Origin of the sequence: Campylobacter sp. BCW_6463, assembly GCF_001762785.1 — a bacterium.
In the GTDB taxonomy this organism is placed as follows: Bacteria; Campylobacterota; Campylobacteria; order Campylobacterales; family Campylobacteraceae; genus Campylobacter_D; species Campylobacter_D jejuni.
Genome location: NZ_MJXL01000078.1, coordinates 57,040 through 102,117, shown reverse-complemented (window position 1 = coordinate 102,117; position 45,078 = coordinate 57,040). Strand labels below are relative to the sequence as shown.

The 45,078-nt window shown below is 30.9% G+C and carries 50 protein-coding genes and 4 pseudogenes (1 of these 54 only partly in view); 30 read left to right on the top strand and 24 right to left on the bottom strand.

Annotation, left to right across the window (positions count from 1 at the left end):
- The coding region (locus AJ884_RS09540) for a methyl-accepting chemotaxis protein (protein WP_002934477.1) at positions 1–915 on the top strand (915 nt) is incomplete at its 5' end.
- 42 nt (positions 916–957) lie between these two features.
- Here the strand turns inward: AJ884_RS09540 and AJ884_RS09535 are convergent.
- From AJ884_RS09535 to AJ884_RS09440, 20 genes are all read right to left on the bottom strand, one after another.
- The gene (locus AJ884_RS09535) at positions 958–3,324 is read right to left on the bottom strand and encodes a tetratricopeptide repeat protein (protein WP_070277928.1); all 2,367 of its coding nucleotides are present in this window, start codon (positions 3,322–3,324) and stop codon (positions 958–960) included.
- A 21-nt stretch (positions 3,325–3,345) separates the two neighbouring features.
- Positions 3,346–4,734: an NADH-quinone oxidoreductase subunit N gene (locus tag AJ884_RS09530; protein WP_044794378.1), complete on the bottom strand. Its 1,389-nt coding sequence runs from the start codon at positions 4,732–4,734 to the stop codon at positions 3,346–3,348.
- Positions 4,724–6,211 carry an NADH-quinone oxidoreductase subunit M gene (locus AJ884_RS09525; protein WP_070277929.1) on the bottom strand — a complete coding sequence of 496 codons (1,488 nt, stop codon included), beginning with the start codon at positions 6,209–6,211 and terminating at the stop codon, positions 4,724–4,726. The genes AJ884_RS09530 and AJ884_RS09525 overlap by 11 nt, the downstream gene beginning before the upstream one ends.
- 1 nt (position 6,212) lies before the next feature.
- Entirely contained in the window at positions 6,213–8,003 is a 1,791-nt protein-coding gene (nuoL, locus tag AJ884_RS09520; protein WP_070277930.1) for an NADH-quinone oxidoreductase subunit L, read from the bottom strand.
- Position 8,004: 1 nt separating this feature from the next.
- Positions 8,005–8,301, bottom strand: a complete 297-nt coding sequence (nuoK, locus tag AJ884_RS09515; protein ID WP_002858466.1) for an NADH-quinone oxidoreductase subunit NuoK — start codon at positions 8,299–8,301, stop codon at positions 8,005–8,007.
- A complete protein-coding gene (locus tag AJ884_RS09510; RefSeq protein WP_070277931.1) occupies positions 8,298–8,816 on the bottom strand; it encodes an NADH-quinone oxidoreductase subunit J in 519 nt (172 codons plus the stop codon). The genes nuoK and AJ884_RS09510 overlap by 4 nt, the downstream gene beginning before the upstream one ends.
- Complete coding sequence (gene nuoI / locus AJ884_RS09505; protein ID WP_070277932.1) at positions 8,813–9,454, bottom strand: NADH-quinone oxidoreductase subunit NuoI; 642 nt, start codon at positions 9,452–9,454, stop codon at positions 8,813–8,815. The genes AJ884_RS09510 and nuoI overlap by 4 nt, the downstream gene beginning before the upstream one ends.
- Positions 9,455–9,463: 9 nt before the next feature.
- Positions 9,464–10,462 carry an NADH-quinone oxidoreductase subunit NuoH gene (gene nuoH, locus AJ884_RS09500; RefSeq protein ID WP_002856570.1) on the bottom strand — a complete coding sequence of 333 codons (999 nt, stop codon included), beginning with the start codon at positions 10,460–10,462 and terminating at the stop codon, positions 9,464–9,466.
- Entirely contained in the window at positions 10,455–12,917 is a 2,463-nt protein-coding gene (locus AJ884_RS09495) for an NADH-quinone oxidoreductase subunit G (protein ID WP_070277933.1), read from the bottom strand. Before AJ884_RS09495 ends, nuoH begins: the two co-directional genes overlap by 8 nt.
- The gene (locus tag AJ884_RS09490; RefSeq protein ID WP_070277936.1) at positions 12,914–13,606 is read right to left on the bottom strand and encodes an NADH dehydrogenase; all 693 of its coding nucleotides are present in this window, start codon (positions 13,604–13,606) and stop codon (positions 12,914–12,916) included. Before AJ884_RS09490 ends, AJ884_RS09495 begins: the two co-directional genes overlap by 4 nt.
- Positions 13,603–13,830 (bottom strand): NADH-ubiquinone oxidoreductase subunit E family protein, encoded by a 228-nt coding sequence (locus tag AJ884_RS09485; protein WP_002824979.1) that lies wholly within the window; start codon positions 13,828–13,830, stop codon positions 13,603–13,605. Before AJ884_RS09485 ends, AJ884_RS09490 begins: the two co-directional genes overlap by 4 nt.
- The gene (nuoD, locus tag AJ884_RS09480; protein ID WP_070277938.1) at positions 13,827–15,053 is read right to left on the bottom strand and encodes an NADH dehydrogenase (quinone) subunit D; all 1,227 of its coding nucleotides are present in this window, start codon (positions 15,051–15,053) and stop codon (positions 13,827–13,829) included. The genes AJ884_RS09485 and nuoD overlap by 4 nt, the downstream gene beginning before the upstream one ends.
- Before the next feature lies 1 nt (position 15,054).
- Positions 15,055–15,849: an NADH-quinone oxidoreductase subunit C gene (locus AJ884_RS09475; protein ID WP_074470063.1), complete on the bottom strand. Its 795-nt coding sequence runs from the start codon at positions 15,847–15,849 to the stop codon at positions 15,055–15,057.
- Positions 15,846–16,349 (bottom strand): NuoB/complex I 20 kDa subunit family protein, encoded by a 504-nt coding sequence (locus AJ884_RS09470; protein ID WP_002777888.1) that lies wholly within the window; start codon positions 16,347–16,349, stop codon positions 15,846–15,848. Before AJ884_RS09470 ends, AJ884_RS09475 begins: the two co-directional genes overlap by 4 nt.
- Positions 16,331–16,720 (bottom strand): NAD(P)H-quinone oxidoreductase subunit 3, encoded by a 390-nt coding sequence (locus tag AJ884_RS09465; RefSeq protein WP_002824972.1) that lies wholly within the window; start codon positions 16,718–16,720, stop codon positions 16,331–16,333. Before AJ884_RS09465 ends, AJ884_RS09470 begins: the two co-directional genes overlap by 19 nt.
- A 112-nt stretch (positions 16,721–16,832) precedes the next feature.
- Positions 16,833–17,498 carry an ATP-binding cassette domain-containing protein gene (locus AJ884_RS09460; RefSeq protein ID WP_070277944.1) on the bottom strand — a complete coding sequence of 222 codons (666 nt, stop codon included), beginning with the start codon at positions 17,496–17,498 and terminating at the stop codon, positions 16,833–16,835.
- A complete protein-coding gene (locus AJ884_RS09455) occupies positions 17,491–18,201 on the bottom strand; it encodes an ATP-binding cassette domain-containing protein (protein WP_070277946.1) in 711 nt (236 codons plus the stop codon). The genes AJ884_RS09460 and AJ884_RS09455 overlap by 8 nt, the downstream gene beginning before the upstream one ends.
- Complete coding sequence (locus AJ884_RS09450; RefSeq protein WP_074470062.1) at positions 18,198–18,992, bottom strand: ABC transporter permease; 795 nt, start codon at positions 18,990–18,992, stop codon at positions 18,198–18,200. The genes AJ884_RS09455 and AJ884_RS09450 overlap by 4 nt, the downstream gene beginning before the upstream one ends.
- Entirely contained in the window at positions 18,979–19,923 is a 945-nt protein-coding gene (locus AJ884_RS09445) for an ABC transporter permease (RefSeq protein ID WP_070277950.1), read from the bottom strand. The genes AJ884_RS09450 and AJ884_RS09445 overlap by 14 nt, the downstream gene beginning before the upstream one ends.
- Positions 19,923–21,458 (bottom strand): ABC transporter substrate-binding protein, encoded by a 1,536-nt coding sequence (locus tag AJ884_RS09440; protein ID WP_070277952.1) that lies wholly within the window; start codon positions 21,456–21,458, stop codon positions 19,923–19,925. Before AJ884_RS09440 ends, AJ884_RS09445 begins: the two co-directional genes overlap by 1 nt.
- A 295-nt stretch (positions 21,459–21,753) precedes the next feature.
- Between AJ884_RS09440 and AJ884_RS10245 the strand changes: the two genes are divergently transcribed.
- The 10 genes and pseudogenes from AJ884_RS10245 (at position 21,754) to cgb (ending at position 25,972) form a co-directional block, all read left to right on the top strand.
- Positions 21,754–21,882, top strand: coding sequence for a hypothetical protein (locus AJ884_RS10245; protein WP_257841576.1), 129 nt, complete (start codon positions 21,754–21,756; stop codon positions 21,880–21,882).
- Between the two features lie 212 nt (positions 21,883–22,094).
- A complete protein-coding gene (locus AJ884_RS10240) occupies positions 22,095–22,544 on the top strand; it encodes a molybdopterin-dependent oxidoreductase (RefSeq protein WP_070286654.1) in 450 nt (149 codons plus the stop codon).
- A gap of 346 nt (positions 22,545–22,890) precedes the next feature.
- Positions 22,891–23,070, top strand: a complete 180-nt coding sequence (locus AJ884_RS10235) for a hypothetical protein (RefSeq protein ID WP_251817329.1) — start codon at positions 22,891–22,893, stop codon at positions 23,068–23,070.
- Positions 23,071–23,179: 109 nt separating this feature from the next.
- A complete protein-coding gene (locus AJ884_RS10230; protein WP_070277956.1) occupies positions 23,180–23,575 on the top strand; it encodes a hypothetical protein in 396 nt (131 codons plus the stop codon).
- Positions 23,576–23,599: 24 nt separating this feature from the next.
- Positions 23,600–23,737: a hypothetical protein gene (locus tag AJ884_RS10225; RefSeq protein ID WP_251817328.1), complete on the top strand. Its 138-nt coding sequence runs from the start codon at positions 23,600–23,602 to the stop codon at positions 23,735–23,737.
- A gap of 56 nt (positions 23,738–23,793) precedes the next feature.
- A pseudogene (locus AJ884_RS10280) lies at positions 23,794–24,234 on the top strand (4Fe-4S dicluster domain-containing protein); the annotation flags it as partial.
- Positions 24,235–24,591 (top strand): DmsC/YnfH family molybdoenzyme membrane anchor subunit, encoded by a 357-nt coding sequence (locus AJ884_RS10275; protein WP_308203065.1) that lies wholly within the window; start codon positions 24,235–24,237, stop codon positions 24,589–24,591.
- Complete coding sequence (locus AJ884_RS10005; protein WP_180371440.1) at positions 24,569–25,009, top strand: hypothetical protein; 441 nt, start codon at positions 24,569–24,571, stop codon at positions 25,007–25,009. The genes AJ884_RS10275 and AJ884_RS10005 overlap by 23 nt, the downstream gene beginning before the upstream one ends.
- Positions 25,010–25,084: 75 nt before the next feature.
- Positions 25,085–25,483: pseudogene (locus tag AJ884_RS09415) on the top strand (molecular chaperone); the annotation flags it as partial.
- A gap of 66 nt (positions 25,484–25,549) precedes the next feature.
- Entirely contained in the window at positions 25,550–25,972 is a 423-nt protein-coding gene (gene cgb / locus AJ884_RS09410; protein ID WP_002871269.1) for a single-domain globin Cgb, read from the top strand.
- Positions 25,973–25,991: 19 nt separating this feature from the next.
- On the opposite strand, the gene AJ884_RS09405 is transcribed toward cgb, so the two are convergent.
- Both AJ884_RS09405 and AJ884_RS09400 read right to left on the bottom strand, forming a co-directional pair.
- A complete protein-coding gene (locus AJ884_RS09405; protein ID WP_053872690.1) occupies positions 25,992–27,623 on the bottom strand; it encodes a multidrug ABC transporter permease/ATP-binding protein in 1,632 nt (543 codons plus the stop codon).
- Positions 27,624–27,672: 49 nt separating this feature from the next.
- A pseudogene (locus tag AJ884_RS09400) lies at positions 27,673–28,965 on the bottom strand (MFS transporter).
- A gap of 87 nt (positions 28,966–29,052) precedes the next feature.
- Here AJ884_RS09400 and AJ884_RS10215 point away from each other — a divergent pair.
- From AJ884_RS10215 to hisIE, 15 genes and pseudogenes are all read left to right on the top strand, one after another.
- Positions 29,053–29,850, top strand: a pseudogene (locus AJ884_RS10215) (MBL fold metallo-hydrolase).
- An 87-nt stretch (positions 29,851–29,937) separates the two neighbouring features.
- Positions 29,938–30,156, top strand: coding sequence for a translation initiation factor IF-1 (gene infA, locus AJ884_RS09385; RefSeq protein ID WP_002781436.1), 219 nt, complete (start codon positions 29,938–29,940; stop codon positions 30,154–30,156).
- Positions 30,157–30,327: 171 nt separating this feature from the next.
- Positions 30,328–30,441, top strand: coding sequence for a 50S ribosomal protein L36 (gene rpmJ, locus AJ884_RS09380; protein ID WP_002781429.1), 114 nt, complete (start codon positions 30,328–30,330; stop codon positions 30,439–30,441).
- A 2-nt stretch (positions 30,442–30,443) separates the two neighbouring features.
- Positions 30,444–30,809, top strand: a complete 366-nt coding sequence (gene rpsM, locus AJ884_RS09375) for a 30S ribosomal protein S13 (RefSeq protein ID WP_002800121.1) — start codon at positions 30,444–30,446, stop codon at positions 30,807–30,809.
- A gap of 9 nt (positions 30,810–30,818) precedes the next feature.
- Positions 30,819–31,211: a 30S ribosomal protein S11 gene (gene rpsK, locus AJ884_RS09370; RefSeq protein ID WP_002779544.1), complete on the top strand. Its 393-nt coding sequence runs from the start codon at positions 30,819–30,821 to the stop codon at positions 31,209–31,211.
- Between the two features lie 28 nt (positions 31,212–31,239).
- Positions 31,240–31,866, top strand: coding sequence for a 30S ribosomal protein S4 (rpsD, locus tag AJ884_RS09365; RefSeq protein WP_002856574.1), 627 nt, complete (start codon positions 31,240–31,242; stop codon positions 31,864–31,866).
- A gap of 12 nt (positions 31,867–31,878) precedes the next feature.
- Positions 31,879–32,892 carry a DNA-directed RNA polymerase subunit alpha gene (locus tag AJ884_RS09360; RefSeq protein WP_002932419.1) on the top strand — a complete coding sequence of 338 codons (1,014 nt, stop codon included), beginning with the start codon at positions 31,879–31,881 and terminating at the stop codon, positions 32,890–32,892.
- Between the two features lie 3 nt (positions 32,893–32,895).
- Positions 32,896–33,249 (top strand): 50S ribosomal protein L17, encoded by a 354-nt coding sequence (gene rplQ, locus AJ884_RS09355; RefSeq protein ID WP_070239828.1) that lies wholly within the window; start codon positions 32,896–32,898, stop codon positions 33,247–33,249.
- Positions 33,250–33,421: 172 nt separating this feature from the next.
- The gene (gene hisG / locus AJ884_RS09350) at positions 33,422–34,321 is read left to right on the top strand and encodes an ATP phosphoribosyltransferase (RefSeq protein ID WP_002873484.1); all 900 of its coding nucleotides are present in this window, start codon (positions 33,422–33,424) and stop codon (positions 34,319–34,321) included.
- A 7-nt stretch (positions 34,322–34,328) separates the two neighbouring features.
- Positions 34,329–35,615, top strand: coding sequence for a histidinol dehydrogenase (gene hisD, locus AJ884_RS09345; RefSeq protein WP_070283781.1), 1,287 nt, complete (start codon positions 34,329–34,331; stop codon positions 35,613–35,615).
- The gene (hisB, locus tag AJ884_RS09340; RefSeq protein ID WP_070283780.1) at positions 35,612–36,670 is read left to right on the top strand and encodes a bifunctional histidinol-phosphatase/imidazoleglycerol-phosphate dehydratase HisB; all 1,059 of its coding nucleotides are present in this window, start codon (positions 35,612–35,614) and stop codon (positions 36,668–36,670) included. Before hisD ends, hisB begins: the two co-directional genes overlap by 4 nt.
- A complete protein-coding gene (gene hisH / locus AJ884_RS09335) occupies positions 36,667–37,254 on the top strand; it encodes an imidazole glycerol phosphate synthase subunit HisH (RefSeq protein ID WP_002862245.1) in 588 nt (195 codons plus the stop codon). Before hisB ends, hisH begins: the two co-directional genes overlap by 4 nt.
- A complete protein-coding gene (gene hisA, locus AJ884_RS09330; protein WP_070283779.1) occupies positions 37,251–37,985 on the top strand; it encodes a 1-(5-phosphoribosyl)-5-[(5-phosphoribosylamino)methylideneamino]imidazole-4-carboxamide isomerase in 735 nt (244 codons plus the stop codon). Before hisH ends, hisA begins: the two co-directional genes overlap by 4 nt.
- Positions 37,967–38,734, top strand: a complete 768-nt coding sequence (hisF, locus tag AJ884_RS09325; protein ID WP_002862247.1) for an imidazole glycerol phosphate synthase subunit HisF — start codon at positions 37,967–37,969, stop codon at positions 38,732–38,734. The genes hisA and hisF overlap by 19 nt, the downstream gene beginning before the upstream one ends.
- 1 nt (position 38,735) lies before the next feature.
- Positions 38,736–39,359: a bifunctional phosphoribosyl-AMP cyclohydrolase/phosphoribosyl-ATP diphosphatase HisIE gene (hisIE, locus tag AJ884_RS09320; protein ID WP_002928365.1), complete on the top strand. Its 624-nt coding sequence runs from the start codon at positions 38,736–38,738 to the stop codon at positions 39,357–39,359.
- Between the two features lie 23 nt (positions 39,360–39,382).
- Here the strand turns inward: hisIE and AJ884_RS09315 are convergent, their stop codons facing one another.
- Together AJ884_RS09315 and AJ884_RS09310 are read right to left on the bottom strand one after the other, a co-directional pair.
- Positions 39,383–40,543 carry a tetrahydrodipicolinate N-succinyltransferase N-terminal domain-containing protein gene (locus tag AJ884_RS09315; protein ID WP_070248926.1) on the bottom strand — a complete coding sequence of 387 codons (1,161 nt, stop codon included), beginning with the start codon at positions 40,541–40,543 and terminating at the stop codon, positions 39,383–39,385.
- A 25-nt stretch (positions 40,544–40,568) separates the two neighbouring features.
- Complete coding sequence (locus AJ884_RS09310) at positions 40,569–41,675, bottom strand: Mrp/NBP35 family ATP-binding protein (RefSeq protein ID WP_070286653.1); 1,107 nt, start codon at positions 41,673–41,675, stop codon at positions 40,569–40,571.
- Between the two features lie 122 nt (positions 41,676–41,797).
- On the opposite strand from AJ884_RS09310, the gene AJ884_RS09305 reads away from it, so the two are divergent.
- The 4 genes in view from AJ884_RS09305 to AJ884_RS09290 are tightly spaced (at most 4 nt apart) and all read left to right on the top strand, a layout consistent with a single transcriptional unit that may run on beyond the window.
- Positions 41,798–42,913, top strand: a complete 1,116-nt coding sequence (locus AJ884_RS09305; protein ID WP_070283777.1) for a bifunctional 2-C-methyl-D-erythritol 4-phosphate cytidylyltransferase/2-C-methyl-D-erythritol 2,4-cyclodiphosphate synthase — start codon at positions 41,798–41,800, stop codon at positions 42,911–42,913.
- Positions 42,910–43,797, top strand: coding sequence for a response regulator (locus tag AJ884_RS09300; protein ID WP_070286652.1), 888 nt, complete (start codon positions 42,910–42,912; stop codon positions 43,795–43,797). The genes AJ884_RS09305 and AJ884_RS09300 overlap by 4 nt, the downstream gene beginning before the upstream one ends.
- Positions 43,775–44,935 carry a sulfate adenylyltransferase gene (locus AJ884_RS09295; RefSeq protein ID WP_002862252.1) on the top strand — a complete coding sequence of 387 codons (1,161 nt, stop codon included), beginning with the start codon at positions 43,775–43,777 and terminating at the stop codon, positions 44,933–44,935. Before AJ884_RS09300 ends, AJ884_RS09295 begins: the two co-directional genes overlap by 23 nt.
- 4 nt (positions 44,936–44,939) lie before the next feature.
- Positions 44,940–45,078 carry the start of a phosphatidylglycerophosphatase A gene (locus AJ884_RS09290; protein ID WP_002862253.1) on the top strand. 362 nt of this gene lie beyond the right edge of the window, so 139 of the gene's 501 nt are visible here — the first part of the coding sequence; the start codon lies at positions 44,940–44,942; the stop codon falls past the right edge of the window.

The window sequence follows — 45,078 nt, the reverse complement described above, 5'->3', positions numbered from 1 at the left end:
ATCAACGAAAACATCCTTGCTACTAAAAAAGGTTTAGAACAAGACAATCAAGCTGTTAAAGAATCAGTTCAAACCGTATCAGTTGTAGAAGGTGGTAATTTAACAGCAAGAATTACTGCTAATCCAAGAAACCCACAACTTATTGAACTTAAAAATGTTCTAAATAAACTTCTTGATGTTTTACAAGCTAGAGTAGGTTCTGATATGAATGTTATTCATAAAATATTTGAAGAATACAAAAGCTTAGATTTTAGAAATAAAATCTCTAATGCTTCAGGAAGTGTTGAATTAACTACTAATGCTTTAGGCGATGAAATAGTTAAAATGCTAAAACAAAGTTCAGACTTTGCTAATGCTTTAGCTAATGAAAGTGGAAAATTACAAACTGCTGTTCAAAGCTTAACCACTTCTTCAAATTCTCAAGCTCAATCTTTAGAAGAAACTGCAGCAGCTTTAGAAGAGATCACTTCTTCTATGCAAAATGTTTCAGTTAAAACTAGTGATGTTATCACTCAATCTGAAGAGATTAAAAATGTTACAGGTATTATAGGAGATATTGCAGATCAAATTAATCTTCTAGCTTTAAATGCAGCTATTGAAGCTGCACGTGCTGGAGAACATGGTAGAGGCTTTGCTGTTGTGGCTGATGAAGTTAGAAAACTAGCTGAGAGAACTCAAAAGTCTTTATCTGAAATAGAAGCTAATACTAATTTACTTGTTCAATCTATCAATGATATGGCAGAAAGTATTAAAGAACAAACTGCAGGTATTACTCAAATCAATGATAGCGTAGCACAAATTGATCAAACTACTAAAGATAATGTTGAAATTGCTAATGAATCAGCTATTATTTCTAGTACAGTAAGTGATATAGCTAATAATATCTTAGAAGATGTTAAGAAGAAGAGGTTTTAACCTTAGATAACTAGCTAAAAAGCTAGTTATCTCTAAATTTACTTATTGATTTAAAATTTGATTTTTACTCTTACATAAATTCTGCCAATTTGAAACACTTTTGATTTCAAGACATTGTTTTAAACTTTCTTTTTCAGCTTGTATATTTTGCATTCTTTCATAAGTTAAAGCTTGGATATATAAAGCTCTTGCTCTATCTTCATCTGAAAGTTTTAATTTAAGCAAATCTGTTAAAACAGCTAAACTTTCTTCATTTTTATTGATTTTAGCCAAAGCATCAAGATACATAAATTCTAAATTAGGACTAAAAAGATTTATACCTTTAAAATTTTGATAGTCAATGGCCTTAGGTGCGTAAGTTAAAATAGTTGTTTGCATATTATGATCATTAGCATAAGAAAGTAAAGCATCATAGACTTCTACCATACTAAAATTCATTGGAAAACTTTCTAAAATTTGCAAAATTTTAATGGCTTGATTGTAGTCATTTAAACGCAACAAAGACAAAAATTGCAAATAATAAGCCTTAAAATTCTCATCATCGCTTTTTAAAATTCTAGAATTAGCTATATCTTTAGAAATTTTAATCACCTGAGGATATTGTTTATTATCAAAAAGAATAGATGCTTTTTGAAGACCATAAAATATAGAATCTTCGCTATAATTTTTATTTATATAATCAAGTGCTTGTTCAACATTAGAAGTTCTGATAAGACAAGCTAACATTTGTTTTTTATTATCAATTTTCTGACCTATATCATAAGCGCTAAAACGCATAAAAATATTTGCAGCATTGATACAATTATCAGCTTTTATCGCATTTTTTAAATCATTAACAGCTGCTTTCTCTAAAAATTGAGTAGCATTTGGAATTTTTTTACTTTCTATAAGATTTTTATAAGCTAAAATCGCACTAAAATTTCCCTCTTTATAATAAAGTGCAACATCTTCATCTAAAGCTTTATTTGCAATATTCTCATCTTTATTTGCATATTGCTTCATTAAATCTGTATAACGCTGATGCAAAAAGCTTGCATTATTATCACCTAAAGCAAAGAATACCTCATCACTTGCTTTTTTGATTTCATCTAAATACCTACCATCTAAATAATCATCCATATACAAATCAAGGTATTTTTTAGCATCACTAGATCTGTTAGTATGTGATAAAACTAAGGCTAAATCTTTTAAAGTTTCTTCATAACTTGGATCAAGTTTGGACATTTTAGCAAAGGCATCTTCATAAATACTTGCACTTATATCAAATTGTCCTTTTTGATTAAATAATTTAGCAAGTTCTAAAGATCTTGGAATATCTTTTCCAAAATATTCAGGATTGGCTTTTAAAATAGTGTTAATATACTCTATAGCTTTATTTACTTGCCCATTTGAAAGCAAATTCTTTGCCAAACTCATAGCTGCTCTTGCAGCTAAATCTAAATTTTTTGTATTAAAATAAGTATTTTCATAAATATTTACAGCTTTTTCTTTTTCATTTAAATTATAAATATAGTCTGCATAATCAAGTTTTGATAACTGAGTAAAATAATTATTAGGTTGTTCATTATCCAAAATCGACATTGTATATTCCACATCAGCACGCTGGGCTAAAGCGATATAAGTTCTTAACATTATATGTAAAACTTCTGAAAAATTTTTATCACTTGTAAAAGTACGCGTCCAATTTTTAGCATCATCAATCATCTTTTCTAAAATTTGTTGATCACGCATGCTTGGATCTTGGGTGTAAAGTTTATTTTGAGCTCTTAATTTATATAGTATAAATTCACTAATAAAAATACTACCACGATATCTATTGATAGCATTTTGCGCATCAATAGCAACCTGACTATAATTAGCCTTATCGTATTCTTTTTTGATGCGTAAATAAGTATTAATATCTGCACTTTGAGGGATAATAACAGGATCAGAATTTAAATCCAAAGCTCCAACATAAGGCAAGCTCTCGTGTGGAAAATTGATATTAAAATCAAGTCCATCATAGTCTTTAATAGGTGCTAGCTCTGGTGCAAAAATAAAAGTAAAAGCCTTACTTTTATGCGAACTTGATGAACTAAGTTCTTTATCTATATAAATATTTTGAGAAGTGTCAAACATTCTTGCTTGTATTTTTGGCAAAATGATCATTTTAATTTTTTGAGCTTCTTGTATAAATTTTAAATCAAAAGCAGAAAAACTCTGATCTTTTAATTTATTATCAACCATACCTGCAATATCACATTCAAAATGAACTTTTGATTCGGTAATAAATTTTTGACATGTAAATTCTAAATCATTACTCGCATGTAAAACTGCAAAAGCTTGATTATTTTCGCGACCCGTGTTTAAAACAAGCTCAAAAGCAAAAGCATTTAAAAAACTTAATAAAATTAAAAATAATATTCTCATAAAATAATTATAGCAAAACTCTTATAACATTAACAATATAGCAAAAGTGCTTATACAAACACAAAAAGCTAAAATAAAATTTTGTATAAAACTAAACTTAATATTATGAACCCTATCATTTTTCATAAATAAAGCATGAATTAAAATCTTTAAATACGCATAAAGCATAATAACAGAAGATAAAGCCACAAAAAGTGCCAAATACCAATATCCATTTAAAATTGCTGTATTTAAAATCATAAATTTACCCCAAAATACTCCAAAAGGCGGGACACCTGCTAAAGAAAGCACACTAATGCTCAAACAAAAAGCAATTAAAGGTTTTTTAACCAAAAGTCCATTTAAACTCTCATAAGAATTATTCTCATAATTGCTTAAAATCATAAATACAGCATAATTTGCAAAAGCAAATAAAGTCCAATATCCAAAAATAGCAAGCAAAATTCCATCAAAATTTTGTTCTTTTAGTAAAGGAATACAAGCCACCAAAACCAAAGAAGAATGCACTACAGAACTATAAGCAAACATTTTTTTGATATTGTTTTGACTTAGAGCCGCAAAAGCACCTATAAGCATAGAAAAAATCGCTAGAACTATTATGATATATTCAAAACCTGTATTATTTAAAAAATCAAACAAACGAATAACCACACCCAACATGGCAACTTTTGGCACAACTGAAATAAAAGCAACCAAATTTGTATGTGCTGCATAATACACATCTTTAAGCCAAAAATGAAAAGGTGCCAAAGAAAGCTTGATTGCACAAAGAACAAAAATCATCACTCCAGCACCCAAAAGCATGGGATCTTTTTGAAACTCATTTTTTAACGCTAAATTAGCAGATAAATCTAAAGTTCCTGTTTTTAAATAAATAAAAGCTACAGCCATAACAAAAAACCCAGCTCCTACAGCCGCTACACTAAAGTATTTTATCGCACTTGAAATAGCATTATCACTTCCACGCATTGCTATTAAAGTATAAAGTGCTAAAGAAGAACTTTCAAGTCCTATAAAAATAAGTACTAAATTTGAGCTTGAAACCATCAAAAGCAAAGATGCAATCACAAATAAAAATAAAGCATAAAATTCACCCTGATTTTCTTCTTTTTGCATTAAAAGATATAAAAATGAAAAACACAAAATCACCAAAGAAGCATAAAATGAAACAATATCATTATTTAAAGTAGCCAAAAAAGCTTTTGCTTCTAAACCTTGAGCATTTGCATTATTTAAAATCAAAAAAGCACTTACAATTAAAGATAAAGAACTTATGCCAATATAAAACGATCGATGAAATTTCCAAAAACCAGAGCAAAGCAAAAGAACTATTGCAGTTGTAATTAAAAATAAAAATGGATAAGATAAGCTTATATTTAAAAGTTCTAAATTTAAAAAATTATTTAACATTTGCCTCTCCTATTTTAGATAAAAAATCTAAAGTATTTTGCTCCACAGCTCTAATATTCATTGTTTTTATAAGATTATCCACATCTTTTTGTATCGGCTTTAAAAGTATATTTGGCATAAGCCCTAGTCCAAAAATCATTACTACAATACACACAAGCGCTACTATTTCTCTAAAGCGTAAAGAAAAACTCTCTATAAAGCTTTGTTTTTGCATGAAAAATATTTTTCTAAATACTGCAAACATATAAATCGCTCCTAAAATAATCACCAAACCTGCCAATAAAGCGTAAAATAAATTAATCTTTGCTATACCTAAAAGAATTAAAAACTCTCCCACAAAAGAAACAGTTAAAGGCAAAGAAACACTCGCAAGTAAAATTAGCATAAAGAAAATTGAAAATAAAGGTGCTTTTTTAGCCAAAGAATGGTAAAAAGAAATATCATAAGTATGATATCTTTGGTGTAAAAGTTCAACCATTAAAAATAAAGCTCCCGTTACAATACCGTGTGCAAACATATAAAAAACCGCACCACTAATACCCAAAGCATTTAAAGAAAAAATTCCCAAAATCATCACACCAAGATGTGAAATAGAACTATAAGCGATCAATTCTTTAATATTTTCTGCTCTATAAGCAATTAAAGCATTATAAACGATACTCACTATGCATAAAGCTACAATTAAAGGCATAAAATACACACTCGCATCTGGAAAAAGTGGTAAACAAAAAAGTAAAAATCCAAAAGGAGCCATTTTAAAAACTACAAGCATTACAGAAACAAGCACAGGCGAATTTGCATAAACCTTAGGTGCCCAAGTATGAAGTGGAAATAAAGGAGCTTTGATAGCAAAAGCGATAAAAAATGCTCCAAAAAGTAAAAGTTGCTCTGTGAAATTTACTGCCGAGGCATTATTTTTCCAAATTTCTAAGTCAAAAGTGAAGATGTTTAAAAGTTGATAATTTAAATAAGCTTGATAAATCAATGCCACAAGCATTAAAATTGAACCCACAAAAGCATAGATAAAAAATTTCACCCCTGCTCTAAAATCTTTACTATAAACTCCCATAATATAAAGCAAAGGCAAAAGAGAAAATTCCCAAAAAACATAAAATAACAAACCATCTTTTGCGCTAAAAAGTCCCATAATGGAAAATTCTAAAAAGAATATACAAGATACAAGTGCTTTTTGTTCCAGCTTTAAAAATAAAAAGCTTAAAAATATCATCAAAGAACTTAAAAGCATCAACACAAGTGCAATACTGTCTACTCCTACATGAAAGCTAAAAAATTTCAAAATTTTAAAAGAGAGATTATAATCAAAGCTTGCCCCTTGTAAAAAATCCGCAAAAATATCCAAATTTAAAGCCAAAATTATAAAACTTACAACAACGCTAAAAACCTTAACGCCTCCGCGATTTAAAAGCAAAACCACAAAAGCAGAAATTAAAGGAAAAAATATCAAATAATTTAGCATTTTACACCATCCATACCAAAATCAACAAAATCACAAAAGCTGCCACCAAAAATCTAAGCATTAAGTTTAAGCTGTTTGGCATAATCATTTTTTGTGAAATAATTTGAGAATACAAAGCAATTTTTTCAACTATTCTATCAAAAATATAAAGATCACAATGCTTTAAAATCGCACATAAACTTTCATATTTTGAAACAATAAATTGATGATAGAATTTAGGAATAAAATAATCATTACTTAAAAGTTTGTGAATTTTATTTTCTTCAATACTTTCTTTAAACCAAGAATTTTTATAAGCAAAAATAGCCAAAATTACACCCAAAATAGCTGCTACACTCGCACAAATCATTACAATTTGATTTTGTGCATCAATAAAAACTAATTTTGTGCTTAAATATTCAAAAAAACTATGTTCAAAAAATCCTGCAATAATAGCTAAAACCATCAAAGGACTCATAGCTAAAAGTGCGATTTTACTTGCTTCATGTGGATGTTCATCATGTCTTGCAGGGGTAAAAAATACCAACATTAAAAGTCTAAAGCTATAAAATGCTGTTAAAAAAGCTGCGATTAAAAGCACCAAAAAAATACCATGGTGAAAAGAAATGAAAGAATATCCTAAAATCAAATCTTTAGAGAAAAATCCTGCAAAAGGATAAATTCCTGCTAAAGCTAAAGATCCTATACACATCAAAATAGCTGTAAATTTTAAAGGTTTAAAAAGTCCACCCATTTTTTTAATGTCTAATTTATCATTCATAGCATGCATTACATTTCCAGCACCTAAAAAAAGTAAAGATTTAAAAAAAGCATGTGTAGCTAAGTGAAATAAAGCTATACCATAAGCCCCAAGTCCTGCAGCTACAAACATATATCCAAGTTGCGATAAGGTAGAATAAGCAATAATGCGTTTTAAATCCCTAGCCACCAAAGCCATAGAGGCTGCAAAAATCGCTACAAAAGCTCCAAGTAAGGCAATAATATAAGAAACCTCAGGAACTAAATCATAAAGCGTGCTCGCACGAATTACCAAATAAACCCCCGCTGTTACCATGGTTGCTGCATGGATTAATGCAGAAACAGGAGTTGGCCCTGCCATAGCATCAGCAAGCCAAGTGTGAAAAGGAAATTGTGCAGATTTTCCCATAGCCCCTATAAATAAACAAGTTGCGATTAGGATCAAAGCGTTGCGATCTAGGCTTTGTGCCATGGAAAAAACTTCATCATATTTTAAAGTTCCTGCTTGTAAATAAAGCCAAAAAATTCCTAAAAGCATACCCAAATCCGCAATACGATTCATAATAAAGGCTTCATTAGCCGCAAAAGAATAAGTATCATTTTTATACCAAAAACCTATAAGCAACCAAGAGCAAAGCCCAACGCCTTCCCAACCTACAAAAAGTCCTAAGAAATTATCGCTCATAACTAAAAAAAGCATAGAAAAGACAAAAAGTCCTAAATAAGCAAAAAATTTATTAAAACCTTCATCATGAGCCATATAAAAAATACTATAAAAATGCACACAAGTAGCTACAATACCTACAACACTCATCATAGTAAGCGAAATGGCATCTATATCAAAGCCAAAATTTACTCCAGCAAACCATTCAAACAAACTCACATTAAAAGCTTCATTGCAAAAAAGCAAATACAAAGAACAAAAAGCACTCAAAGCTATTAGAAGTGAGCAAATTATCCCTACAAATTGTTTTTTCTCACTCAAAGCAAAACAACTTGCAAACAAAAAAGCTATAAAAGGACTAAAAAGAGAAATCAAAGCCAAATTTTGCATACTAAGCCTCCACTTCTTTTAAGCTTTTTAATTCCAAAGTGCCTTTTCTTCTATACCAAAGCACACACAAAGCTACACCAACAGCTACTTCACAAGCCGCTACACCCATGATAAAAAGTGCAAAAACCTGTCCATTTAAATCATTGTGCATTTTAGAAGCTGCTACCAAAGCTAAATTAGCACTATTTAATAAAATTTCACTCGAAATAAAAAGCATAATGAGATTTTGTCTTTTTAAAATCCCTACAAGCCCTATGACAAACATTAAAATAGCTATAAAAAAATACTTTTCTATCATTGTTTTTCCTTTGCCAGCTCTTTATGAGTAAGTACTATAGCACAAACTAAAGCAATCAAAAGTAAAATGGCTATGAATTCAAAAGCCAAAAGATATTTTGAAAAAATCGCTAAAGCCAGTTGTTTATTAAAATCAAACAAAGCAGGATCATTTAAAGACAAATCCGTGCTGATATTTTGGTATTTAAAACCTATAAGCATGGCCAAAAGTAAAATCGCACTTAAAACTACCAAAGTAAAAAAACTTTTTTTAGCTTTAAGTTGTTCTTTAAATTCTTTAGAAGCATCAAAAAACATCATCGCGAAACTATAAAGTCCAAGCACAGCTCCACTATAAACAATAATTTGTATCACGCCTAAAAACTCTGCATCAAGTAAAAAATAAAATCCCGATAAAAACACCATTCCACCCGCTAAAGCCGAAAGAGAATAAAGCATATTTTTACTTAAAACCGCAATGCCAAAAAAGCCTAAAACCACTACACTAAAAAATACAAAGGCTAAATTTTCTATCATTTATTTTCTCCTTGCTCTTGTGTATTTTGATTTTCTAAGGCTCTTTCAATCATCACATCGTAATAACTTGGTGTTTTTACCACCAATAAATCAGCATCTTTTCTAAGGCTTCCTGCTCCTTCAAATTCAACTTGATTTTTAAGCTTATCAATAGGAGTTAAAAAATCTTGCTTATAGCCAAAATAAGACCTTTGCTCGGCTGCATTTTCATACTCTGTCCCATGTACTATAGCAAGTTCTGGGCAAACCTCAGCGCAAAAACCACAATAAATACAACGCCCTAAATTAATACTATAATTTCCTATTTTTTTACGCCCATTTTCATCTAAAGAAGTTTCCATTCTAATACAATTGCTAATGCAAATTTTTTCGCAAAGCCCACAACCTATACATCTTTCATTTTCGCTTTCTATAAAACGCATCAAACGATGAACAGCACGGTAACGATTGTCAAGCTTTACCTTTTCAAAAGGATATTTAATCGTAGCGCTATTATTTCTCTTAAGTAATTCTCTCATCATCACAACAAGCCCTACAAAAAGCTCTAGTTTAACGCTTCTACGCAAAGCTTGTGAAATTTTCTCCCAAGTGCTAACAGGAGTTTTTCTTTTCTCATCCACTAAATAATAATTTTTCATATCAAACTCCTATAAAAGAACTGCCAAAGCAGTGATTAAAAGGTTTAAAACCGCTAAAGGGATTAAGATCAAATAGCACATTTTCATCACTTGATCTGGACGCAATTGCGGAAAAGCAGCTCTTGCCCAAAAATACCAAAAGAAAATAAAACTTGATTTTACTATCATCATAATCCAACCAGGAATAATCCAAAAGCTATTAAAACCCCCTAAAAACAAAAGAGTTACCAAAATAGCTCCAGCTATCATAGAAGCATATTCACCTATAAAAAACATACCCCATCTTAAACCCGAATACTCCGTTCCATAACCCGCTACAATTTCAGCATCATTTTCCGTCAAACAAAGCGGAGTTCTATTGGTCTCTATAAATAAAGCAATTATAAAAAGCACAAAAGCCAAGGGCTGTTTAAAAATAAGCCAAGAAAAAAATCCATCACTTTGATAATTGTTAATATCCACCAAAGAAAAAGAACCTACAAGCATTACAATAGCAATCAAAGCCAAAGCTCCTACGCTTTCATAGGAAATAATCGCTACAAGCCCTCTTGCAGCCCCTAAAATCGACCATTTATTATTACTTGCAAGTCCACCCAAAAACACCGCATAAAAGCAAAGTCCTGAAGTGCCGATGACAAAAAGCAAAGCTACATTGATATCTGCCACTATAGGCTGAATCACCCTTCCAAATAAAGTAAATTCAGGTAGCATAGGAATAGCCGCTAAAGAAACAAAAGCACAAATAGCAGAAATCAAAGGTGCTATAGCAAAAATAAATTTTTGCGAATTTGAAGGGATTATATCTTCTTTAGTAAAAAGTTTTATCATATCAGCTACAAGTTGAATAAGCCCAAAAGGCCCTACCATATCAGGCCCTATGCGTCTTTGAAAATAAGCTAAAACTTTTCTTTCAGCATAAGTTGCAAGACCTGCTAAACTCGCAAATATTGCAATGACAATAATACATTTAATCAAAGCCTCTAAAGCAAAAAAAGCAAAATCACTCATGGTTTGTTCCTAATTTTTCTAAATTCGCCACAACAAATCTTTCATCAAAAAAGCTTAGCGTGTCAAGTTTTTCATCAAAATACGGTAAGAAAGCTCCATTTTTTATATCCTTATCCACACGCACACTAAGGCTTAATTCTTTATCTTTTATTTTAAGTTTTACAAGATCTTTATCTTTTAAATTTTTCTCTTTAGCTAAATTTTCACTTACACCTAAAAAAATCACCTCATTAATCGCACTAGCACGATTTGAAAATCTACCAAATTGATAGCTAGGATTAGCACTATAAAGCAAAATTTCATCTTCTTTTGGGTTTAAATTTTCAAAATTTGGAGAGATGAATTCTTTTTTAGCAACTTGTTTAAAACATTCTAAATTAAGCTCATATCCCCTTTTACAATCGCCTGCATTGGTATAAAAATTGTCTAAATGATCAAAATCAATCGGAGAAAAACCTTTATTTATAGGGAGTCTCTTAGTATAATTTATGGTATATTCCTCATCAAAACCTAAAGCATTAGCTAAATCATTTAAAAAATATCCCTTAAATTCTAAAGCAGCGTTAGTTGGCACCACTCTTTTATCGTAATTTAAAAAAGTTCCTTCTTGCTGATTTAAACTCGCACTAGCTAAATTTGCATGCTCTTCATAAGAAAAACTAAAATCACCTTTTTCATTATAACCTAAAGTCTTGCCTTCTTGTGTGTTTTTATCCAAATCGCAAATCATGGCCACACCTAAGGTATTGGTATGCGTAGGATTTAAAAAGACTTTAAAAGGAGTGGTATTTTGGATCAAAGCAAGTAATTTAGCAAGTTTTTTCGCATTTTTATGAAAATAAAAATCACTCCCTATAACAAGAGTAAAATTTGCTTTTTTAAGCAATAAATCTTCTAATTTATCTTCATCTATGCCTAAATTTTTAGCAAAAATAGAGCGTTGCACTTCTATGATTTTTTTCACTTTCTTAGGCACGACTTTTTTTACTTCTTTTTGAATTTCATTGCCTTCTTCATCTTTTTCTATGACTTGTTCTACAACTTCTTCGTTGATACTTTCTTCTATTTCTTTATTTTCACTAACAAAAAACTCTGCTAAATGAGTTTTGATACCTTCATCTTGGCTAAATTTTTGAAGTAAAAAATATAAAATTTGCTCTTCATCGCCACTTTTATGAATGTGTGAGATAAAATTTTTAGAATATTTTGCTATACCCATATCTTCCATAGGATGAAAATAAAGCCCTGAGCCTTTATTCATCACTAAAGCATTATTGATTTTATAGCTAAGCGTTGGAGCATCATATCTTAAAAGCATTCCAGCCACAACCAAAAAATCACTTTTTGTTATATCTTGAGTATTAGCACTATAAAACTCACCAGAATTAGCGATAAATTCTTGTAAAAATTCTTTAAATTTCAAAGCTTCTTCATTGATCAAAGAAAGATTAAATTTCTTTTTTAAATTTTGTAAAATCAAAGCTTCTTCATTGGTAATAAAACTATTAAATTTAATGTTTTTAATTTCATTTTTCTCAAAAAGCTCCACAAGTTCTTTAAAGGCTTTTTCATCTTTATCCGCCTCATTTTGCGTATCAAAAGCAAATCTTGCAGCCTTATTTAAACTCGCGAAGGCAAAATCATTACTCACACGATAAATTTTTTCTTTTTGATTGCTAATGCCACTTTGCTTAATATCATAATACATCAACTCACAATCGCTTGAATGCGGATTTGAAGCAGGGATTCTTTTAAGTTCCCAAATATTTGAAGTGTATTGAAATTTCGAACCTATCAAAGCTCCTGTTGGACACACGCTTGTACATTCTCCACAAAATGAACAATCAAGCGTATCGCCATTTGCAGGGCCTATCAAACTTTTTTGAAATTTAGTCCAAATCGCATAAGCATCTTTTCCCATGCTCTCTTTAAAGCTATTATCCACACTATCTCCGCCACGAGGAACAGTCTTTAAAGCACTTTCGCCGATTTTATCCTTACAAACTGTAATGCAGCGCTCACATACTATGCAAAGTGCGGGATCGTAATTAATCATTCCCCAATGTTTATGCGGTTTATGCGTGTCTTTAATCCAATGTTTTTGAACATTTACACGGCTTTTATGAGTGAAATTTTGCAATTCACACTCGCCTGATTTATCGCAAACCCCACATTCTAAAGGATGATTGATACAATAAGCTTGCATGATCTCATTTCTTTCATCCCAAAGATTTTGCAAATCACTTTCTACAACCATACCCTCTTTTGCTTTAGTATTGCAAGAATATACCTTTTTACCATCAGCTTCAACCATACACATACGACAAGCCAAAGTAGGACTACAGCCTGAAAGATAGCAAATCGCTGGGATAAAAATATCATTTCTTCTTGCTATATTTAAAATATATTCGCCTTCTTCAAAGGCGCAATCTATACCATTAATCTTAACTGTCATTTTGCTTCCTTTATGCGAATTGGAGTAAAATCAAAACCATTGTTTTCATAATTTAAAAAAGCTATAGTGCCTTGTAAATTTTCATCTAAACAAAGCTTGGTTTTAAGACTAAAATCTTTAGCCAAAATTTCAACTTCACTTTGATCTTTGCATTTTGCAATTTGTAAAAATTGCTTTGAACAATGTAAATTTTTATCTTGTAAATTGGCTCTAAAAAGCACTAAACCATCATAATTATCAAGTTCTTTTAGGGTGTTTAATTTTGCCTTTTTAAAATCACATTCTTCTTCATCGCTATCTAAAATCTTTAATTCATATTTTGCACTTAAGAAATTCAAAAAATATTTGATATTTTCGCTATCTTTATAAGAATGGATATTTTTATCTATAATTAAATACTTAGCCTCTTTTAAAAAAGCAAGCACTTCACCTGCTTCTTCCTCTCCAAAGCAAGATTCAGCACTTAAATATCCCTCATCTAAATCGCAAAAATGCCCTTCATCGCTTAATTTACAAAGCAAGGCTAAAACAAAACTCAAACTTGCAATTTCGCATTTGTAAAATTTAGCTTTTAAGTTTTTATCTTCCAAACAAGAAATATTAATGCTATTTACACCTATTTTTTCACATAAATTTTTGTTTTTAAGGCTTGACATATCTAAAAAACAAAGAGCATTATCATAAATCATACCCTCTCCTTTTTTATAACAATAGTCCAATCCACTTGATTAAATTTCAAAGAATTTAAAAGCTCACAGCCTTGTTCTTTTACAAAAGAAAAACTTTTTTCAACAGGAGAAAAATCGCCGATTTCAAAAAGCACCACTAAAACCTCGCCTTGTTTTGCTTCTTTTATGATTTGTGCTAAATCTTCAAAAAGCTCTTTGCTTTTTCTTAAATCTACTCTTCTCATCGATCTATCTCACCTAAAACTATATTTACATTACCCATAATGGCTACAACATCAGCTAAATAAGTACCTACAAGCATTTCTTCAAAAAACGCACAATGCCAATAACTAGGCGTTCTAGCCTTTAAACGATAAGGTCTTCCTGTACCATCGCTATGGATAAAAAAGCCAAGCTCACCTTTTGGACTTTCAGTAGGCACATAAACTTCGCCTTTAGGAGGTTTTAAACCTTGAGTAATTAAAACAAAATGCTGCATTAAGGAATAATTCTGCGTTAAAATTTGTTCCTTTGAAGCACTTACATACTCAGGATGCGTAGCTAAAATTTCAGGCGGAGTATCTTTATAAAGCATGGCGCATTGTCTAAGGATTTTCAAACTTTCACGAAATTCTTGCATATAAACTTTATATCTTGCATAAGAATCCCCTTGCGTAGCATAAGGCACACCAAATTCGACTTCATTATAAAGCAAATAAGGCTCTTCTTTGCGTATATCGTATTTTATACCGCTTCCTCTTAACATCACACCCGTACAACCCCAATTTAAGGCTTGTTCTTTGGTAACCACACCTACATTTTCAGTTCTTAAACGCCAAATTCTATTATCATCTAAAAGATCTTCATAATCTTTTAAATCATTTGGAAATTTATCGCAAAATGCAAGCATTTCTTCTAAATAACCCTCAGGTAAATCAAGCATAACCCCGCCTATTCTCATAGAAGAATGCGTAAGCCTTGCACCGCAATACTTTTCTATCAAATCCAAAACATATTCACGTTCTCTAAAGCAGTATAAAAACACACTCATCGCACCAATATCAAGCGCATGAGTGGCAAGCCAAAGTAAATGTGATGCAATGCGGTTTAATTCTAAAAGTATCATGCGTATCACTGCTGCACGGCGTGGAATCTCTAAACCACAAAGCTTTTCAACCGCTGCACAATAAGCATAATTATTCGCTGAAGCGGCGATATAATCCATTCTATCAGTAGTAGGAATAAATTCTTGATAAATCATATTTTCAGCCATTTTTTCCATACCACGATGCATATAACCTATACAAGGACGCGCTTTTACAACTTGCTCTCCATCAAGTTCTAAAATAAGACGTAAATTTCCATGTGCTGAAGGGTGTTGAGGGCCTAAATTGATAATCATTTTTGAGTCTTCTTGCTCAAAAGCTATATTTTCATAATAAGGTTTTAACTTGCTAGGAATTTGCATTTTAACGCCTTTTCTCTAAAATTTTTGCTTCATCACGTTTTACTTTTTTTACAAAAGCTACGCCTTCATCTTCTTGATATTCTTGTTTAAAGGAAACTTCCTTCTTTTGACCACCTTTTGGCACTTCATGATAAAGTCTTGCAAAATTTAGCGTATCTTTATCATCAACAAAACCAGGATCTCTTTGTTCTTCGCCCACTACTTCACGATATTCTTTGCCAAAAATTTTATCAATCTCATACCATCTTGCAAACTCATCGCCCTTTAAAGGATAAGTTTTTAAAAGCGGATGCCCAAACCAATCATCAGGCATTAAAATGCGTTTTAAATTGGGATGATTTATGATGAAAATTCCAAACATGTCATAAATTTCTCTCTCACTCCAATTTGCTCCTTTAAAAATATGAGCCACGCTTTGTAAACGCTCTTTTACACCTACAAAAGTTTTTATTCTCACTCTTAATTTTTTTTCTAAATTTAAAAGCTGATAAAACACTTCAAAACCATTTTTATCTGCTATAAAATCAATAGCACTTGCCTCTGTAAAACTTAAATACCCTAAAGTTTTAAGCATTTGCAAGGTTTTAATATTGTCTTCTTTTTTAATTTCTATTACCCAAAAATCAAGCTCTACAAAGGAATTTAAAATTTCTACTTGAGTTTTTAAAACTTCAAAATCATCTTTAAAAACACTTTCATTAACATCAGATTTTACAGTGTGTGGCGCGTGATAAAATCTATCTTTGTAATAATTTTGAGTTTGAGCATTTTTTTTATCGCTATACTTTCTCATTATACCAACCTTTTAGGTGCGATTTTACGACTTGCTTTTTCTTTGCGAATCTTTTTTTGCAAAATCATCAAAGCAAACTGAAAACTTTCTGGACGTGGAGCACAGCCTGGCACATAAATATCTACAGGTATAATTCTATCCACTCCTTGAACCGTAGAATAAGTATTAAACATACCGCCTGTATTGGCACAACTTCCCATAGAAATCACCCATTTAGGATCAGGCATTTGATCGTAAAGTCTTCTTGTAAATTCAGCATGCTTTTTACATAAAGTTCCTGCGATAATCATCACTTCACTATGGCGTGGTGAAGCTCTAAAAATCGTTCCAAATCTATCAAAATCATATCTTGAACCCCCAGCCGCCATCATCTCAATCGCACAACAGGCAAGTCCATAAGATAAAGCCCATAAAGAATTACTCCTGCCCCATTGAACTAGTTTATCAACACTAGTTAAAACTACGGGCAAACCACTTGCATAATTTACTTGATGCTCTGCCATGCAAACGCTCCTTTTTTATAAGCATATAAAAATCCAACTCCTAAAAGTACGATAAAAACAAAAACTTCTAAAAGCCCAAACCAACCTAAATCTTTAAAAATCAAAGCCCAAGGAAATAAAAACACAACTTCTATATCCAAAAGTATGAAGATTAAGGCGATGATGAAAAATTGAGAGTTAATCTTGTTAGCTTGTTTAACAGGAATAGGACCACATTCATAAATTCCAAGTCCTAATTTTTTGCGATTTTTTGCGGCAAAATTATTACCAATTTTTGAAGCTAAAAAAACCAGTCCAAAAAAAATAACACTAGCAAGTACTAGCATTAAAAAAATACCAAAATAAGGATGCGAAGCATCTATATGAGACATTTATTCTCCTTTTTTAAAGCACTTTAATCACTCCACAACAAAAATTAAATTTACACTTTTCTTTATTTTACTCTAAACTTTCTATATTGAAACTTATATTAAAAAATATTTTTTAAAGTTTTAATTTTTTATGATTAAATTTATAAAAAAGATCACTTTGATGGGTTATAAATATATAAGAAATATTATTTTTTTGCTGATAGTAATATAAAAAAGTTAAAATTTCTTTAGAAGTTTTAATATCAAGCGCTGAAGTAATTTCATCTAAAATCAACAATTTAGGATTTAAAACCAAAGCACGGATAAGACCTACGCGTGTGGCTTCTCCTCCGCTTAACTCATAGGGTTTTTGTTCTAAAATTTGTTTTTTTAGACTAAAAAAATCAAAAAATTCTAAAATCAAATCATCATTCTTTTGTAAATTAAAATTTTCCAAACCATCTTGTATAAGATTTTTGATTTTTTTATAAGGGTTTAAAGCCATTTTTTGATCTTGAAAGCAATACTGAATTTGCTTTCTTAAAAGTCTCTGTTTGTTTTTATCAAGCTTGTGTAAGTTAAGATTTTCATACCATACCTCACCCTCGCTTGGATCTTCTAAAAAACAAAGAATTCTAGCTAATGTACTTTTACCTGCACCACTTTTACCTAAAATTATTAAATTGTCATTTTTATTTAAAGAAAAATTGATATTATCAAAAATAATATGTCTTTCTTTTTTTAAATACCAATGCTTTTTAAGCTCATAAAACTTACTTAAATTACAAACTTTAAGCATTATAATACCTTAAAAACTCATCTAAGCTATATAAATTTGAACTATTTTTTTCTAGCATAAGAATTTCATCTGCTAAAGAATTTACCAAATTTAAATCATGAGTGATACAAACTAAGGCTGTGTTATTTTTTAATTCTTCTAAAATCGATATAATCTTAGAAGCGTTTTCTTTATCCAAAGAAGCTGTGGTTTCATCACAAATTAAAATTTGGGGTTGATTTAATAATGCCAAAGCTAGACTCACCCTTCTTGCCATACCCAAACTTAATTCATTAGCATAAGAATGCCACAAACGATCAAGATTTTCAAATCCTAATTTTTGAAAATAAGAAAAAGCGTAATCTTTTCTTTCTTTTTGTTTTAATTTTGTATGAGTTTTTAAAACAAGATGACATAAATTTCCAATATCCAAATAAGGATAAAGACTAAGCTCTGCATCTTGCAAAACAAGTGCCACCTTAGAACGAAAATCTCTAAGCTCTTCTTTGTTAAAATTAAAAATACAAGAATTATGAAAACTTAATTCATCAAAACTTATTGTGAAATTAGAATCTAAAAGTCTTACCAAAGCTTTTCCTAGCAAACTTTTACCCATTCCACTTTGTCCTAGTATCATTAAAGTTTTGCCTGTTTTTATATCTAAATTAATATCCTTAAGCAATAAATTATTCTTCAAACTGATATTTAAATTTCTTACCTTCAAGATCTTATACCCCAAATTTTTTGTAAAAAATTACCCAACCATAAAAGAGGTAAAAACAACAAAAGCAAGCTTAAAAGTGGAAAAAGTATCATCCACCAAGCACCTATAAAAACTGCTTTTGAAGACTCACTCAAAAGAGTACCTAAAGTTGGAATTTCAAATCCTAAGCCCAGTCCAAAAAAACTCAAAGTAGCTTCTGTGGCTATAGCATGAACAATATTAAATATAAAAAGTGTAAAAATCAGTGTTTTTAAAGCAGGTATTAAATCTTTAAAAAAAGCTCTAAATTTAGTTCTTCCAAGCACTATATTTGCTTTGTAAAAATCTAAATTTTCAAGTCTTTTTAATTCACTTTCTATAATTCTTGCTATGAAACACCAATGAATTAATGCGATTAAAAAAATCATCAAAAACACATCAGAAGTTATCATACTTTGAAAAAACATCATAAGTAAAAAAGCAGGCAAGGCTAAAAAAAACTCTAAAATACGCATCCAAAAAATATAAAAAAAACATCGTGCTAAAAACAAATAACACAAAGCAAAGATAATAGACAATAAAGATCCACCAACACCTATGATCAAAGAATTTCTCAAAGCAAAAAGCAAACGAGAAAACAAATCCCTGCCTAAAAAATCAGTCCCTAAAATATAAGTAAAATTAGGAGCTTGATGCAAATTTTCTAAATGAGTGCTTAAAATATCAAAAGGAGCCAAAAAAGGTGCAAACAAGGCACATAAAAATAAAAAAATTAAAGGCACAAGTATGATAAGAAATTTAAACAAAATCAAGCCTTCTTAATCTAGGATTTAAAATCCTAGCTACAATATCACTTAAAAATGTAAAAAATGCTGCAAGTAAAACACTAAAAAATATAAGTGCAAGTACAACAGGATAATCTTTAAAAATAATACTTTTAAAAAGTAAAGACCCAAGCCCCTCGTAAGCAAAGACACTTTCTACCACATAAGTTCCCATCATAAAACTTAAAGCACTTCCCCCAAAATAAGCTACAATAGGACTTAAAGAATATTTCAAAACTAAAAAATAAATATCTTTCTCCCTTAAAGCTCTAGCGTATAAATTTTGAATAAAAATTTGAGAAAAACTTTCATTGATAAAATTTCTAGCAATCCTTAAAAATAACGCCAAATGTGATAAAACGAGCACCAAAACAGGTAAAATCAAATGCTCTAAACGATTTAAAAAATCATCTTCAAAGCCTATATCACTACTTCCCATAACAGGCAAAATTTTCCAAAAAATTCCAAAAATTAAAACAAACAATAAAGCCAAAACAAAAGGAGGTAAAGCAAAAAAATTAAAAGCTAAAAAAGTGATGATTTTATCTATAAAACTTTCTTTATAGTAATATCCTAAAAGTGCCAAAAAAACACTGAGTAAAAATAAAAGCATTAAGGCACTAAAACCCAAAATAAAAGTATTAAAAATTCTTTCTTTTATAAGCTTTAAAACACTTTCTCCACTTAAAAAAGAAACTCCTAAATCTCCTTTTAAAGCCTTAAAAAGCCAAATTTTATACTGCTCTAGCAAAGACTTATCAAGCCCTAAATTTTGTTCTATTCTTTGAACAAATTCTTTACTTTGTGAATTAACTCCATTAGCATAAGCTATACTGCCTTTACTAAAATGAAGTAAAACAAAACATAAAAAAGTGCTAAAAAATGCTACGACAAGACTAAAAACTAAGCGTTTTAGCACTATTTACTCCACTCATAAACATTCCAAGTAAAACCCACTCCATGATGACCTAAAGTCCTTGCTTTGATACCTTTTAAATCTTTATTATAAACTAAAGCAAAATCAAGATAGGCTAAAAAGATAAAAGGAGGATTTTCATACAAAGCATCTATAAAATCTTTATAATATTTTTTTCTCTCTTCCAAATTTGAAGTATTTCTTGCTTGTTGCAAGGCTATATCCACTTTTTTATCATGATAATGTCCAAAATTCCAACCCTCATCATTTAAAGCACTATCTTGCGAACTTTCAAATACCCTAAAAGTGTGAAAATCAGGATCTAAAGGACTTCCCCAGCCTATTAAAAAGCTATCTACTTTAGAATAATCAAAACTTCCAGCAGGTTTAGCCACCACCTTGCTTACAACTCCTATTTTTTTAAATTCGCTTTGCAAAATTCCAGCCAAACTTACCCTTAAAGGATCATTACTCATCGCCCAAATTTCAAATTCTAAAATTTTCCCATCTTTTTCAAAATTTCCATCTTTATTTTTCTTAAAACCTGCACTTACAAGTAAATCCTCGGCTTTTTTAGGATCATATTTGTAAATTTTAAAATTCTTAGGATTTGCCCAAGAACGCTCTAAAGGATGATTGGCTACAAAAGCATAATCATGCAAAAGATTTTTTACTATACTTTCTTTATCAACTGCGTAATTTAAAGCTTGTCTTACTTTTAAATCTTTTAAAAATTCATTATCAAAATTAAACATTAAAGCCCGATAATCAGCCGATTTTTCACGTAAAATTCCAAAATTTTCATCATTTTTAAAAATATTTAGCAAAGAAACATCGATTAAAGCTGTGTCTATCTTGCCATTTTTAAGCTCAGCACTAGCTATAGAAGGATCAAAAATGTGTTTTATAATAAGTCTTGGAGTTTTTACCTTATCAAGATAAAAATGTTCATTAGCTTTAAATTCAACATATTCACCTTTTTTCCATTTTACAAATTTATAAGGACCTGTACCTATAGGATTTTGATTAAAAGAGCTTGTGTTTAAATTCTCATTTTCAAGCAAATGCTTAGGAAGCATTCCTATGCTTAAAGCATCTAAAAATGCAGGATAAGGTTTAAAAAGTGTGATTTTTACATGAGAAGGATTTAAAATTTCCACACTTTTAATGTCTTCAAAATTGACATAAACAGAAGAATTGTTTTTAGGATTTTTAAAGGTTTCTATACTAAATTTCACATCATCAGCACTAAATTTGACTCCATCATGCCATAAAACATCGTCTCTTAAAAAAATATCATAAATAAGCCCATCTTTACTAACATCCCAAGACTTAGCCAAATCAGGTTTTAAACTCATATTTTCATCAAAACGCGTAAGCCCTGAAAATACAAGATTAATCACTGCATCATGATCCTCACTATAAGCAGGATTTATCCTTGTGATTTCATTTTCAACTGCTATAATAAGCATATCTTTTTGGGTTTTTGCTTCTAAATTTATAAACAATAACAATACAAAAATTAAAAATCTCAACATAAATAAACCTTTTCATTTAATAATTTGTAAAATTATAAAACAAAAAAACTCAACTCGCAAGCCTATACGGGGGATAAAATTATATTTTAGTTATAAATTTCTATTTAAATACTATTTTAATAAATTTCTATCACTATATTATTCAAATTTTTATTTTTTGAAGTTAAATTCATAAACGAAAAATCCATTATAAAGCCTATATTTAGGAGTTTTAAAGTCTTAATTTTAATTGAATAAAATTATTATTTGTATTATAATCGCAATAATTTTTATCACATAAATGTAAGGAGATAACATGGAACAAAATCGTAGAGATTTTTTAAAATGGAGTTCTTTGTTTGGCGGCTTAACCTTAAGCCCTATAAATCTAAGTGCAAATTTATTAAAAACTCCACCATTGATCAGCAAATGGGGCTGGATGTAATGTAAATTGTGGAACAAAATGTCCCGTAAAAGTACATTCTCAAGATGGAATTATTAAATAATCAGTACTGATAATGAAGGTGATGATAGCTTTGATAATCGTCAAGCAAGAGCCTGTATTAGAGGGCGTAGTTCAAGATATAAAGTTTACAACGCAAATCGCCTAAAAAGATCTTTAAAAAGAGTGGGAAAAAGGGGTGAAGGTAAATTTTTATGCCTATTTCTTGGAAACAAGCTTTTGATGAAATTTCTGCCAAAATGCAAGAAATTAAAGAAAAATACGGCAATGAAGCCTTTTATATAAATTATACAACAAGAACAATAATCAATCGCTGTACACAAGGTCCATGGGCTAGACTTTTAAATCTTTATGGTGATTATTTAAATTATCATAATTCTTATTCTACGGCTCAAATTTCAAATGCTATGAATTTTTTCTATGGAGGATCTCCTGCTAGCGATATATACACTTTACGCTCTGCAAAATTAGCTATATTTTTTAGAGCAAATCATGTTGAAACTAGAATGGGAGGTGGTGGAGTAGGCTATGCTTATCAAAAAGCCTTTAGCACCAGGAACCGATGCAGCTTTGATTGCTGTGCTAACTTATGTGATGATAAAAAGATTTACTTGATAGAACTTTTCTTGATAAATACACCATAAGCTTTAGCGAAAATACTCTGCCACAAGATACAACCAAAACTCAAGTTATGAAAGCTATGTTTTAGGACTAAACGATGGAGTAGAAAAAACTCCTGATTGGGCTAGCAAGATTATAAACCACATAGTTCAACTTGCAAGAGAAATTACCACCATAAAGCCTTGTTTTTTATTCACAGATGCCATTTATCGCGGAAAAGAAATGGCAGATATTAGCGATGGAGTACGTGGTAAAACACAATTAAAACAAAATATCAAATTTATTTAATACAGCAGGAAATTGCCTTACAAATCAGCACAGCACCATTAAATAAGTGCATGATATTTTAAACGATGAGAATTTGTGTAAGTGTATAGTAGAGATATTAATGTAACTAGAACTCCGTCAAATAACTGCGCAGATTATATCTTACCTGATGCAACTATGCTAGAGCAAGAAGATTTTATAAGACCTAGTGCAGAATATTATAGCAATAAGCCTTATATTATTTATTGTCAAAAAGCTATCGAGCCAGTTGGTGAAAAGTAAAACCTATTTATGAAATGTGTCTTGAACTTGCTAAAGACTTGGCATAGAAAAAGAATTTAGCGAAGGAAGAACGCAAAAAGATTGGCTAAAATACCTTTATGAAGAAAGTATGAAAAAAAATCCACTTTTGCCTAGTTTTGAAGAAATGTGCGAAAAAGGACTTGTAAAATTTGAGCCTGTAAAACCTGTAGTCGCATTACAAAGTTTTATAAAAGATCCCATCAATAATCCTTTAAAAACTCCTAGCGGAAAGATAGAAATTTATAGCACAAAACTCGCACAAATGCAAAAAACTTGGAAATTAAAAGAAGGACAACAAATAATGCCTATTCCTGTTTTTGAAAGCCAAAGAGAAGGGATTTTGGGTCCATTAAAACAAAAGTATCCTTTGCAATTTTTTGGCTATTACTACAAAGGCAGAACGCATTCTAACTTTTGGGAAATTCCACAAATTAGAGAAGCTAATCCACAAAAAATTTGGATAAATACTATAGATGCAGAGTAAAGAAGTATCAAAACAGGCGATGTGGTGCAAGCAAGAAATGACTTAGGAATCATACCAGGTTGTGCAGTAACCCCGCAAGATGCATGGGTAAAATATGAAAATGGCATCGATGTGGGAACTTGTGTGAATTCTTTGGCAAGTATAGTGCCATGCTATTTCTAAAGGAAATGGACAACATTCTATTTTAGTTGAAATTGCAAAAGTTTAAGGAGAAAAAGATAAAATTAGAAGAAAATTCACAATTTGGTTTTATGCTAGATCAAAGCAAATGCGTAGGCTGTAGGACTTGCTCACTTTCTTGCAAGGATTATAAAAATATGCCTGTGGGTTAATTTTCGCCGTGTATTTGAGACTGAAGCGGGAAATTGGACAGCTAAAAAAGATGGAAGTTTTGAGCAAAATGTTTTTGCTTACTACACTTCTATTTCTTGTAATCATTGCTCTAATCCATCTTGTCTTAAAGCTTGTCCAACCGGTGCAACAACGAAAATAAATGGGGCATAGTAGCAATCGATGATAGTATGTGTATAGGCTGCAAAGCTTGTGCTATAGCATTTCATTATGGCGCACCTCAATTTAACCATGAAAGTGGTCATATGAGCAAATGCGATGGGTGTTATGAGAGATTAAAAGAAGGTAAAAATCCAAAGGAATTTGCAATGGTGGTTGCTTTTATCCCTTCATTTTTTCATTTAAATGATATTACACACATTTTTAATGTATTAAATAGAATGGGTGTTTTTTATGCAAACAATGAGTGGCATATAGGCTGGATGAATAATGAAATTTTATTTGTATCTCTTGTATGTGCTTTGGGCTTTTTGCTTTATCTAAAAACTTCAAATTGGGTGTTTTATCTTACGCTAATATGTGGAATTTTAGGACTTTTCTTTATGAGTGGAGCTTATGACTCCATGCAAGAAAGTGTGCCTACTTGGGATTTTAAGATCACTTTGCTTTATTTTTTCGCTAGTACTATATTTTTAGGTGCTATTGTTTATTATTGTTTTTTTTGAAAATAGCGAACATGAAAAAAATGTCGTTTTTTACAGGACTTATGGGCATAGGGCTTTAAGCACTGCTATAGTTTTGCAAACCCTACATGTAGAACAAACTTGGATTATGGGGCTTGTAAACCCTTTTGAACTTTTAGGTGGAGCCTATGATTGGTTTATACCGCTTTCTTTTGCATTCTTAGGACTTGGGATTTTTACTTGGTATTTGCATAATTATTTACATGAAAAATTTAAAAGTAAATTTTTTGCTTATTTTTCCCTACTTTGCACATTTTTAGGGGTATTTACCACCAGAATGCTATTTTATGGACTTATAAATACTAGGACATTCTTAATGCAAAAATTGGCAATAGACATATTTATCAATTTTTTGCAAAATCCACCTAATCATTTTTTGCTAGAAAAACTTAAAAAATAAAAATTCTGGCAAAATTGGTTTTTAAAAAATAATAGCAAATTACAATGCACCGCTTTAAAGCTTTTATCATCTTCAAACGAAGATGATAAATTAATAGCAAGTGATTTTACATCTTTGTTTTTAAGCGATGTTGATTATGTAAAAGCACCGCCTTTTGCTTCTTTTTATCTTGATGAAAATAAAGAAATTTATTCAGATAATTCTGATAAAGTTAAGCAAATTTTTGCGCAAAATAACTTTTTTTCTTTTTTTAATGAAGAACCTGCAGATAGCTTGATAAATGAATTATTATTTATTAGTTTTTTAATCAAAAAACAAGATGATATAACTTTGCAAAAATTCTTAAAAGAAGAATTTTTTACTTGGTTTAACATGTGGAGTTTTGATGTTATCAATAAAGCTAAAACACATTTTTATAAAGCATTAGCAATGTTAATGCAAGACTTTTTCAATCAACTAAATACAAAATTTTAACACAAGTCAATTTTTTTCTCCTTTTTAAGATATAAAATATCTCTTTTACAATAAAAAGGAGAAATTATGACAAAAGAACAAATTCAAATTATCAAAGATTGTGTGCCTATTTTGCAAAAAAATGGAGAGGATTTAACCAAGGAGTTTTATAAAATAATGTTTAATGATTATCCTGAGGTAAAACCTATGTTTAATATGGAAAAACAAATTTCAGGAGAACAACCAAAAGCTTTAGCGATGGCGATTTTAATGGCAGCCAAAAATATAGAAAATTTGGAAAATATGAGAAGCTTTGTTGATAAAGTTGCCATAACTCATGTTAATTTAGGGGTTAAAGAAGAGCATTATCCTATAGTTGGAGCTTGCCTTTTAAAGGCTATTAAAAATCTTTTAAATCCTGATGAAGCCACTCTTAAAGCTTGGGAAGTTGCTTATGGAAAAATTGCTGAATTTTATATCGATATAGAAAAAAAGCTCTATGATAAATAATATAAGCCCATTTTGGGCTTTAATCAAATTTTTCTACTAAATTTTTAGCTAATTCCTTTATATTCTCACCCTTTAATTCGCTGATTTCACCATTTTGAGCCAAGAAAATTCTATCAGCACTATCAAAATATGCATCATCATGTGTGATAGCAAAGATTGTTTTACCTTGCTCTTTTAACAAAGGTAAAAGTTTTTTATAAAAAAATCTTCTAAAAACAGGATCTTGATCAGCCGCCCATTCATCAAGCACTAAAATATCCCTTTCTTCAAGCAAGGCTATAAGCATAGCTAAACGCTTTTTTTGCCCTGTAGAAAGTTTGGTTAAGGTCAGTTCATTATCTTTGACACTTGTTTTATCTTTAAGTTCTAAAAACTCCAACCAAAAAGCAATTTTTTCTTCGCTTGCAAAATTTTCTTTATTTAAGGTTTTAGTAAAAAGATGAAAATCGCTAAAAACAGCAGAAATAAGAGATCTATACTCATCTAACTTTTTATCATCTATAAGCGTATCATCAACATAAATTCCGCCTTTGCTTGGCTTAAAAAGTCCTGTCAAAAGCATACAAAAAGTGGATTTACCACTTCCATTTTTACCTATTAAAAATACCAATTCACCTTTTTTAAGTTCTATATTTACAGGATTTAAGTGAAAATTTTCTTCATAAGCAAATTGAGTATTTCTAAAAGAAATTTTTTTCCATTCGCTAATATAATGTGTTTTTTTAAAACCTTCTATATAATCATCTAATTCCAATTTTGCGATCTTATCCAAAGCGATTTTTGCCAAAAGCAAAGTAGGAAAAGATCCTATCATAGATACTAAAGGGGTTCGTAAAAACAAAATAGAAAGAGCTATAGTTGTAGCATCTGCAACACTTGCCCATTCAAATTTTAAAGCTAAGTAAAACTCTACGCCCACTAAAGCCAAAAGAGTTACATTTGTCCAGTTGTTTGAGAGATTGTTAAAAAGATTGCCTAAAGTACTATTTTTCTTTTTCAATCTTGCATTATTTTCAAATTCATCTTCATAATAAAGCTTGGCTCTATCACGATTGATCAAAAGTTCTTTATGTCCATCTAGTATATTTTGGTAATTATTTTGCAAAGCATCGTCATTTTCCCTTGCCTTTCGAAAATACTGATATACTTTCATCATCAAAAAATTATTAGTAATAAAAATAACCATAATCCATACCACACACAAAGCAAAAATTTGTGGTGAAAGATAACATAAATAAACACTAGTGCATAAAATCAATATACTTGATTGTAAAAAATCAGGCAATCTTAAAAGCCCAAAAGATATATTTCTCACATCACTTCCCAAAGAAGCTAAAATTCTAGCCTTACCTACTTTAGCCACTCTTAACAAAGGGGTGTCTAAGATCTGCTTTACTACGCGCCTTTGCATTTTAAAAATAAAATTTTGTCCAAAAATACTAAGTCCAAGTTCAACTATGGTAGAACTTATAAAAAATATCAAAAGCAAAACAATAAAATAAAAAATAGGAATGTTTTGTGCATTTTTAAGCAAATAATCATTGATAAAAACAAGAGTTAAAACTCCAACAGCACTTGTAATAAAAGAAAAAAGCAAAAAAGAAATCAACTTTAATTTATTTTGCTTAAGTAATTCGATAATAAAAGGCATTTATAAACTCCAAAATATAATTTTAATTATAACATTTTAAGAGTGATTATCAAAATTTTATTTTATCTTTTACTATAAAAACAGCACAAATAGCCAATAACGCTAAAAAATCATATATATACTCATACCATATAAAAATGGATTTTCATTTTTACTCGCGAGTGTATTAAGCCAAAAAACGAGTTGCGGAGTAATACCGCCTGAAATTGCATAAGCAATATTATAAGAAAAAGAAATTTCTGAAAATCTTATTTTAGCTCTAAAAACTTCACTCATTAAAATAGGTGCAAACACATTAATCCCACCTAAAAAACAAACAATCGAATACAAAATACACACCAAAACCAAATTTTTAAGTTCATATAAAGCATAAAAATATAAAAAAGAAAAAAATACAAAAGTTAAAGAAAAGAAAATGCAAATTTTAAATAAACCAAATTTATCTACAAGATAACCCATGAAAGCCCCGCCTAAAGCTATTCCCAAAATTCCTAATATCTGCAAATAACTTCCTTCAACCCCACTTAAATTTAAAATACTAGGCATAAATTTAGGCATCAATAAAACAAGCACAATAACACAACCTGTTAAAACCCAAGTCATCATCATTGATGAAAATAAATTTTTTACAATATCCTTTTCTTTAAATAAATCTTTAAGTGGAAAAGAACTAAGCGATGATTCTTTTTTCATTTGTTTAAAAACAGGAGTTTCTTGCAAAAATCTACGCAAATAAATAGAAATAATCCCAAAAATTCCACCTACAAAAAAAGCAATACGCCATGCATAAGCAGCAATTTCTTCTATACTAAAAAAAGCATTAATGATTAAAATACTATACTTCCTAACAAAATTCCTAAAGCCATAGCTGAATTTAAACAGCTTAAAAAGAAAGCTTTTTGTTTTTCTTGACAATGTTCTCTTACAAAAACCCAAGCTCCAGGCAATTCTCCACCTATAGCTATGCCTTGAAAAATTCTTATAAGTATCAATAAAACAGGAGCTAAAAACCCAAGAGTTTCATAACCTGGAATAAAAGCTAAGACAAAGGTAGGAAGAACCATTAGTAAAATACTTAGCATAAACATATTTTTACGCCCAAATTTATCTCCAAAATGTGCCATAACTATACCACCTAAAGGACGTGCTAAATATCCAGCTGCAAATGCTCCATAAGTATTTAATAAAGCCCAAAATTCACTCATATCTTTAGGGAAAATACATTAGCTATATATTCAGCAAAAAAGACAAAAATAATAAAATCATAAAATTCTAAAGTTCCTCCTAGTGAAGAAAGTCCTAAGATCTTAATTTCCTTTGTTCCAAATTTTGATTTTCTCATTGATTAATTACCTTAAATTTTAAAAACATTGTTTTTATTATACTATAATCATTTCCAAAATATTATCTAAAAAATTTAAGGATAAATATGTTTAATTTTATAACCACCCTTTTTAAAAACCAATCTTTATTTTTTAGAAGAAAAAACCACAAGCAAAAGTTCAGATCAAACCCATATAATCTCGCTTAAACAATCTGATGATGAATTTTTAAATTTATTATTTTCTTTTTTAGTGCCACAAAACAATGAAGATAAGAATTTTATAGAAAAAACTCGCACAAAAATCAAAAGAAATGAGCATAATATTGCTCTGATAAAAAATCCAAATTTTAATGCTTTAATAGACACAGGGTTTTTAGATACTATTGATACATTAAAAGAAAAATTGCATATCCACAAAACCGATTTAAAGATATCACTCATATTATCTTAACACACGCACATCCTGATCATATAGGAGCTTTAATGAGCGAAGAAAATCTTTTTCCAAAAGCTCAAATTTTAATCGATAAAAAAGAATATGATTTTTGGATCAAAAGCGATAGACAAGAAATTAAAAACACCTTGCTTAAACTTAAAAATATAGAATTTATTAACCACTCTAAAGATTTGATCTTTCAAAATTCAGGCATTAAAGCCATACCTGCTTACGGGCATACCCCAGGTCAAAATGTTATCATAATTGATGATAAAATAGTCTTTTGGGAGATTTACTTCATCTTTATGATATACAAATCCCAAAACCTAAAATCGCTATAAAAATTTGATATAGATCAAAATGAGGCTATACAAACAAGGGAAAAACTACTTAAAGAATTTAAAGAAAGAAAACTCAAAGTTATAGGGACTCATGCATCTTTTATTGAACCTGAATTTTTAGATTAATTACTTAAAAATTACTAAAAATTAAGTAAAAATTTTAATAATTTTTGCTAAAATTATAGCCTTTTTATTTCATGAAAGGAGAAAATTTTGGCAAAAGATGATGTAATTGAAATTGATGGCACCGTACTTGAAGCATTGCCTAATGCAAATTTCAAGGTTGAACTTGACAACAAACATGTAATTTTATGTCATATTGCAGGAAAAATGCGTATGCATTATATAAGAATAATGCCAGGTGATAAAGTAAAAGTAGAACTTACACCTTATAGCCTTGATAAAGGGCGTATAACTTTTAGATATAAATAATCTAAGTTATTTAAAAGCTAATTTTAGATAAAATTAGAGTTTTTGCGACAAATTACATCGAACTATATGAAGAAGTATTTTTAAAATCCACCACTTATTTTGAAAATAGTTGGTTATTCATAAAACCTGATGTAGTCGTAAATCAAGTGGAATTCATTCAAGGAGACGCTCATGAAAGTGAGACCATCGGTTAAAAAGATGTGCGACAAGTGCAAAGTAGTTCGCCGTAAAGGCGTGGTTCGCATTATTTGCGAAAATCCAAAACATAAACAAAGACAAGGATAAACATGGCTCGTATTGCAGGTGTGGATTTACCAAAGAAAAAAAGAATTGAGTATGGACTAACCTATATTTATGGTATAGGGCTTTTCACTTCAAGAAAAATTCTAGATAAAGTAGGAATTTCTTATGATAAAAGAGTTCATGAGTTAAGTGAAGATGAAGCAGCAGCTATCCGTAAAGAAATTCAAGAAAACTATATGGTTGAAGGGGACTTGAGAAAACAAGTTGCTATGGATATTAAAGCACTTATGGATTTAGGAAGCTTTAGAGGCTTAAGACACAGAAAAGGCTTACCAGTTCGCGGACAAAAAACAAAAACAAACGCAAGAACTAGAAAAGGTAAGAGAAAAACTGTTGGTGCAAAATCATAAGGATAAATCATGGCAAAAAGAAAAATCGTAAAGAAAAAAGTAGTTAAAAAAAATATAGCAAAAGGTATTGTTTATATCAGTGCGACTTTTAACAATACTATGGTTACAGTAACTGATGAAATGGGAAATGCTATCGCTTGGAGTAGTGCAGGTGGTTTAGGATTTAAAGGTTCTAAAAAATCAACTCCTTATGCAGCACAACAAGCAGTAGAAGACGCTTTAAATAAAGCAAAAGAACACGGAATTAAAGAAGTAGGCATTAAAGTACAAGGACCAGGAAGCGGTAGAGAAACTGCTGTTAAGAGTGTAGGTGCTATGGAAGGAATTAAAGTAACTTTCTTAAAAGATATCACTCCATTAGCTCACAATGGTTGCAGACCGCCTAAGCGTCGTCGTGTCTAAGATATTAAGAAAAATTTAGGAGAATATTATGGCAAGATATAGAGGACCAGTAGAAAAATTAGAAAGACGCTTTGGTGTTAGCTTAGCATTAAAAGGGGAAAGAAGACTAGCTGGCAAAAGTGCACTAGATAAACGCCCTTATGCACCAGGACAACACGGAGCAAGAAAAGGTAAAATTAGTGAGTATGGACTTCAATTAAGAGAAAAACAAAAAGCTAAATTTATGTATGGAGTAAGTGAAAAGCAATTCCGTCGTTTATTTGCTGAAGCAGCAAGAAGAGAAGGAAATACAGGGGTATTACTTATCCAACTTTTAGAACAAAGATTAGACAATGTAGTATATAGAATGGGTTTTGCTACAACACGTCGTTTTGCAAGACAACTTGTAACACATGGACATGTTTTAGTAAATGGTAAAAGAGTGGATATTCCTAGCTTTAGAGTAGAAGCAGGTGCTAAAATCGAAATCATCGAAAAAAGCAAAAACAATCCTCAAATTACAAGAGCTATCGAACTTACAGCACAAACTGGAATCGTTGCTTGGGTTGATGTTGAAAAAGATAAGAGATTTGGAATTTTCACAAGAAAACCTGAGAGAGAAGAAGTTGTCATTCCGGTTGAGGAAAGATTTATCGTTGAGCTTTACTCTAAGTAATAGGGGCTAAATATGAGAAACATTACAACATCTGCTTATACGCCAACAGAATTTACAATAGAAAACATTAGTGATACTGTGGCTAAAATCAGTGCTTGGCCTTTTGAGATCGGCTATGGAATCACCCTAGCCCATCCTTTACGCCGTTTGCTTTACACTAGCACCATAGGATATGCTCCAACTGCAATTCATATTGATGGCGTAGCTCATGAATTTGATAGCATGCGTGGTATGCTTGAAGATGTAGCACTTTTTATCATTAATCTAAAAAAACTACGCTTTAAAATTAAAGGCGAATCAAATAAAGAAATAGTAGAATTTAGCTTTAAAGGCTCAAAAGAAATTTACGGCAAAGATCTAAATAATGATCAAGTAGAAGTAGTAAATAAAGACGCCTATCTAGCAACAATCAACGAAGATGCTGAACTCAAATTCACATTGATTGTTGAAAAAGGTATTGGCTATGTACCAAGCGAAGAAATTAAAGAGCTTTTAAATGATCCTAAATTTATAGCTTTAGATGCTTTCTTTACACCTGTAAGAGAAGCAACCTATGATATTGAAAAAGTTTTATTTGAAGATAATCCTGATTATGAAAAAGTGGTTTTAACCGTAACAACTGATGGACAAATCACTCCAAATGAGGCTTTTCAAAATGCTCTAGAAGCTATGTATAAACAATTATCAGTATTTGATAAAATTACCAATGTTAGAAGCGTAATTAAAAATCAAGCAACAAGCAATGAACTAGAAAATACTAAATTATTGCAAAACATTACAGATTTAAATTTAAGTGCTAGAAGTTATAATTGTCTTGAAAAAGCAGGAGTAGTTTACATAGGTGAGCTTGCTTTGATGAGTGTAAGTGAACTTGCAGGGCTTAAAAATTTAGGTAAAAAATCTCTTGATGAAATTAAAAACATCATGGAAAGCATAGGTTTTCCTGTGGGAACTTCTAAGCTTAGCGATAATAAAGAAATACTTAAAAATAAAATCGCAGAATTAAAAGCACAAAACGAAGGATAAAGAATGAGACATAAACATGGATATAGAAAACTTGGCAGAACTTCATCTCATCGTGCTGCCTTATTAAAAAATTTAACTATAGCTTTAGTAAATAGTGGAAAAATCGAAACTACTCTACCAAAAGCTAAAGAATTAAGAGGTTATGTAGAAAGATTGATTACTAGAGCAAGACTTGGAGATTTTAACGCTCATAAAGCAGTTTTTGCTTCATTACAAGATAAAAACGCTACTAATAAATTAGTGACTGAAATTGCTCCAAAATTCAAAGATCGCAATGGTGGATATACAAGAATCATCAAAACAAGAATTCGCCGTGGTGATGCTGCTGAAATGGCTTTCATCGAATTTGTGGCTTAATCAAATCCTAGCTTTTGCTAGGATTAATACTTCAATTAAATACCCTAAAAATAAAAAGTTTTAAATAATTATTTTAAATAAAATTAAATTTATTTATTTTTCAAAACCCTTGCTAAAAATTCAACTACTTATGCTAATATAAGTTTTTAATTTTTAATTTCAAGGATATGTTATGCAAGAAAACACTCGTTTACGCATTGCGATACAAAAATCAGGTAGACTTTCAAAAGAATCCATAGAGCTTCTTTCAGAATGTGGTGTTAAAATGCATATCCATGAACAAAGTTTGATCGCTTTTTCTACAAATTTACCTATAGATATTTTACGCGTTAGAGATGATGATATCCCTGGGCTTATTTTTGATGGTGTTGTAGATTTAGGTATTATAGGGGAAAATGTTTTAGAAGAAAATGAACTTGAACGCCAGTCTTTAGGAGAAAATCCAAGTTATAAGCTTTTAAAAAAGCTAGATTTTGGATATTGCCGTCTTTCTCTTGCCTTACCTCAAGAAAAAAAATTTCAAAATTTGAAAGATTTTGAAGGCTTAAGGATAGCTACTTCTTATCCACAACTTTTAAAGCGTTTTATGAAAGAAAATGGGATTAATTATAAAAATTGTATGCTTACAGGTTCTGTTGAAGTAGCCCCTAGGGCAAATTTAGCCGATGCAATTTGCGATCTTGTTTCAAGCGGGGCAACTTTACAAGCAAATAATCTTAAAGAAGTTAAAGTCATTTATGAATCTCGTGCTTGTTTGATTCAAAAAGAAAATGCTTTAAGTAAAGAAAAACAAGCTTTAGTAGATAAAATTATGTTGCGTGTAGCAGGAGTAATGCAAGCAAGAGAATCTAAATACATTATGCTTCATGCTCCAAAAGAAAAGCTTGATAAAATTCAAGCCCTACTTCCAGGAGTTGAAAGACCAACCATCTTACCTTTAGCACACGATGAAAAAAATGTAGCTTTACATATGGTAAGTAAAGAAAATCTTTTTTGGGAAACCATGGAGGCTTTAAAAGAAGAAGGTGCGAGTTCGATTTTGGTTCTGCCTATAGAAAAAATGTTAAAGTGAGTAAAAAATGCAAATTTTAGTATATGATAATTTAGATGAAAAACAAAAAGAAGAATCATTAAAACGCCCTGCTATAAGTGCGAAAGATGAAATTTCAAAAATAGTAAGTTCTATCATTAAAGAAGTGCAAGAAAAAGGCGATGAAGCTTTGATAGAACAAGCTTTAAAATTTGATAAGGCTGAAATTTCTAATATTAAAATCACTCAAGAAGAAATTACTCAAGCAAGTAATCGTTTGGATAAAGATTTACAAGACGCTATTTTAGTAGCTTATGAAAATATCAAAAAATTCCACGAAGCCCAAATCCCACATGAAATCGCTCTTGAAACTACAAAAGGCGTTAAATGTGAGGTTTTAACACGCCCTATAGAAAAAGTAGGACTTTACATACCAGGGGGTTTAGCACCTTTGTTTTCAACGGTTTTAATGTTAGCTATCCCTGCAAAAATTGCAAGTTGTGAAAAAATCGTTTTAGCAAGTCCTGCAAAAATCAATGATGCCGTGCTTTTTTGTGCCAAGCTTTGTGGCGTGGATGAAATTTATCAAATGGGCGGTGCAGGAGCTATAGCAGCTTTGGCCTACGGTACGCAAAGTGTTTTAAAGGTGGATAAAATTTTTGGCCCAGGAAATGCCTTTGTAACCGAAGCAAAACGCCAAGTAAGTAGCGATATAAACGGAGCGACTATTGATATGCAAGCAGGACCTAGTGAAGTTTTAGTAATAGCTGATGATTTGGCTAATGAAAAATTTGTAGCTAGTGATTTGCTTTCACAAGCTGAACATGGTGCAGATTCTCAAGTGATTTTGGTGTGTTTAAGTCAAAATTTTGCTAAAAAAACAAGCGATGAAGTCCAAAGTCAATTAGAACTTTTGCCTCGCAAAGAGCTTGCAAGCAAAAGCATTGCTAATTCACGCATTATCATAGCTAAAGATTTAAATCAAGCCTTAGAAATTTCAAATCTTTACGCTCCTGAACATTTGATCATACAAACTCAAAATCCACGAGAACTTTTAAAAGGTGTGAAACACGCAGGATCGGTATTTTTAGGAGCTTATTCTCCAGAGTCTATGGGTGATTATGCAAGTGGAACTAATCATGTTTTACCTACTTATGGACTTACTAAAACGCATTCTAGTTTAGGTTTGGCAGATTTTAGTAAAAGAATGACCGTTCAAGAGCTAAGCAAAGAAGGCTTTCTAGCTTTAGGTAAAAGTGTTGAAATTTTAGCACAAAATGAGCATTTAGATGCACACAAAAATGCAGTAACTTTTCGTTTAGAGAGCTTAAAATGAGTCAAAAAATTCTTTTTATAGATAGAGATGGCACTTTAATAGAGGAGCCAAAAAGCGATTTTCAAATCGATACTCTTGAAAAATTGCGTTTTGAAAAAGATGCTATTCCTACTCTTTTAAAACTAAAAAATTTTGGATTTAAATTTGTCATGGTAAGCAATCAAGATGGTCTTGGAACGCCAAGTTTTCCAAAGGAAAATTTTGAAATCGCTCATGAAAAAATGCTTGATATTTTAAAAAGTTGTGGTATAGAATTTCAAGATATTTTTATTTGTCCGCATTTTGAAAATGAAAATTGTGCTTGTAGAAAACCTAAAACCGCTATGTTAGAAGAATATATCAAACACGAACTTTATAACAAGGAGCAAAGTTTTGTTATAGGAGATCGTGAGAGTGATATGATCTTAGCTTCAAATTTAAGTGTGCGTGGTTTAAGATACGGCGAACTTTCTTGGAAAGAAATAGAAAATGAAATTTTAAGTTCTTTTAGAAGTGCGAGTTATCAAAGAACTACTAAAGAAACAGATATAAAAGTAAAAGTGTGCTTAAATGGGGGCAAGGTTAGCATTAAAACAGGTATTGATTTTTTTGATCACATGTTAGAGCAAATCGCTGTACATGGAGGTATAGGGCTTGAAATTTCTTGCAAAGGGGATTTAGAAATCGATGAGCATCATAGCGTTGAAGATGTAGCCTTAGCACTTGGAGCTTGTATCAAAAAAGCTTTAGGGGATAAAATCGGCATTGCAAGATATGGTTTTGCTTTACCTATGGATGAGTGTTTGGCAAGTTGTGCGATGGATTTTTGCAATCGTCCTCATTTAGTCTATAAAGCCAAATTTAAAAAATCTCATTTAGGAGCTTTAAGCACAGAAATGATCGAACACTTTTTTTATTCTTTAAGCTATGCTATGGGTGTGAGTTTGCATTTAAAAGTTAAAGGTAAAAACGATCACCATAAAGCCGAAGGGCTTTTTAAAGCCTTTGCAAAAGCTTTGAAAATGGCAGTAAAAATAGAAAGTGAAAATTTAGCCAGCTCTAAAGGAGTGATATGAAAATCATCATCATCGATACAGCCTGTGCGAATTTGGCATCTTTGAAATTTTGTTTGGATAGATTAGGTTTTAATGCAACTATCAGTAGGGATTTAAAAGAACTTGAAAGTGCGGATAAGCTTTTTTTACCTGGAGTGGGTACTGCAAAAGAAGCGATGAAAAATTTAGAACAATTTAATCTTATTGATTTTATTAAAAATACCAAAAAACCTTTACTTGGTATTTGTTTAGGTATGCAAATTTTAGGAAATTTTTCCGAAGAATTAAATCAAGAAACCTTAAAACTCATAGATTTTACAACTCAAAAATTTAAAGCTAAAGAAGGCTTTACTTTTCCACATATGGGATGGAATCAAGTTCATAGCTCTCATGCTTTGTTTAAAGGTTTAGAAGGGGCTTATTTTTATTTTGTGCATAGTTATTGTGTAGGACTTGGAGAATACACTATAGCAGATTGTGAGTATTCGCAAAAATTTAGCGCAAGTGTAATGAAAGATAATTTTTACGGGGTGCAATTTCACCCTGAAAGAAGCAGTGAAGCGGGAGAAATTTTAATTTCAAATTTTATTAAGGATATAGGATGACTCAAATCATACCCGCACTCGATCTTATAGATGGCGAAGTGGTGCGTCTTGTAAAAGGGGATTACGAACAAAAAAAAGTATATAAATACAATCCCTTAAAGAAATTTAAAGAATACGAAAAAGCAGGAGCGAAAGAACTTCACCTTGTAGATCTTACAGGCGCAAAAGATCCTAGCAAAAGACAGCTTGTTTTGATAGAAAAATTAGCTAAAGAAGTCAGTGTCAATCTACAAGTAGGTGGAGGCATACGCTCTAAAGAAGAAGTTAAAGCTTTGCTTGATTGTGGAGTAAAAAGAGTAGTGATAGGATCTATGGCGATTAAAGATGTGACTTTATGTCTTGAAATTTTAAAAGAATTTGGTAATGAAGTTATAGTTTTAGCCTTAGATACGATTTTGAAAGAGGATTATGTTGTGGCTGTAAATGCTTGGCAAGAAGCAAGCGATAAGAAGCTTATGGAAGTTTTAGATTTTTATAGCAATAAAGGCTTAAAACACATACTTTGCACAGATATTTCAAAAGATGGCACCATGCAAGGAGTAAATATAAGACTTTACAAACTTATCCATGAAATTTTTCCTAATATTTGCATTCAGGCAAGTGGTGGAGTAGCAAGCTTAAAAGACCTTGAAAACTTAAAAGGAATTTGTAGTGGGGTTATCGTAGGAAAAGCTTTATTAGACGGAGTTTTTAGCGTAGAAGAAGGGATAAGATGCTTACAAAACGCATAATTGCATGTTTAGATGTCAAAGATGGCAGAGTAGTAAAAGGAACACAATTTAAAAACCATAAAGATATGGGAGATATCATAGAGCTTGCTAGGTATTATTCTCAAAATGGTATTGATGAACTTGTTTTTTATGATATTGCTGCAAGCGCTAGAAAAGAACGCATATCAAGAGAATGGGTAAGTGAAGTAGCAAAAAATATCAATATTCCTTTTTGTGTTGCAGGGGGTATTAAAAGCGAAGAAGATGCAGCTGAACTTTTAGCTAATGGGGCAGATAAAATTTCTATCAATTCTCCTGCTTTAAATGATCCAAGCCTAATCACACGCCTTGCTAAAAGCTTTGGCGTGCAATGCGTAGTAGTAGGGATTGATAGTTTCAAAGATGAAAATGGAAATTTAAAAGTATTTCAATACACAGGCGATGAAAAAACAAGCAAACATAGTGGAAAAAGCACTTTAGAATGGGTTAAAGAAGTACAAGATCTAGGTGCAGGCGAAATTGTTTTAAATATGATGAATCAAGATGGCGTTAAAAATGGCTATGATTTAGAACAATTAGAAGCTGTATATAAAATTTGCAAAGTACCTTTGATCGCAAGCGGGGGAGCGGGAAAAATGGAGCATTTTTTAGAAGCTTTTAAACTAGGTATAGATGGGGCTTTAGCTGCTTCTGTTTTTCATCAAAAACTTATAGACATTAAAGAATTAAAAATTTATCTTAAAAATCAAGGTTTAAGTATAAGGATATAATATGCAAAATTTCAAAGAACTTAATGAAAAAATTGCTTGGCAAAAAGTGGATCATCTTTTACCTGTCATCATCCAAGATGCAAAAACTTGTGAAGTTTTAATGCTAGGTTTTATGAATAATGAAGCCTTAGAAAAAAGCTTAGAAAGTGGTAAAGTAGTCTTTTTTTCACGCACAAAACAGCGTCTTTGGATGAAGGGTGAAGAAAGTGGAAATTTCTTAAATATCGTAGATTTAAGCTTAGATTGTGATAATGACACGCTTTTAATTTTAGCAAATCCTGTAGGACCTACTTGTCATACGGGCGATATTTCTTGTTTTGAAAAAATTTCTAAAAATGCGGATTTTGTTTTTCTAGCCAGACTTGAAAAGCTTATCAATTCACGCAAAAATGCCGATGAAAATACTTCTTATACAGCAAAACTTTTCAAAAGTGGTACAAAACGCATCGCACAAAAAGTTGGTGAAGAAGGCGTAGAAACAGCTTTGGCAGCGACAGTAAAAGATAAAGAAGAGCTTATTTGTGAAGCAGCGGATTTAATGTATCATTTAAGTGTTTTACTTGCAGATGCAAATCTTAGCTTCTCAGATGTGATTTCAAAGTTAAAAGAAAGGCATAAAGCTTAAAGCTTTATGTAAATAAATTTATATCAATGCAAGGCTTCGTTAAGTTTGACTGCTTTTTTATTTAAAGCTACTATCATAGCACCACTTATAGAATCTTGACGGAAATGTAACCCATTTAAACCTTTAAGCTCTAAGCCTTTGTAAATTTCTTTATCAAAAGAAAAATAAGGATTAAGTTTGGCAAGTTCCTCAGCATCTTTGAGTAAAAATTTCGTTCCCTCTAGCACCGCAATACCTGCATCAACTATACAATTATCCCCTAAAGGAATTCCTGTCACTGAATTAGCCCCTAAAAGACAAGCCTTACCTACACTTATAGCATTGCCACTTGTTCCACTTAAAACACCTAAAATCGAAGCTCCGCCACCTACATCAGAACCTTCTCCTACTATAGCACTTGAACTAATACGCCCTTCAACCATACAAGCTCCTGTTGTACCTGCATTAAAATTCACATAACTTGCCCCTGGCATGATGGTTGTTCCTGCTGCTAAAGACGCACCCATTCTTACTTTAGAACTTTCTAAAATTCTTGTATTATCCTCAGGGATAATATGTGCTAAAAATCTTGGGAATTTATCAACAAAATCGATTTTTGGATATTGATTGCTCATTTTTAAACGCATTTCATTTGCTCTTAAATACTCAAGCTCGATAGGTTTATCATCGCTCCAAGCTACATTGCTTAAAAGTCCAAAAGCTCCATTTAGATTGATACTTCTTAAAGGCACTTTTTTAGTAGAAAGCAAATAAAGTTTTAGATAAACACTTTCTACACTTAAAGGTTCTTTATCCTCAAAAAGACAAACAAAAGCAAATTCATCGTCTTTAAATTTATCTTTGATAATCTTTAATAAATCAATATTTTGATGCCCTTCTTCTTCTAAAAAAGGTTTAAAACAAGAAAGTGCAAAATCAATATCTTCTAATTTCAAAGTTTGCACAAACTCACTCGCATTAAAATCAATCTCCACACCCCTTTGCATAAAAGCTTCAAGCATGATTGCTGCTGAGCCAAAATTTTGCTCATAATTAATCAAAGCAAAACTTGCTTGCAAGATTTTATTTTTATTTAGCTGTCCTCTATCAAGCCTTGCTATACCAAAAGCTTTAGGTTTTTTATAGCCGCTTTTTTGCTCGATTTGTTTGATTAAATGTAAAAAATCTTCTTTAGTATTAATCATTTTCTTTTCCTTATCCACTTAATTTTTAATGCGAACACGCACTTTTTCCATTCATCACAGGTTGTATAGCAGAATTATCCGCACCACCTTCATTGTTAATCTTTTCTATAAAGCTCCAAATTTTTTCAGCCGCCATTAAATAACGCTTTGAACTCACACTTTCAGGGTGATAAAAACTCACAGGCTTGCCTTCATCTCCACCTTCTCTTACTATCATTTCTATAGGAATTTGTGCTAAAACTTCACTTTTATAAGCTTTTGCCATATCCTCAGCTGTTCCTTTACCAAAAATATCATACTCTTTACCATTATCAGGACATAAAAATCCACTCATATTTTCAATCACACCCGCTATAGGAATGTGAAGTTTATTAAACATATCTAAAGCTCTTTTACTATCGTCTAAAGATACGGTTTGAGGTGTGCTTACGCAAACTCCTGCAGTAATAGGAATACTTTGTGCAGAAGTAATTTGCGCATCACCTGTTCCTGGAGGCATATCTAAAAACAATACATCAAGTTCAGGCCAAATCACATCAGCTAAAAGTTGCTCGATTGCTTTCATAATCATAGCTCCACGCCACATAAGACCTTGACCCTCTTCAATCAAAACCCCCATACTCATCATATAAACACCATGAGTTAAAATAGGCTTTAATCTCTGCCCTACTACTTCAGGCTGAGTTTTGGTTTCACCTAGCATTCTTGGAATATTTGGCCCATAAATATCCGCGTCTAAAATCCCCACTCTTTTTCCCATTTTAGCCATGGAAATTGCTAAATTTACTGTAGTTGTAGATTTACCCACACCACCTTTTCCACTTGAAACCATGATGAAATTTTTTACTTGTGGAGCGATATTTTTTCCACTTCTTGAATTACTTTTTTCTTCAGGAATTTTTGGAGTAATGATATTAAGTTCAATACTTTTTAAAGCCAAACTCGATAAAGCTTCAGTAGCATTTTTACGAATTTCATTAACTACTTCAGGATTTGCTGAAACGATTTCTATATCAATGAATACACCATCATCTTGAATTTTAATATCTTTTACAAAGTTAAAACTCACTATATCCTTTTCAAAACCAGGATATTTTACAGTTTTTAATTTCTCTAAAATTTGTTCTTTCATATTTTTTCCTTGTCTTTTAAAAAAATCAATTTTACTAATAAAATGATAAAATTTAGCTTTTTATAAGTGTATAATATGGTAACATTATAAAAACCAACAATATTAAAAAGAGGAATGAAAAAATGAGTGAAATTAGCCTCATTATGTTAGCAGCTGGAAATTCTACTCGTTTTAACACAAAGGTAAAAAAACAATTTTTACGACTTGGAAATGACCCTCTTTGGCTTTATGCAACAAAAAATTTAAGCTCTTTTTATCCTTTTAAAAAAATAGTTGTTACCTCTAGTAATATCGTTTATATGAAAAAATTTACTAAAAACTATGAATTCATAGAAGGTGGTGATACCAGAGCAGAATCCTTAAAAAAAGCCTTAGAGCTCATAGATAGCGAATTTGTTATGGTAAGTGATGTAGCAAGGGTATTGGTGAGCAAAAATTTGTTTGATCGTTTGATTGAAAATTTAGATAAAGCAGATTGTATTACCCCTGCTTTAAAAGTTGCAGATACAACGCTTTTTGACAATGAAGCCTTACAAAGAGAAAAAATCAAACTCATTCAAACCCCGCAAATTTCTAAAACCAAATTGCTTAAAAAAGCCTTGGATCAAAACCTAGAATTTACAGATGATAGCACAGCTATAGCTGCAATGGGTGGAAAAATTTGGTTTGTTGAAGGTGAAGAAAATGCAAGAAAACTAACCTTTAAAGAAGATCTTAAAAAGCTTGATTTACCTAAACCTAGCTTTGAAATTTTTACTGGCAATGGTTTTGATGTGCATGAATTTGGAGAGAATCGCCCTTTGCTTTTAGCAGGAGTGCAAATTCATCCTATTATGGGGCTTAAAGCACACAGCGATGGAGATGTTTTAGCTCACTCTTTAACCGATGCGATTTTAGGTGCTGCAGGACTTGGAGATATAGGAGAGCTTTATCCTGATACTGATATGAAATTTAAAAATGCCAACTCCATGGAGCTTTTAAAACAGGCTTATGATAGAGTCAGAGAAATAGGTTTTGAACTCATTAATATAGACATTTGCGTCATGGCACAAAGCCCTAAACTTAAAGACTTTAAACAAGCTATGCAAAGCAATATAGCTCATACTTTAGATTTAGATGAATTTAGAATCAATGTTAAAGCCACAACAACGGAAAAATTGGGTTTTATTGGAAGAAAAGAAGGTATGGCGGTGCTTAGTAGTGTAAATTTAAAATATTTTGATTGGACAAGATTATGAAAGTTTTAATTATTGAAAATGAAATTTATCTAGCGCAAAGCATTAGCATTAAACTAAGTGATGCTGGATATAGCTGTGAAATTATAAACTCGTTTGATGAATACAATGGTGCAAAATACTATGATATTGTACTGCTTTCTACAAATACTAATAATTTTCTAAAAGCCGTAGGTCAGTTTAAGCATAGTATTATTATTTTGCTTATTTCTTATATAAGCACAGATACAGTTTCAAATCCTTTGAAATTAGGTGCTAGTGATTATATTCAAAAACCCTTTATGATAGAAGAGCTGATTAGAAAAATAAAGCATTATCAAGATTTTAGAAAACTTTCAATCCTTAATAAAGCTTATCAAAGCTATATCAAATCAAGATTAGAAACAATCAAAATTCCAGAGTATAATTATAAAAAATTAAAACTTCCATTGATATTAAAATCCAACAAGCAAAGCAGTGCTGATGCTTTTGTTTTTAATTATGTAAATGAATGTGACATTACTCTTTCTTTTATTGATTTAACATCTACAAATTCAGTTGAAAAAGTTATGAAACTTCCCACAGAAAACAATCTCTTATTTTTGAGTAATTTTCAAGCATTAAAAGCAGCAGAAAAGGAAAAACTCCTAGATTTTATACAAAACAAAAATGTTATTTTGCATACCAATTCAAATACAGATGATTTAAAAATAAACTGCATTAATTTAAATGATAATGAAAAAATTATCAATAGCAATGAAATTTTAACCATAGATGAGTATGTAAAATATGTTATTATAAACTACCAAAATATATTTCCTGATACTGATCTTTCAAAAAAATTAGGCATTTCACGTAAATCTTTATGGGAAAAAAGGAAGAAATATGAAATCAGCAAGAAAAAATAAAAACATTACCATAGATCAAAATGAATTTGGCATCTTATCACTTATTAAAGAAGGTTTGCTAGGTACTTGCACTCATTTAATGAATGAAAAAGAAGTCAATGAAATCATTAAATCAGGAAAATTTAAAGGAGAAAGTTTTCCCTATCCCTTAAGCTTTGCACCAAAAAATGCTGAAGAAGCACTAAATGATATAAAATCTGGCGATAGAATCGATCTCATACTAGATGAAAAAGTAGTAGGACATATAGATTTTAAAAGCCAATTTAAAAATAATAAAAAATTTTCTGATATTTTCAATCCCAACACTTGCTCTCTAAAAGACATAGGAACAACTTGCATAAGTGGAAAAATAGAAATTTACAATTCTCAAATTAAAAAAATAAAAGAAAATTTTCAACAAATCAAAAACAATCTTAATGCACAAAAAATTACCGCTATAGTTTCAAGTTTTGATCCTTTGCATCGTGCCCATGAAAGAATGTTTCGTTGGACTATTGATAAAGCAGATTTAGTTGTAATTTTTCTTGTAGAATCTTTTGATACAAATGGGTTTGAATTCGAACTTAAAGAAGCTTATTTGAAAAAATTTATTCAAAACTATCTTCCACCGGATAGAATTTTCATTTTTCCATTAAAAAATATTAATATTTTTCACGCTCATTTAAATCCTGGCCTAGAAAGCATTATCGCAAAAAGTCTAGGTTGTACCAAACTAGTAGTAGGACAAAATCATACAGGACTTGGAATGTTTTATGATGATAATCAACCAAAAACCATACTTGATGATTTTTCCAAAGACTATGGCATAGAAGTGATTGTTTTGCCTGAATTTGTATTTTGCGATCAATGTCGCATGATTGTTAGCACAAGATCTTGTCCTCATGGTTGTCATCACCATTTGCACTATAATTCTCAGTCTTTAAAAGATTTGTTAAGAGCGGGCATCATTCCTCCAGCAATTTTCATGCGTAAGGAAGTATCTAGTGTTATTTTAACTTCTCTTTTTCCAAATAGATTAAAAAATATGCAAAAAATTTATAATGAGCTTTTTCCAACTGATGGAATTTTAGAATACAAAAATGATGAAGAATTTTATCAAAAACTTTTAGAAATTCATCAAATGTCTTATATGGTGTAACAAAATGCAAAAATTATTTTTAACTTTTTTTTATTCAGGTTCTATAAAAAAGGCAAGTGGGACTTTTGGTACTATCGCTGCTTTAATACCTGCTTTTTTTATACTTAAATATCTCGGGATTAATACTTTGTTTTTACTAAGTA

What these genes read in the sequence shown, in the direction of transcription:
- AJ884_RS09465 (WP_002824972.1), bottom strand. Translation starts at nt 16,720, where the DNA reads ATGTCTCATATAGATGCTTCGCATCCTTATTTTGGTATTTTTTTAATG.
- AJ884_RS09300 (WP_070286652.1), top strand. Translation starts at nt 42,910, where the DNA reads ATGAAAGTTTTAATTATTGAAAATGAAATTTATCTAGCGCAAAGCATT.
- rplQ (WP_070239828.1), top strand. Translation starts at nt 32,896, where the DNA reads ATGAGACATAAACATGGATATAGAAAACTTGGCAGAACTTCATCTCAT.
- nuoH (WP_002856570.1), bottom strand. Translation starts at nt 10,462, where the DNA reads ATGAGTGATTTTGCTTTTTTTGCTTTAGAGGCTTTGATTAAATGTATT.
- AJ884_RS09535 (WP_070277928.1), bottom strand. Translation starts at nt 3,324, where the DNA reads ATGAGAATATTATTTTTAATTTTATTAAGTTTTTTAAATGCTTTTGCT.
- rpmJ (WP_002781429.1), top strand. Translation starts at nt 30,328, where the DNA reads ATGAAAGTGAGACCATCGGTTAAAAAGATGTGCGACAAGTGCAAAGTA.
- rpsD (WP_002856574.1), top strand. Translation starts at nt 31,240, where the DNA reads ATGGCAAGATATAGAGGACCAGTAGAAAAATTAGAAAGACGCTTTGGT.
- nuoI (WP_070277932.1), bottom strand. Translation starts at nt 9,454, where the DNA reads ATGAAAAATTATTATTTAGTGGATGAGAAAAGAAAAACTCCTGTTAGC.
- AJ884_RS09525 (WP_070277929.1), bottom strand. Translation starts at nt 6,211, where the DNA reads ATGCTAAATTATTTGATATTTTTTCCTTTAATTTCTGCTTTTGTGGTT.
- cgb (WP_002871269.1), top strand. Translation starts at nt 25,550, where the DNA reads ATGACAAAAGAACAAATTCAAATTATCAAAGATTGTGTGCCTATTTTG.
- AJ884_RS09485 (WP_002824979.1), bottom strand. Translation starts at nt 13,830, where the DNA reads ATGAGAAGAGTAGATTTAAGAAAAAGCAAAGAGCTTTTTGAAGATTTA.
- hisIE (WP_002928365.1), top strand. Translation starts at nt 38,736, where the DNA reads ATGCAAAATTTCAAAGAACTTAATGAAAAAATTGCTTGGCAAAAAGTG.
- AJ884_RS09305 (WP_070283777.1), top strand. Translation starts at nt 41,798, where the DNA reads ATGAGTGAAATTAGCCTCATTATGTTAGCAGCTGGAAATTCTACTCGT.
- AJ884_RS10245 (WP_257841576.1), top strand. Translation starts at nt 21,754, where the DNA reads ATGGAACAAAATCGTAGAGATTTTTTAAAATGGAGTTCTTTGTTTGGC.
- hisD (WP_070283781.1), top strand. Translation starts at nt 34,329, where the DNA reads ATGCAAATTTTAGTATATGATAATTTAGATGAAAAACAAAAAGAAGAA.
- AJ884_RS09310 (WP_070286653.1), bottom strand. Translation starts at nt 41,675, where the DNA reads ATGAAAGAACAAATTTTAGAGAAATTAAAAACTGTAAAATATCCTGGT.
- AJ884_RS10230 (WP_070277956.1), top strand. Translation starts at nt 23,180, where the DNA reads ATGAAAAAAAATCCACTTTTGCCTAGTTTTGAAGAAATGTGCGAAAAA.
- hisB (WP_070283780.1), top strand. Translation starts at nt 35,612, where the DNA reads ATGAGTCAAAAAATTCTTTTTATAGATAGAGATGGCACTTTAATAGAG.
- nuoK (WP_002858466.1), bottom strand. Translation starts at nt 8,301, where the DNA reads ATGATAGAAAAGTATTTTTTTATAGCTATTTTAATGTTTGTCATAGGG.
- hisH (WP_002862245.1), top strand. Translation starts at nt 36,667, where the DNA reads ATGAAAATCATCATCATCGATACAGCCTGTGCGAATTTGGCATCTTTG.
- AJ884_RS09440 (WP_070277952.1), bottom strand. Translation starts at nt 21,458, where the DNA reads ATGTTGAGATTTTTAATTTTTGTATTGTTATTGTTTATAAATTTAGAA.
- rpsM (WP_002800121.1), top strand. Translation starts at nt 30,444, where the DNA reads ATGGCTCGTATTGCAGGTGTGGATTTACCAAAGAAAAAAAGAATTGAG.
- nuoD (WP_070277938.1), bottom strand. Translation starts at nt 15,053, where the DNA reads ATGCAAATTCCTAGCAAGTTAAAACCTTATTATGAAAATATAGCTTTT.
- hisG (WP_002873484.1), top strand. Translation starts at nt 33,422, where the DNA reads ATGCAAGAAAACACTCGTTTACGCATTGCGATACAAAAATCAGGTAGA.
- hisF (WP_002862247.1), top strand. Translation starts at nt 37,967, where the DNA reads ATGCTTACAAAACGCATAATTGCATGTTTAGATGTCAAAGATGGCAGA.
- AJ884_RS09490 (WP_070277936.1), bottom strand. Translation starts at nt 13,606, where the DNA reads ATGATTTATGATAATGCTCTTTGTTTTTTAGATATGTCAAGCCTTAAA.
- AJ884_RS10240 (WP_070286654.1), top strand. Translation starts at nt 22,095, where the DNA reads ATGCCTATTTCTTGGAAACAAGCTTTTGATGAAATTTCTGCCAAAATG.
- AJ884_RS09295 (WP_002862252.1), top strand. Translation starts at nt 43,775, where the DNA reads ATGAAATCAGCAAGAAAAAATAAAAACATTACCATAGATCAAAATGAA.
- AJ884_RS09495 (WP_070277933.1), bottom strand. Translation starts at nt 12,917, where the DNA reads ATGACAGTTAAGATTAATGGTATAGATTGCGCCTTTGAAGAAGGCGAA.
- AJ884_RS09510 (WP_070277931.1), bottom strand. Translation starts at nt 8,816, where the DNA reads ATGATAGAAAATTTAGCCTTTGTATTTTTTAGTGTAGTGGTTTTAGGC.
- AJ884_RS09530 (WP_044794378.1), bottom strand. Translation starts at nt 4,734, where the DNA reads ATGTTAAATAATTTTTTAAATTTAGAACTTTTAAATATAAGCTTATCT.
- AJ884_RS09470 (WP_002777888.1), bottom strand. Translation starts at nt 16,349, where the DNA reads ATGGCAGAGCATCAAGTAAATTATGCAAGTGGTTTGCCCGTAGTTTTA.
- AJ884_RS10275 (WP_308203065.1), top strand. Translation starts at nt 24,235, where the DNA reads ATGGTGGTTGCTTTTATCCCTTCATTTTTTCATTTAAATGATATTACA.
- AJ884_RS09360 (WP_002932419.1), top strand. Translation starts at nt 31,879, where the DNA reads ATGAGAAACATTACAACATCTGCTTATACGCCAACAGAATTTACAATA.
- AJ884_RS09315 (WP_070248926.1), bottom strand. Translation starts at nt 40,543, where the DNA reads ATGATTAATACTAAAGAAGATTTTTTACATTTAATCAAACAAATCGAG.
- AJ884_RS09405 (WP_053872690.1), bottom strand. Translation starts at nt 27,623, where the DNA reads ATGCCTTTTATTATCGAATTACTTAAGCAAAATAAATTAAAGTTGATT.
- hisA (WP_070283779.1), top strand. Translation starts at nt 37,251, where the DNA reads ATGACTCAAATCATACCCGCACTCGATCTTATAGATGGCGAAGTGGTG.
- rpsK (WP_002779544.1), top strand. Translation starts at nt 30,819, where the DNA reads ATGGCAAAAAGAAAAATCGTAAAGAAAAAAGTAGTTAAAAAAAATATA.
- nuoL (WP_070277930.1), bottom strand. Translation starts at nt 8,003, where the DNA reads ATGCAAAATTTGGCTTTGATTTCTCTTTTTAGTCCTTTTATAGCTTTT.
- AJ884_RS09460 (WP_070277944.1), bottom strand. Translation starts at nt 17,498, where the DNA reads ATGCTTAAAGTTTGTAATTTAAGTAAGTTTTATGAGCTTAAAAAGCAT.